We start from the raw sequence: 57,671 nt of genomic DNA on the forward strand, positions 1-57,671 counted from the left end.
GGGTTCATGAGGAAATTCTCGTGTTCCGGACATTCCCCTTTACCGAGCCGGACAGATACATCTCTATCCGTACGAAGGAGGGGGAAGAGATCGGCATCATCGCCGATATGGGGCAGCTGGACGACGATTCCCGAAGGGAGCTGAAGAAAGAGCTGCATTTAAGATACATGCTTCCCCGTATCGAAGCTATCCGCAGCATCAAGCAGAGCACTTCCGGCTGGCAGTGGGACATCGTGACCCAGTTCGGTCCCGAGCGGCTCAGTCTGCCCAATCTGCATGATCACGTATTCAGGCAGGGGGAGGATCGTCTCCTCCTGGTGGACACCGGAGACCGGAGATTGGAAGTGGCCAGCATCCGGGGGCTGGATCCTGCAAGCTTCAAGCAGCTGCGGAAAACTTTCTGAGCGGAGTTGTTCCGGGTTTTTCCGCTCGAAACAATGGCCGGGCACGGTTGACCGCCGTCATCTGACGCAGTGCGCCGCGTGCCGGGAGCATCGCACAGGTGCGGCAGCGGTCAAAGCCGACCGGGCCTGTTCTCTGCCAGCCTGCGAGGAGAACGCGTGTCCGGCGGAGAGAGGCTCTCTTCCGCGCCCGTCAGGTTGACATCGTTTCCAGATATGAACTATAATTTTCGGTAACTGAGTCAAACTCGATAAGCAAAGCGCTGAAGAAATCCAGTACGCCATAGCCCATTGGCAGAGAGAAGGTTCCTTCTTCTATAGAAGAAGGCTGCGAGAACCTTTCATGAAGGATGGCCGAACGCTCATTTCGGAGTGTGGGTGACAAGTCACATAAGCCCAACGGCAAGCGGATCCGTTATCGTCCGCAACGAGGAGATTGGATGAAACGGAAGGCACCCGCCTGCACGTCATCCGATAACCAGGGTGGTACCGCGAATTTTTTCGTCCCTGTTGATAGCAGGGGCGTTTTTTGTTTCCTGTAGAGAGGGCCGAAGGAGCAGCAGTCCAAGCCTGTTAAACCCAAACCATTCCAACAAACGGAGGCTCGAAACGCAATGAAAGCAAGTGAAATTCGTTCCAAGTGGCTGGAATTCTTCGCCAGCAAAGGACACAAAATCGAGCCGAGCTCCTCGCTCGTGCCTCACAACGACCCTTCTCTTTTATGGATCAATGCCGGAATGGCTCCGCTCAAACCTTATTTTGACGGCCGCGTCGTCCCGGAGAATCCGAGAATCGTTAACGCCCAGAAGTGCATCCGTACAAACGACATTGAAAATGTGGGCAAAACCCGCCGTCACCATACCTTTTTCGAAATGCTCGGAAACTTTTCCATCGGTGATTACTTCAAAGAAGAGGCCATTACGTGGGCTTGGGAGTTTCTGACGGACCCGAAATGGATCGGATTCGATCCGGAGCGCCTTTCGGTTACCGTGTATCCGGAGGATACGGAAGCTTTTGAATTCTGGAATAAAAAGATCGGCTTGCCGGAAGCCCGGATTTACAAGCTCGACGAAAATTTCTGGGATATCGGTGAAGGCCCGTGCGGACCTTGTACGGAAATCTTCTACGACCGCGGCGACAAATACGGCGATCTGAACGATCCGGAATGCTGGCCCGGCGGCGAAAACGAGCGTTTCCTCGAAGTCTGGAACCTCGTGTTTTCCCAATTCAACCACAATAAGGACGGCAGCTACACGCCTCTTCCGAACAAAAATATCGATACGGGCGCGGGTCTGGAGCGTTTCGCTTCGATTTTGCAGGATGTGGACTCCAACTTCGACACGGATTTGTTCCAGCCGATTATTGAAGCGACGTGCCGCATCGCGGGCGTAAAGTACAAGGAGAACGAAGAGTTTGACGTGGCTTTGAAGGTCATTGCCGACCACGTCCGTACCGTCGCTTTTGCGGTGGGAGACGGCGTACTGCCTACGAACGAAGGCCGCGGCTACGTGATCCGCAGACTTCTGCGCCGCGCCGTCCGCTACGGCAAAGTACTCGGAATGGATAAGCCGTTCCTGTACCAGCTCGTACCGGTCGTGGGTGAAATCATGGGCGTTTACTACAACGAAGTCGTGGAGAAACGCGAATTCATCGAGAAGATCATCCGCATCGAGGAAGAGCGTTTCCATGAGACGCTGTCCGACGGTCTCGCCATTCTTGCCGGCATGGTCGAAAGCACGCGTGCGGCCGGCGGCCGTGCCATCAGCGGACCGGATGCGTTCAAGCTGTACGACACGTACGGGTTCCCTGTCGATTTGACGGAGGATTTCGCGAACGAGCAGGGATTGGCCGTGGACCGCGAAGGCTTCGAAACGGCGATGGAAGAACAGCGCGAGCGTGCACGCAGCAACCGGAGCAAATCCGGCAGCATGAAAGTGCAGGGCGGAGCGCTCTCCGAGTTTACGGATAAAAGTGAATTTGTTGGATACACTGAATTGGTAGTTCCAGCCAAAGTGCTGGCGATCGTGCACGACAACGAGTTTGTGGATGCGGCGGGAACCGGCGAAACGTGCCAGGTCATACTCGACCGGACGCCGTTTTACGCCGAAAGCGGCGGACAGGTAGCCGACCGCGGCGTCATCACGGGCGACGGCGTACGCGCGGCCGTACTCGAAGTCGGCAAAGCGCCGCACGGCCAGCACGTTCACAGCGTGACCGTCGAGCAGGGCATCCTGCGCACGGGCGATTCGGTTACGGCTCAAGTCTCCGCGGAGCTTCGCGGAGAGACCGTAAAGAATCATACGGCCACTCACCTGCTTCATAAAGCGCTGAAGGAAGTGCTTGGCACGCACGTTAACCAGGCCGGCTCCCTTGTTGAGCCGGACCGCCTGCGCTTCGACTTCTCCCACTTCGGCAGCATTACGCCGGAAGAGCTGCAGGAGGTCGAACGCCGCGTCAACGCCCAAATTTGGGCGAATACGGCGGTGGACATTTCCCTTCGCGGCATTGATGAAGCGAAAGCGATGGGCGCCATGGCGCTGTTCGGCGAGAAATACGGCGACATCGTCCGCGTCGTCCGCGTCGGCGATTACAGCCTTGAGCTTTGCGGAGGCTGTCACGTACAGAGCACCGGCGAGATCGGCTTGTTCAAGATTGTCAGCGAATCCGGAATCGGTTCCGGTATCCGCCGCATCGAAGCGGTAACAAGCCGTCAGGCCTACGAGTACGTGGACGGACAGCTGCAGCTGCTGAAGGATGCGGCCGGCGTTCTCAAGGCGAACACCGCGGACGTGCCGAAGCGTCTGGACTCCACGCTCCAGCAGATGAAAGAACTGGCGCGCGAGAACGAATCGCTGCGGGCCAAGCTGGGCCGCATTGAAGCGGGCGCGCTGGAAGGACGCCTGAAAGAAGTGGCGGGCGTACCGGTACTTGCCGCCCAGGTCAGCGCATCCGACATGGATTCCCTGCGGGGCATCGTGGATGAGATGAAAGCGAAGCTGGGTTCGGCCGTGATCGTGCTCGGCGCCGCAGCAGGCGACAAAGTCAACCTTGTCGCCGCCGTAACGCCGGATCTGGTTGCCAAAGGGCTTCATGCCGGCAAGCTGATCAAAGAAACCGCCGCAAAATGCGGCGGCGGAGGCGGCGGACGCCCCGATATGGCCCAGGCCGGAGGCAAGGACCCGTCCAAGCTCCAGGAGGCGCTGGACGGAGTCGAAGCGCTTGTGGCCGGACAGATTTCTTAAATTTTCCTGCGGGAACAGGAATTTTCCGTCCCGCAGAGAATATATGACAATAACGGGATCAGCAGCAATTGCAGCCGATAGAATTTGAAAAAGCAAACATTGGAGGTGCCTTTCATGGATTTTATGGACAAAACGGTGAAATTCAATGTCAAAGCCGATGAGATCGAAACATCCCCCAAAGAAGTGCTATTAACTGTCTATGACGCTCTGCAGGAGAAAGGCTACAATCCGATCAATCAAATCGTCGGTTACTTGCTTTCCGGGGACCCGGCTTACATTCCCCGGCACAATAACGCCCGGAGCCTTATTCGCAAACGGGAACGCGACGAATTGATCGAAGAATTGGTACGCTCTTATCTCAAAGAGCATAAATAAACGGGCCTGCGCCGATTCCCGGCAAACGGGTCCGGCTTAGGAGTTCACACGTATGAGAACGATGGGCCTAGACTATGGCGACAAAACAATCGGCGTTGCCGTAAGCGACCTTCTCGGGCTTACCGCCCAAGGGATCGAGGTTATACGCAGAGCCAGTCCGCAACACGATTTAGACCACTTGCGGCGGTTAATCGGGGAGTACGAAGTAACGGAGATCGTGGTCGGCCTCCCCAAAAATATGAACGGCTCGATCGGGCCGCGCGGCGAGCTTTGTCAGGAATTCGCCGCACAGTTGACCGAGACGTTTAACCTGCCTGTACGCTTGTGGGACGAACGATTGACTACGGTATCCGCGACCCGCACTCTTCTGGAGGCGGACGTTAGCCGGAAGAAGCGCAAGCAGGTGGTCGACAAGATCGCCGCTGTGCTGATTCTGCAGGGATATATGGACTCTAAACGATGAGGTGATGGAACCATGGCTAAAGAAGAGGATTTTCAGCAAGAGGAAGCGGAAATTATTTATATCCCCGATGATGAGGGCAACGAAGAAGAATTCGAAGTCGTCATGAAATTCGAAGTGGATGGTTCCGACAAAAAGTACATGATGGTCGTGCCGGTTGAAGACGACGAGGAATCCGACGAAGTGTACGCATTTCGTTACGAGGAAGACGAGAACGGCGACGATCTGAAGCTTTACACCATCGAGGACGAGGAAGAATGGAATATCGTTGAAGAAACGTTTAATACACTAATTGCCGAAGAGGAAGAAGAAGCATGAGTGTGAACCAGACGAACGAGTTGCGGAGTTCTTTCGGAGATGATATTATTTTATTCGACGAACAGGACGAATCCACCGTCTTCCGTATCCTGACGGAGATTCTACATGAAGACCGCCACTACGCCGTTCTGCAATCCGAAGAGATGAAGAAAGATGGCGAAGTGTCCGTATTCCGGGTATCCCGGGATTCGGAAGGAACTCTGGAGCTGGAAACCATTGAAGATGACGAGGAGTGGGAAACCGTCTCCGAATTGTACGACGAGCTCACGTTTCCGGAACACGACGAACCTTAAGAAATCTAAAGCAAACCAGAGCGGAGTCAAATCCGCTCTTTTTCATGCAGATGATTGGCGCCAAGATGACTATTGTGGAGGAACTTATGCATCGTCCTAAATCACGATTAAAACGTTTGATGACCGGGCTGCTGGTCGTTGTCCTGCTCTTAGCCGGCTGCGCTGCGGCCGCGGCTTATTATATACGGGGTGAGCTGCAGCCGACCTCGGCTTCCGACCAGGAGAAGAAGGTCGAGATCGTTTCCGGCGACGGCGTGAAAAATATCGCTTCCAAGCTTGAGAAGGAAGGTCTTATCCGCAACGCCTCCGTGTTTATGTATTACTTGAAATGGAAAAACGAGGGCGGCCGTTTCCAGGCCGGCGAGTATGCGATGAAGCCCGGCATCGGAACGGACGAAATCATCGCGGTACTGAACAGCGGGCAGACGGCAAAAGCGAATCGTCTGACTATTCCCGAAGGATACACGGTCACTCAGATTGCCGACAAAGTCGGACAGCATAAAGGGCTGGAAGCGTCTGCCTTCGTCAAGGCGGCGGAAGCTTACAAGCCTGCGCAAGGGGAAGAGCTGCTTGCCGGAATTCCGGCGGATGCCAAACTCAAGCATAAGCTGGAAGGGTACCTTTTTCCGGATACGTACGATATTCCCAAAGATGCTACCGAGCAGAAGCTTATCACCCTTATGGTCGATCAGCTGGACAAGCGTCTGCAAAACCTGCCTGCGGATTGGAATGACAAGCTGAAGGCGAGCGGGCTGACCTTCCATCAGATGATGACGATCGCTTCCCTGATCGAGCGTGAGGTGGTTGTGGACGAGGAACGTCCGCTTGTGGCAAGCGTCATTTACAACCGGCTGAAAATCAAGCAGCCCCTGCAGATCGACGCGACCGTGCAGTATGCGCTGGGCAAGCAGAAGGAACGATTGCTCGAGAGCGATCTGAAGATCGAAAGTCCTTATAACACATACAAAAATCCCGGACTGCCTCCGGGCCCCATCGCGAGTCCAAGCCTGGCGTCCATCAAGGCGGCGCTGTATCCGACGGAATCTAAATATTTTTATTACGTAACCAAAAAAGACGGAAGCCAGGGGCACTTGTTCGGAGAAACCTATGCCCAGCATCTGGCCAACATCGAAAAAAGCAAGCAAACCGAGAAAAACGCGAAATAAGAAGGTGACGAGGTTGATTCCAAAACCCGAGCTGCTTATAACGGCAGGAACGATAGAAGAAGCGAAGCGATTCATACAAGCCGGAGCGGACGCCGTACTGGTCGGCGAAGCGGCATTCGGCGTGCGGCTTCCGGGCGACATCACAATTCAAGAGCTGAAGGAACTGGTTCCTTACGTTCATGAACAAGGCGCTAAAATCTATGCGGCCGTCAACAATGTCTTCGATAACGAGGCGCTGCCGGAGGTAGAGAAATATCTCGCGGCTATCGCCGCTATCGGAGTCGACGGAGCCGTGTACGGAGACCCCGCCGTGCTGCGCATGGTGAATAAGGGGGAGCTTGACCTTCCCCTTCACTGGAATGCGGAGATGACGACGACGAACTATGCGACGGCGAATTACTGGGCATCCCGCGGAGCCGTGCGCGCGGTTCTGGCCAGGGAATTGAATCTCGAGGAAACGCTCGAATTCAAGCGTCACGCGAAGCTGCAAGTCCAGGTTCAGGTACACGGGATGACGAATATTTATCATTCCCGCCGAAGCCTGGTTGCCAATTACGCGGAGCATCTGGGCAAAGAGGCGGACAGCCTCGACCGTTCCATGGATAACGGGCTTTTCCTGATTGAGCAGGAACGGCAGGAAGAGCGGTACCCGATTTATGAGGACAGCAACGGAACCCACGTGATGAGCTCCGACGATATCTGCATGCTGGAAGATCTTCATGAACTGATCAAGGGGAATATAGACAGTCTCAAGATTGAGGGATTGCTGAAGTCCACCGAATATAACGAAACCGTGGTGAGAGCGTACCGGCAAGTGATTGATGCCTGCTGCGCCGATCCGGATTCTTACAAATTTGACGACGAAATGCTGGAACCCATCCGCCGCCTGCAGGACCCCGACAGGGAACTGTCTTTCGGCTTTTTCTACAAAGAACAAGTATATTGAGGTGAACCACCATGAGTATTGCCGCAACTGTTAACGAGCGTGCACGCGGCAGACGCGTTCGTCTGGACAAGCCGGAGCTTCTTGCCCCGGCGGGCAGTCTGGAGAAGCTGAAGTTTGCCGTCCATTACGGAGCGGATGCCGTGTATATCGGCGGCCAAAAGTACGGCCTGCGCTCCAACGCCGACAATTTTACCTTCGAGGAAATGCGGGAAGGCGTCGAGTTCGCTAAACGATACGGCGCCAAAGTTTTCGTGGCGACGAATATTTATGCCCACAATGAAGACATCGAGGGAATCGAAGATTATTTGAGAGAGCTTCAGGAAGCCGGCATCTCGGCTATCATCGCCGCCGATCCGATTATTATGGATACCGCCAGACGTGTCGCTCCCAAGCTTGAGGTGCATTTGAGCACCCAGCAGTCGGTGATGAACTGGCAGACCGTGCAGTTCTGGAAAGAAGAAGGGATCGAGCGGGTGGTTCTCGCCCGCGAAGTGAGCATGAGCGATATTGACGAGATCAAACACCATGTCGATATCGAAATCGAGGCGTTTATACACGGGGCTATGTGCAGCTCTTATTCCGGACGCTGCGTCCTTTCCAATCATTTTACAGACCGCGATTCCAACCGCGGAGGGTGCTGCCAGTCCTGCCGCTGGAAGTACGACCTGTACGCCAAGGGGGCTCCGCTGTCCGATCCGCTCGCACCCGATTTTCCCCTTTACGGTGAAGAGGAAGATGCGTTTATGATGAGCGCCAAGGACTTGTGCATGATCGAGCATATTCCCGATATGATCGAGTCAGGTGTGGACAGCTTCAAAATCGAGGGCAGAATGAAAAGCATCCATTACGTGGCCACGGTTGTAAATGCCTACCGCCAGGCCATCGACAGCTATTTTGAAAATCCGGCGGCCTACGAGGTTAAGCCGCTCTGGCGCGACGAAATCAACAAAGCGGCTAACCGTCCGCTGAATACCGGATTTTTCTACGAAGCGCCCGGCCCCGAAGATCATATTTTCGGACCCGAGGATAAGGCGGCAAGCTACGATTTCGTCGGTGTAGTCATGGAATATGACGAGAAGACTCGGACGGCCGTCATTCAGCAGCGCAATTACTTCAAGCCGGGTACGGACGTGGAGTTTTTCGGTCCCGGAGGCACGCACTTCAAGCAGCGGGTGGACATCATCCGCGACGAAGAAGGTGCGGAACTCGATGCCGCGCGCCATCCGCTTCAGCTCATCCGCATTGTAACCGAGCTGCCGGTAAAACCTCTGGATATTATGCGCAAACGTACCCGTTAATGGATATTAATACCGACTGGCTTAGGCCGGGCGGTATTTTTTTTTATTTCTAGGTCTGTGTAATCAAAAAAAGATGTTTTTTATAGGAAAAAGGGCACAAATCAAAGAGGAAAAACACAAATCGTCGTCGAACATTAAAACAAAAGTAGAAAATACTGGGGATAATAAGTTTTTGCATAAGACTTTCTTCCTAAAAAAGTGGATGGTGGTGCGCATGAACAAAAAACTCACACAGACAGCAGCCCAGTTAAGAGAGCGTTTTCAAAAGAAACAAGCTCCTTCAGGGGGCGCTCCGGAGCCGGGACGACCGGGGGGAGGCTTTCTTTCTTCCTCTATGGGGTTGACCAACCCGGCGAAATCCGTAGGCATGAAATTGTTTCTTATTTTTATCGTCAGTATTTTATTTTTTGTTCTAACTGTGGGAATTACCTCGTACCAGCTTTCGAAGAGCGTCGTGCGCGACAAAGTAAGCGAAGCCTCGAAGCAGACTATGATCCAGGCGAGCCAGAAGCTTGATCTTCTTTTCGGCGGATTTGAAGATTTAACGATGCAGATGATGCTTGATGCCGATTTGCAGCGCCTGCTGGATATCCGCAACGAGGTGAAAGAGGGTACTTACGAACAGCTCGAAGTTACCCGTAAAATTACGGAAAAAGTAAACTCCTATTTATTTTCCAACAAATCGATCAAAAGCTTGACGCTGCTCAAGACAGACGGTCAGATGATCAATTCCAACGGAGCTTCCTTGAATGCTTCAACGGAAGAAATTACAAAAACGGACTGGTTCCAGGCAATCGCCAAAACCAGCGGACAGCCGCTGTGGCTGGACACGAAACCGAAAGGTTATTTTAGCGGAGAACCGGCAGTCGCAATGGGCCGCTACCTGAACTCGACCAGCACTTCCACGCCGATCGCGATGCTTCTGATGGAAATTCCTACGTCGATTCTGGAAAAAGAGCTTGGACTTATCCAGCTCGGCGATAACAGCACGATGTATATTTCGGATGCGTCCAACAAGCTGATCTATGCGAAAGACCAGGAGCTTCTCGCCAAGCCTTCCCCGGTTACGATCAGCGAGGAGCAGCAGAAGACGGCTTCCGGCGACTTTCTCTCAGCGGACAAGCAGACGCAGAACGTCTACTCGAAGTTCGCAGGCACAGGCTGGTTCCTCGTAGGCAGCATGCCCGTCGGAGAACTGGTTAAAGATGCGAACGTCATCTTTAACCTGACGCTCGTGATTGCTCTTGCGGCGGCCGTTATCGCCGCTTTGATCGGCATTTTCGTGGCGCGAATGATCGGAAGGCCATTGGCCGGACTGGCCGGGCTTATGAAGCAGGGCGCCCAGGGAAATCTGAAGGTCCGGGCGAATCTGAAGAGTCAGGACGAGATCGGCATGCTCGGCGAAAATTTCGATAGGATGATGGAGCAGATTACGACGCTGGTCCGCCAGACGAACGAATCCGCCCAGGAAGTGCTGAACACGGCATCCGAAGTGGCGAATGCCTCCAAGATTACCGCGACGTCCGCGAAGGAAATCGCCGTGGCAACCGACGAGATTTCGGGAGGAGCCGCAGGGCTCGCCTCCGAATCCGAACGCGGGAACGAGCTGACGCATCATATCGGCGAGAAAATGAAGCAGGTAATGTCCGCTAACCTGGAGATGGGAACGGCAGCCTCGGGCGTCCGGAGCTCGGGCGAACAGGGCACGAAATACATGGAAGAGCTCAGGGACAAAACCGGCCAGACGGAAGTGATGACCCGCTCCATGGTGGAGAAGGTCGACAATCTGAAAGAAAGCACCCGGTCCATCCGCAAAATTTTGGAGATGCTGCACAATCTGACGAAGCAGACGAATATCCTTTCTCTTAACGCGACGATTGAGGCGGCAAGAGCCGGTACGGCCGGCAGAGGATTTATGGTGGTGGCGGACGAAATCCGTAAACTGGCGGATCAGTCCAAGCAGTCCATCGACGTTGTGGCTCAGATCACGGAAACGATTCAGCGTGAAATTGATGAAACCGTCCATGTGCTTCATCAGGCTTACCCGCTCTTCAATCAGCAAATCGGTGCCGTGAAAGAAGCAGACGGAATTTTTGCCGAGGTACAGAACCATATGAGTCAATTTATCGAACGGTTGAACGCGGTGACGGAATCGATAAGCGAGCTGGACCAGTCGCAGGCCGTGCTGTCCGATGCGATGACGAATGTGAGTGCAGTGGCGGAGCAGTCCTTGGCGACTTCGGAAGAAGTTGCTTCCCTCAGCTCCGAGCAGCTCAGTATCAGTCAAAATCTGGTCAAGCTTTCCGACAAACTGGAGAACCTCTCGAACTCACTGAAAGACACCTTGTCCAAATTTACATTATGAGCCCTGAAACGTCCCTTTTCCGGAAACCCGGAAGGGGCGTTTTCTTTTTTTGGCTCGGCAGCGGAAGGTTTGGACGAATCCCCCCTTGTCTATACTGGAAACAAAAGCAGGGGGACACGGGAGCGGTGAATGTATGAGCAATAAAATACCCGGTACTGCCGGTAAAGAAAAAACACATGCCGGAACGGGGGCCTTGCTTGGGGATAGTGGCAGCAACAGTACCAACGGCGGCGGCAACAGGAGCGATAGCCACGATAACAACGGCAACGATAGCAATGGCAACGATAGCTACGATAGCAACGGCAGCAACACGAGCAGTACCCTCAGCAGGATCAACCGCTATAATGGCAGCAAAACGGACCCGCGCCGCAAGCTTCTGCTGCTGCTGGGGTTAACCGGCGTTTTGGCGCTTCTGGCCGCCCGCTTATTCTGGATCCAGGTGCTGAGGCCCTACAGCTTTTCATCTAACGATGTAGACCTGGTCAAAAATTCCGTTTTGCAGCGTCAGAAAAGCATTGTGCTGGATACGGGAAGAGGAGACATTTACGACCGGAATCTGAAGCCTCTGACCGGCAAAACAATACGGACCGCCATTATATTTCCTGTCCATCCCGATTATACGGGCTCGGCAGAGCAGCTTCGGAAAATCAGGGAAGCTTTCGGAGTGGAGGAGGACGACTGGAAATCCTTTATCGGACGGGTAAAAGAGCCGTTTTTATGGACGGGAAGCCTGACGCCTCCCGAAAACGGCGGAAAGAACGGCGGCAAACCGGCATCCTCCAAAACCGGCGAGCCGGCTAAAGAACCATTGGAATTAACGCCTGCCCAGATCGCTCTGCTGGAGGGAAGCGGGCTTTCGTACGTACAGGTGACGGATTATAAAATCCGTTATACGGATCATCCCGCCGCTGCCCAGGTGATCGGCTATATCGGCCAGAACCCCGAACGGATTTCAGGCATGTACGCCCGTGAGCTTGCGGCGGGACATTTGACGCTTACGAGCGAGATCGGGGCATCCGGACTGGAGAAAACGTTCGAATCCCGGCTTCGGGGCATCGGAGAGCGTTCATTATCCGTATTTGCGGATGCGGGAAAACGGCCGCTTGACGCTCTGAGCGCCAGACTGATTTCTCCGGATCAGTCCCGCTATCCCTTGCGGCTGGTGACTACACTGGATTCGGATATTCAGCGGAGCATCGAGGAACGGATGACGCGACTGGGAATAGCCAAAGGGGCGGTCGTCGTTCTGGACGCCGCTAATGCGGATATCGTGGCGATGGCGTCCAAGCCGTCTTTTCACCCGGGGGAAATCAACACGGTCGATGGAGACTGGGCCAATCTCGGCGTCAAGGCCGCCGCGCCGGGTTCGATTTTCAAAACGGTTGTTGCCGCAGCCGCTCTTGAGAAAGGTGTTGTCAAACCGGATGAGACTTTTGACTGTCACGGGGCCTGGGGCAAATACGGGTTTACCTGCTGGAAGAAGGAGGGGCATGGGAAGCTTACGTTCGAAGAAGGATTTGCTGGGTCGTGCAATATTGTTTTCGGCGAAGTCATGGGGCGTCTGGATTCGGATGAGCTGGAAACCTATGCGCGGAATCTGGGACTTCTCAATCCCGTGGGATGGACAGGGAGCCTCACGGGAGGAGACGCGCTCGCTCAAATTGACGGGGAGGAAGGCGGTCGCATTTTCGGGGCGCAAACGCCGAGAAACGATGAAGGGGTGCGGCTGCAGACCGCTATCGGACAGAGGGACGTCCAAGTGACGCCCCTGCAGGCCGCGAATCTGGTCGTAACCCTTCTGCACGGGGGAAAAGCGCGTGCCCCGCGCCTTGTTAAAGAAATCCGGTTCAGGGACGGACTGACGCTCGACTCGTTTGCCCCCAAGTTTCTCCCCGGCGCGAGACAATTTCTCTCTCCTTCGACCCGGAACGAACTCCTCCGGGAGATGAGGCTCGTTGTACGAAGCGGAACGGCCAGGCAGCTGGAAGCGGCGAAATGGCCGCTGGCCGGAAAGACGGGCACGGCACAGGTGCGATCCGGCCCGCGCGAAACCGTGAACCAGTGGTTTATCGGCTACGGTCCCGTCGAGGCTCCACGGTATGCCGTGGCGATCGTCATACGCGGGGCTGCGCCGGAAGCGCCTTCACAAGCGGTTCCGCTGGCGCGCGAGATCATGGATATGCTGGCGGATCAGCCCAATTGATCCTGTGCGGAAGCGAACTGAGAAGGGGCCGCCGCCTGAGGGAGCGTGAGCAGCACCCGGGTTCCCCGGCCGGGAACGCTCGTCACCTGGACTTTGCCGCCGAACGTTTCGATGATACGGAATGCCACCATGACGCTGAGCCCCGTCCCCTTTTGTTTCGTGGAATAAAAAGGAGAGCCTAGCCGGGCGATTTCTTCCGCGCTCATCCCGATTCCGGTATCTTCAATGGAAATGCAGACGCTTTTGGTCTCCGGATAAGCTTCTATTCTTAGCCGTCCTCCATCCGGCATCGCTTCGATTCCGTTCCGCGACAGGTTCACAAGGCACTGGATTAATTTTTCCGCGTTTGCCGTGACCCATAAGGATGGGGGGGCGTGCGTTTCAAGCTGGACCCTGCTGCTGCCGGCATAGCCTTGAATGCGCTGGACCAGACCGACTATAACGCCGCTTACGGACAAAGGCTCGGTTATTTCGGCCTGGGGTTTGGCAAAGGCGAGATAGCTGGTAATGATCTGCTGGACGCGGTCCATTTCTTCGATAGCCATAGAGGTATAAATTTTTTTCTTTTCTTCGCTCACTTCGGTCTGTGATAAAATTTGCAGAAAGCCTCTGGCGACCGTCATCGGATTGCGGATTTCGTGCGCCACGGAAGCGGCCAGCTCGCTGACGACGTTAAGCTTTTCCGCCCGCTGCGATTCCAGCCGGTTGAGCCGGCTCTCCCGGATAAAACCGGACAAATAAATGACGATGGCCATAGAAATGCAGTGCAATAAAATAGAAAATGCGTGAAAGGAATAAAAATCGGAAGGAAGAGCTAACTGGTGCTTGCGATGGAAGTAAATTTGAAAAGCCATAAACGTAAAGCCCAGGCCGCCGGACAGCAGGACGGGACATAAAAAGGCGGATAACCATCCGGTTTTTTTGCACAATTTGAGGTACAGCCCGCCGAAACAGGCGCAAATCAGCAAAAAGACAGCGTCCGTCGGAAGAGAGGCGGGAAAAACGAACCCGTGGAGAAGCAGGAGACTGGCCGTAACGGCCAATGCCGGTAGAAGTCCCCCGTACAGAAAGCTGCCGGCGAGGGGAATCATGAACAAGCTCTGCTTGATGCCGCTGCCGGAGCTGTAGGGATAAGTGGCGCACGCAAGAGCGGCCAGAATGCTGACGAGCGTCATCACAGGTTTATACGATTTTTTGCCTAACGGATTGCTTTCATCGAAGAAAGGGGACACGATGACAGGTGAACACGATATCAGGACGTTAAACAATACCTCATGGAAACTGATCGACATACGGTTCGCCTACTATCTTTAGAAGTTTATAGGAAATCCGTCCCATATCTTGGTTGAGGTTAGGACAGTATACCTAGGCAGTTTTTTCCACAATTGTTGAGCTATGTATTACTTCGATAGACTTATACAAATTTCCTACTTGTAAAATGCCAGACCTCACATCCTGATGGGAGAAAATGAACCTGTCCTTGCGGCATGAGCACGGTTTCCCCTACAATAAACAAATAAACACGGCTATAAGCCGTGCCGAACCGCAGCAGAGGATGGACCGATAGACAGAAGGAGATTGCCGAATGGACTCATTGCCGTTATTACCCGAAAAGATTACGCTCATTGACCGCTCCGGGGATCTGGATGCGGATTTACTGTTTCCGTTTGCCCTCGAAGAACTGCTCATCCGCAAAGTGGGAGAAGGAGCGGACCCCATCGTTCATTTGTGGAGACATCCTAAAGGGCTTGTGCTCGGTCTCAGGGACAGCCGGCTGCCCCTAGCCCCTCAAGCGGCGGCCAGAATAGGCCGGGAAGGAAGAGCGGTAATTGTGCGCAATTCCGGGGGAGCCGCCGTGCCGCTGGATCCGGGAGTAGTGAATGTAACTCTGATTACACCCAAGCCGGTGGGGAAAATAGATTTTCATGACGATTTCGAAACGATGTACCGTTTTCTGGGCGGTGTCCTGGCTGACTGGAACACTGGCGTTGCCAAAGGAGAAATCGCCGGTTCCTACTGTCCCGGCGATTTCGATCTGAGCGTAGGCGGCCGCAAGTTCTGCGGCATCGCCCAGCGCAGGCAGGCACGCGCGCTGTCCGTGCAGGCTTTCGTCGTCGTCGAGGGCACCGGGGCGGAGAAAGCCGCCGTGGCGCGCTCGTTTTACGACGAGGCGGGTCAGGGCGCGGCGCCGGACAGCTACCCGGACGTGGAGCCCGGGCGCATGACGAGCCTCGCCGAGTATGCGGGCGCCGGGCTCACGTCGCCCGCGTTTTGCCGACTGACGGGAGAGTGGCTCTCCCGACAGTCGCAGGTGCGGGCAGCGGATTACCGTGAATTCGCTGCGGACGAGGACATCGCGGCGATGATGCGCACGATGCGGGAGCGCTACGGCTTCAAAGCCGCGGACTAGCGGCTGCGCTGAACGGCCCGGCGGATGCGGCTTCGCGCCGGAGCCCGGCTTCACGCGGCAGGCGGGGGCGGCCTTGAGCGCGCAGTGGTGCAGCGGGCACGTCGCTCCGGCGCTTGCCGCGTTCCCCGCGGGCCGTGCCGCTTTGACGCAGGCGCATGGCTCTGCGCTGCACCGCGGGACGCGTCAGCCTCGCGGCAGCGGGGGAGCGCGGTAAGGCCAAAGCGATGCGCGGCCTGGCGCCTTGTACTCTTCCCGCATATACAGCTTCAGCTGATGCGGAGCCAGCTGCTGGGGCAGCTGTTCGCTTCCACTTTCGAAGCCGTACACATAGACCGTGCCGCTTTCTCCGCAAGCAAAAAAACCTCCATTCCATGCAATCCGTGGAATGGAGGTTTTTTGATATATGGCCCGCTGATCAGCCGAAAAACTTTTCCAAAATCTCTGGAAGCTCTTTTTGCCAGAAGCCCCACACGTGCTTGCCCGGTTTCTCTTCGTAGAAGAGCCGGACGTTTTTTTGCTCAAGGAGAGCTTTCGAGAGCCGGTTTGCCTCCACGAAGTCAAAGGTGCCGCGCTCAGTCTTGACCTCTTCCTCGTCCAACCCGATCAGCATGTACAGCTCCAGCCAGGACAGATCGCCCTCGGACTGAAGACGGCTGCGCGTCGGTTCCAAAAAAGCGCCGGAAAGGGATATAACTCTCGTAAAGAGGTGAGGATAAGTTAGGGCAAGATGCAGGGAAACCGTGCCTCCGAGGGAATCGCCGGCCAGTACGCGCTCGCTTTTGTCCGTGCGCACGGCATACTTGGACTCGACGAAGGGAAGCATTTCTTCCGCGAAAAAACGGATATAGGCTTCATGCTTTTCACCGTCCGGAGAATATTCCGATGTCCGGATTTTGACGTTTACATCGACGCCGACGATGATGGCCGGCTCCCAGCCGTGATCGAGAATGCCTGCGGTCATGGTGGTCGCTATCCGGCCGAAGTTGAAAAATTCTTCTCCGTCCTGACAGTAAATGACCGGATACGATAGGACTTCGTTATAACCGGGGGGCAGGAAAATACGCAGGGATCTTGTCGAATTAAGGTGCTTGGAGCTGATTTCCTCTTTTACAATGGTTCTTTTATAAAGTCTGGAATCGGTCATAACGGGTATCCTTTCTTTACTCCTCTAAAGGAGGTTGTATTATAATAGTGTAAAGGTTTTGTTGATCTGTATTATATATATAAAACATCTGTACTATCCCGAATCGATATAAGGGCGTTAATGTACCAAGTTACCTGTTGATATTCCATACGAAACAGGTTTATAATAATTAGTATAACAGAAAGTCTTTTTCCTGGCATGAAAATCATAGATGAGGTGACAATCACATGAGCAAGCCGCAGTATGAAGTAAGTTCCGAGCAAGTACAGCCCTTGACCATTATCGGGCCCGACGGAACCGTGATAAACGAAGAGAAAATGCCGAAACTTAGTGACGACCAATTAAAAGAACTTATGCGCCGTATGGTGTTCACCCGCGTTTGGGACGAACGCGCGATCAATCTGGGACGTCAAGGCCGCCTCGGCTTCTATGCGCCGGTTTCCGGACAAGAAGCTTCCATGATCGGCAGCGAATTCGCCCTGAACAAAGAAGACTTCGTTTGCCCGGGCTACCGTGATATGCCGCAAATCGTATGGCACGGTCTGCCGATGTACCAGGCGTTCCTGTACTCCCGCGGTCATCAGCACGGCGGCCAGGTGCCTGAGGATGTGAACGTCCTGATGCCGCAAATCATCATCGGCGCTCAAATCCTGCACGCTACCGGTATCGGTATGGCGTTCAAGAAGAAAGGCGAGAAGCGCGTTGCCATTACTTACACCGGCGACGGCGGTAGCTCCGAGGGCGATTTCTACGAAGGTCTTAACTTCGGCGGAGCGTTCAAGCTTCCGGTTATTTACATGGTACAGAACAACGGTTACGCGATTACGACTCCGTTCTCCAAGCAGACCGCAGCGCAATCCATCGCCCACAAGGCGCTGGCGGCGGGTATCCGCGGCGTACAGGTTGACGGTATGGACGTTCTGGCTGTTTACGCGGCCGTATCCGAAGCGGCTGAAATCGCCCGCAACGGCGGAGGCCCTACGCTGATCGAATCCCTTACTTACCGTTTCAAACCGCACTCCATGGCGGACGACACGACGAAATACCGTACGAAGGACGAAGAAGGCGAATGGGCGCCTAAGGATCCGATCGTGCGCTTCCGTGCTTATCTGACGCAGAAGGGCCTCTGGAGCGAGGAAGAAGAAGCGAAAGTGAAAGAAGAAGCGAAAGCGACTGTTGCGGAGCAGATCAAAAAAGCCGAGCAAACCGAGAAAATGACGGTAGCCGGCCTGATCGATTCCATGTTCGAAACGACTCCGAAGCACCTCGAAGAACAAAAAGCGCAGTTCTCCTAAGAGGAACTGCTTGAAGAAACCAGCAACGGTCAGCGGCCTCTTTAGACGGCCGCCAGCCTTTTTTACACTAAATAATCCGGTCTAAGGCCGTGTTCTCTGACAGATAGAAGAACGATATGGGAGGCAGTAGATGTCATGGCACAAATGACGATGATTCAGGCGATTCAAGACGCTATGCGCGTAGAGCTTGCAAGAGATAAGAACGTTGTGTTGTTCGGTGAAGACGTAGGCCATGTGGGCGGCGTATTCCGTGCAACGGAAGGACTCCAGAAAGAATTCGGCGAGGACCGGGTATTCGATACTCCACTGGCCGAATCCGCTATCGGCGGTCTGGCGGTAGGTATGGCGACTCAGGGCTTCCGTCCGATCGCGGAAATCCAGTTCGTGGGCTTCATTTATGAAGCACTGGACCAGATGGCCGTACAGGCAGCCCGTATGCGCTACCGTTCCGGCGGCAGCTACCAGGCTCCAATCGTATTCCGTACGCCTTTCGGCGGCGGCGTTAAGGCAGCCGAGCTTCACACGGATTCCCTGGAAGGTTTGATGATCCAGACACCGGGTATTAAAGTAGTAATTCCTTCTAACCCGTACGATGCGAAAGGTCTTATGATCGCGGCGATCCGCGACAACGATCCGGTATTCTTCATGGAACACCTGAACTTGTACCGTTCTTTCCGTCAGGAAGTTCCGGAAGGCGAATACACGGTAGAGCTGGGCAAAGCGAACGTCGTTCGCGAAGGCTCCGACGCTACGATCATCACTTACGGCGCCATGGTTCACACTTCCCTGAAAGCTGCGGAAGAGATCGAGAAAACCCGCGGCGTGAAAGTGGAAGTTATCGACGTCCGTACGCTGATGCCTTTGGACATCGACACGATTGTCGAATCCATCAAGAAAACCAACCGTGCCATTGTGGTGCAGGAAGCACAGAAAACGTCGGGTGCTGCTGCTGAAATTATCGCACAAATCAACGAAAAGGCTATTCTGCATCTGGAAGCGCCGGTTCTCCGCGTTGCCGCTCCGGATACGGTTTATCCGTTTGCTCAAATCGAAGATCAGTGGCTTCCGACACCTGCCCGCATTATCGACGGGCTGAACCAAGTGCTGGATTTCTAATCCTGCCTGCGGCTCCACGAATCTACTACTCAATATAGGAGGTTGTTCTTCTTGGCACGTTTTGAATATAAGTTCCCGGAACTTGGCGAAGGCATTCATGAAGGCGAAATTGTCAAAGTCAATGTTAAAGCGGGCGACAAGGTTGATGACGATACGATTCTGATGGAAGTTCAGAACGACAAAGCTGTCGTGGAAGTTCCTTGCCCGGTTAACGGCCAGATTCAGGAAGTGCTCATCAAGGAAGGCCAAGTATGCCACGTCGGCGAAGTGGTCATGATCATCGACGCGGAAGGCGAGATTCCGGAATCGGAAACTTCCGCCGCGGCTCCTTCACCGGAAGCGGCTGCACCGGCTCCTTCCAACGCACCTTCGACTGAGCTTCCGAAGAAGGAAGACCAAGGCGCTCCGACCGCTCCGGCTCCGGAAGAAACGAAGAAATCCGAAGGCGGCAAGCCGTCCGCAGCACCTAAAGATATTCTGGCCACTCCTAGCGTACGTAAATTTGCGCGCGAGAAGGGCATCAACATCGCGGAAGTTTCCGGCACAGGCAAGAACGGCCGCATTACCCGCGAAGACATCGAAGGCTTTGTATCCGGCGGCGGCGCAGCCGCAGCAGAGGCCGGACAGCCTGCACAGGAGAAAGCGGCTCCTTCCAAAGCGGCCTCCGCACCTGCGGTACAAGGCGAGCTGGAAGAAGAGCGCATTCCGTTCAAAGGCATCCGTAAAGTGATCGCCAATGCCATGGTTAAATCCAAGCATACGGCTCCTCACGTAACGCTTATGGACGAAGTCGACGTGACACAGCTCGTGGCGCTCCGTACCAAAGCGAAGCCGCTTGCCGAGAAGAAAGGCGTTAAGCTTACTTATCTGCCGTTCATCGTTAAAGCGCTCGTGGCGGCTACCCGCCAGTTCCCGGTCATGAACGCCATGATCGACGAAGAGAAGCAGGAAATCGTCTACAAGAAATACTATAACGTGGGTATCGCGACGGATACGGACAACGGACTTCTCGTACCTGTCATTCACCATGCGGACCGTCAAAATGTCTGGATGATTGCGGATTCCATTCGCGATCTGGCCACACGCGGCCGCGACGGCAAGCTGACTCCGCACGAAATGAAAGGCAGCACGATTACGATCACCAACATCGGATCCGCCGGCGGCATGTTCTTCACACCGGTCATCAACTATCCGGAAGTTGCCATTCTCGGCACTGGCCGTATTTCCGAGAAGCCTGTCGTGAAGAACGGCGAAATTGTCATTGCTCCGGTAATGGCCCTGTCTCTCAGCTTCGACCACCGTCTGGTTGACGGCGCAACAGCTCAAAATTTCATGAACTATATCAAGCAGCTGCTTAACGATCCCGAGCTGCTCGTGATGGAGGTATAAAGCGATGGTAGTAGGAGATGCTTCTTTAGATATTGACGTTCTGGTAATTGGTGCGGGTCCCGGCGGCTATGTGGCTGCCATCCGCGCTGCACAGCTTGGCAAAAGCGTTCTGATCGTGGACAAATCCGAATGGGGCGGCGTCTGCCTGAACCGCGGCTGTATCCCTTCCAAGGCTCTTATTTCCGCGGCTCACCAGTACGAAGCGGCTCAGCATTCCGAAGTAATGGGAGTAAGCGTGGAGAACGTTAAGCTGGACTACGCGAAAACCCAGGAGTGGAAAGCTTCCGTTGTGAAAAAGCTGACCAGCGGCGTTGCAGGCCTGCTCAAAGGCAACAAAGTGCAAATGTTCCAGGGCGAAGTCATGTTCATCAACGAAAACGAAGCACGTGTTTTCAATGAGCAGGAAGCTCCGCGCTACCGCTTCAAGCACTGCATTATCGCGACAGGTTCCCGTCCGATCGAGCTGAAGCCGTTCCCGTTCGGCGGACGTATTCTTTCCTCGACCGAAGCTTTGGAATTGAAAGAAATTCCGAAAAGCATGGTCGTAATCGGCGGCGGATACATCGGTATCGAGCTGGGTCAAACCTTTGCGAAATTCGGTACGAAAGTAACGGTACTTGAAGGTTCCGATACGGTTCTTCCGGGCTTCGAGAAAGAAATGACCCGTCTGGTTGCCAAAAACCTGGGCAAGCTGAACGTGGAAGTGTTCACGGAAGCTCTCGCTCAAAGCTCCGAGCAAACCGAGAACGACGTAACCGTAACGTTCACGGTTAAAGGCGAAGAGAAGAAAGTTACGGCCGACTACGTACTCGTAACTGTCGGACGTCGTCCGAACACGGACGGCGAGCTTGGCCTCGACCTGATCAACGTGAAATTGACCGACCGCGGTCTGATTGAAGTTGACGAGCAGGGCCGGACAAGCATTCCGCACATCTTCGCTATCGGCGATATCGTTCCAGGCCTGGCTCTGGCTCACAAAGCTTCTTACGAAGGTAAAGTGGCGGCGGAAGCTATTGCCGGACAGCCTAGCGTTGTCGATTACAAGGCCATCCCGGCCGTTGTATTCTCCGATCCGGAGATCGCATCGGTAGGCCTTAACGAAACCGAAGCCAAAGAGAAAGGCATGAACGTTTCCGTAGGCAAGTTCCCTTATGCCGCTAACGGCCGTGCTCTTTCCCTGAACGCAACCGAAGGTTTCGTTAAAATCGTAGCGAACAAGGATACCGGTCTTGTTGTCGGTTCCCAAATCGTAGGTCCGGAAGCATCGAACCTGATTGCCGAAATCGGACTGGCGATCGAAATGGGCGCTACGCTCGAAGATATCGCTCTTACGATTCATGCTCACCCGACGCTTGGTGAGATCGTAGCCGAAGCCGCCGAAGGCGCTCTTGGCCACCCGATCCACATGCTGGGTAAATAATTTCTGATATTTTTTCTTAAAATAGACACAATTAGACATGCGCCGGAGATAAATTCTCTGACGCATGTCTTTTTTTACAGGAATTTGAACTAGGACCGCAGTATTAAAGAGGTAACAAATAATAGGTATACTGGCTTATATAGTCGAGTCAACCCTCTATGGAGGTGCCTCTACATCGTAAAGGAACTCATCGTCAATTTTGCTCTCCTGCTTGCTTTTCTGTTCGCCGTTAGTCAGATTTACAAAGATGAACGTTTGGATTTCACGAGACCGTGGACCCGGATAAAAACCGGTCTGGCAACCGGTGCATTCGGAATCGTGTTGATGTATTTCAGCATTCCGATCGCCCCCTACACCATTGTTGATTTTCGAGGGTACGCCGTTTTGCTGGCGCTTCATTTCGGAGGCATTTATTCCGGATTTATTGCCGCCGTTCTCATTGCCGCGGCACGAATCGCCTTGTTCGGCGGTCCCAACTTATCCGCCTTCATCGGGGCGGCGAATGTACTTCTTATCGCTTTCGTCGGAGGCCTTGTGCTAAGAAGTGCGGACAAGCGGTACTGGCCCCGCTGGACGAAAATGATGGCGGTCCTGCTGGTCACGACCGGGGCCTCCATCTTTTCCGCCATTGGCGCGACGAGCCTGCCTATCATGCCGATTATTCTCGGTACACTGGCGGTGGGCGGATTTTTTATCGGATATATGGTCAATTATATCGTGAGAGCCCATCAGCTTTTTCTGCTGATGAAAGAAGCGTCGCATGTCGATTTCTTGACGGGCCTGAACAATCACCGCACGTTTGACCGGCTCTTTAACGAGCTCGTTCAATCGGCGGAGCGTAAACAGGAGGAACTGTCCCTGCTGACGCTGGATATCGATTATTTCAAAAAAATAAACGATACGTACGGACATCTTGCAGGGGATGCGGTTCTCCAGCAAATCGGGGGACTCCTGAGAGATTCGTCCCGCAGGATGGATGAAGTGTGCCGGACCGGCGGGGAAGAATTTGCCGTCCTGCTCCCGGACTGCGGCCGTAATGAAGCTTTGCACTATGCGGAGCAGATCCGCTCCAGAGTAGAGCGCAATTCCTTCCTGCTCGCAGACGGGAAGGCGATCCGCCTGACGATCTCGATCGGGGCGGCTACTTTTCCGCAGGTCTCACCCGATCTCTTAATCGAGGAAGCGGATAAAGCGCTGTACCGTGCGAAGCATAACGGGCGCAATCAGGTTTGCTGACTGAACAGCGCGGTGCTAAAGTAGGAATACGACAAGAGCACAGCCTCAAAGGGGCTGTGCTCTTTTGCCGGAACGGCGGGTTCATCTTGTCATTCTGTCCGTTTCGATATCTGTTTTAAATCATTTAACCGTCTGATTGTATTTGCCGATCTTTTCCGTAATCGACTTGGCGGCTTCATCCAGAGCGGCCTGAGGCGTTTTCTTGCCGTTCAGGGCTTCTTCAATGGCACCCTCGACGATTTGCCTTGCTTCCGGGAATACGCCTATTACAGCGCCCCCAGTGGCCGTATTCGCCTTGCTTTCATGCAGCTGGTCGATGGCCGTTTTAAACTGCGGATATTTGACGAGGTTATCTTTCACGATTTGCTCGTCATACGCTTTTTTCGTGATCGGGAAGTAGCCGGTGTTCACATGCCAGTAAGCCTGGGATTGCGGGGAAGTCAGGAATTTAATGAACTCCCAAGCCCCTTTCTGCTCGGCTTCGGATTTATTGTTCATAATATAAAGGCTGGCGCCTCCTACGACAACTCCGCCGTCTTTGGCGTCCGCCGGTTTGGGCAGGGGAGCCGTGCCTACCTGGAACTTACCCTCCGCCGTGGAGACGATGCCTTTCAGAGAAGCGGTCGAATCGAGCATCATGGCGATTTGTCCCGCCGCGAATGCTTTTTTGGTGTCATCGGTTTTGCGTCCGAGGTTCAGCGCGGTTTTGTTGTCGACCATGGATTTCCACCACGTTAAAGCTTTGAGGCCCGCTTCTTTATTTACAAGAGATTCCGTCGCGGGAGCCGTGCGTCCGTTGCCGTTATTGACATATTCCGCTCCCTGCTTGGCGAAGAACTGTTCCATAAACCAGCCGTAAATAGCGAACGACGCACCCGCTTTGCCGTCCTTGGATAGAGCCTGCGCCGCTTTGGTGATTTCATCGAACGTGACAGGAGGCTTCTCCGGATCAAGACCTGCGGCTTTGAACATATCTTTGTTGTAGTAGAGAATCGGGTTGGACGTATTGAACGGCATGGAATTCAGCTTGCCGCCGATGGTGTAGTACTGGGTAATGTTTTCTTCAAGCTGGGAGAGATCGTATTTATCGGCGTCAATGAACGTTTGTACGGGGGTAATGGCTTTCGAATCGATCATGTAACGGCTGCCGATTTCATAAACTTGAATGAGCGACGGACCGCTTTTGGAATCCATGGACGCTTTCATTTTGTTCAGGCTTTCGTCGTAAGTCCCCTGAAAAATGCCTTCAACCTGAACGTTCTTCTGGGAAGCGTTGAAGTCCGAGATCAGCTTGTCCGTCACTTTCCCGAGCTCGCCGCTCATGGAGTGCCAGAAAGTGATCTTCGCCGGTGCCGCGGTGTTTTCTTTTGAGGCGGCCGAACCTGTTGCTTCTTTGCCGGAAGTTTGTGCGGTGTCGCTAGCGCCGCCGCAGGCCTGCATGAGCAGAGCGGAAGCCAGCAGCATAGCCGTTACGGAAGTGCGGCGGGACGGTTTGTACGAAAACATGGGTTTGTCTCTCCTTTTTATCAATCAAAGTGGTGGATAAACGTCAGCCTTTGACGGCCCCTACCGTGAGGCCGCGGACGAGCTGCTTAAGCCCGAGCACGAGCAGAAGCAGAGAGGGAAGCAGAACGAGCGCCACTCCGGCAAGCACCAGGTTCCATGAGGTAAACTCCTCGAACTGGAGCATGGAGATGCCGATTTGCACGGTGCGTTTGGCGGGTTCGTTCGTGACGAGCAGCGGCCAGAGATAGCTGTTCCAGGCGCTGAGGAAACTATATACGCCCAAGGTTGCCAGACCGGGCTTTGACAGCGGGAACGCGATGGAAAAAAAGCAGCGGATATGCCCGCAGCCGTCGATCTTGGCGGCTTCGAACAGCTCGCCCGGCAGCTGCATGAAAAACTGGCGCAGCATAAACGTTCCGAACCCCGTCGCAAGGAAAGGGACGACAAGCGCCGCGTAAGTGTCGGTCCATCCCCAGCTGCGGATCGTCAGGTAATTGGGGATCATCGTCACTTCCCAGGGAATCATCATGGTGCTCAGAAACAGCAGGAATACGAGCTTTTTGCCCGGAAAACGGACGAAAGCGAAAGCGTACGCCGCCAGGCTTGCCGTAAACAGCTGCCCCGCCATAATAAGCAGAGAGACGGTAAAGCTGTTAGTCAGAAAAGCCCCGATCGGCACAAGCTCCATCACCGTTTTGAGATTGCCCAGATACAGACTCTCGGGAAGGAAGGGCGGCGGAAACCGGCCGGCTTCACCCGCCGTCATAAATGTGGACGCATACGTAAAGAAAAGCGGGTAGAGCACGAGCGCGGCCGCCGCGGTCAGAAAGACGTAGACGGCGGTTTTTTGCAGGGAACGGATCATGAGTAATGCACTTTCCTTTCCAGAACGCCGAACTGCACGAAGGTGAAGAACAGGACGATCACGAATAAAAGTATGGCCTGCGCGCTGCCGGAGCCGAAGCGGAAGTTGACAAACGCTTCCTGATAGAGGGAATAGACCATGACGTTGGTCGTATCCATGGGCCCGCCTTTGGTCAGAATCTGGATTTGGCCGAAAGACTGAAAGGCCCCGATCAGGGAAACCACTCCGACAAAGAACAAAGTGGGCGAAACGAGCGGCAGGACGATCCTGAAGAAAGTACGCATCGGACCCGCGCCGTCGATTTTGGCGCTGTCGTACATATCCTCCGGCACGCTCTGCAGACCGCTGAGCAGAACAATGTAAGCGAAGCCCAGATTCATCCATATCGTCATCAGAGAGACGGAGACGAGCGCCCAGCTCGGGTCGGAAAGCCAGGCGACGGGTGCCTGTCCAAGCAGGCCGAGCCAGTAGTTGAGCATCCCGGCAGTCGGATGGAAGAGCAGGGCCCAGATCACGGAAGCGGTGCCGATCGATAGGGCCATCGGTAGGGAGAAAATGAACTGGTAGACTCTCTTGCCCTTCAGCCCTCTGTGTGTCAGCGCGGCAAGGAGCAGAGCCGCGGCGATCGTGGTCGGGATCGTGAGCAGAGCGAACTGGGCCGTAACGCCCAGGCTATGATAAAATTTCTCCGAGGTAAGCAGTTCCCGATAGTTCTCGAAACCGACATATTCGGCGATTTTTCCCCGGAGATTCGTGCTGTGTACGCTTAAATACAAGGACTGGAAGAACGGGTAAAACAAAAAAATCCCGAACCCGGCCAGTGACGGCAGCAGGAACAAATAGCCGATCCCCGCTTCGCGGACGCGGTTCCACCAGGAGGCGGTCCGGATGCCCCTCGCGTTTCCGGCCCGGATTGGTAACGATTCATCGACGGTATTCATCGATTTTTTATCCCCCTTTCTTTCAGGGTTAAGTGTACGTACGGACTATTTTGCTCAGATCAATTGAACTTGAAGGTTTTGTAAAACCGGCCGGGAAGCGCTAAACCTGTCGAATCAAGGAGGGAATGGGAAAGGAGCAGGGGAGAATACCTAGAGCTTCAGTTGGATTACTTCCTAATAAAATGTAAAAGGAATCCTTAATTTCTATAAATAGGATTAAGGACTAAGGGCCCACTATTTTACCCCCCAAGTGAGAGGATTTTATCCCTGTATTGTTGAAATGAGGACCTGCCGTAAGAAGGGCAACGTCCCTATAATCAAACTTGTAAGACACAAATTCAAACGTTTTGGGGAGGTCTACAAATGAAAAAGAAACTGGCGACAATCATGGCCGTAGCCGTGGGACTGACAACCGTTCTTTCCGCTTGCGGCAAAGATGAGGGAGGCGCTAGCAGCACAACATCTCCTGGTGGAAGCGCTGCACCGAAAGAATTTACCGTTTCTTTCCGTCATACGCAAATCAAAGACACAGCCAAGAAAAGAAAGGCTATGTTCGAGGATGCTCTTAAAGAAGTTGAAGCTAATGTTCCCGGCCTGAAATTCGAATCCGAAGGCGTGGACGAAGTTGTTAACCGCGATACAAAGCTGAAAGCCGAAATGGCCGCCGGTAACCCTCCAAAAATTTTCGAACTTTTCGGTGGTACCGATACAAAGAACTATGCGAAAACAAACAACCTGCTTGACCTGACGCCGATTCTCGACGAGCTTGGCCTGAAAGACAAATTCGTTGACCTCTCCGAGTTCACGTATGACGGCAAAGTTTACGGTCTTCCGATCGCCGGTTACCTGGAAGGCATGTTCTACAACAAGAAAATTTTCAAAGACAACGGCGTAGAAGTTCCGAAAACGTACGAAGAGTTCCTGAAAGCTTGCGAAACGTTCAAAGCCAAAGGCATCACTCCGATGGCGCTTGGCGGCAACGAAGCTTGGGTACTGAACATGCTTCCTAACACCCTGTACGTACGCGTAGGCGGCCAATCAGTCGTTGACGGCCTCCAATCCGGACAAAGCAAATGGACGGACGAAGCTTACGTCAAAGGCCACACTATGTTTAAAGACCTGATCGACAAAGGCTACTTCAACAAAGATGCTCTTGCTCTGAAATATTCTCAAACACAAGACCGTTTCGCTAACGGCGAAACTGCTATGATCTTCGACGGAGGCTGGGCGAACCAGAAGTACTCCAACCCGGATCAATCCAAAATGGCTGCTGACCTCGGCTTCTTCAACTTCCCGACTGTAGAAGGCGGCAAAGGTAACGATCTGATCAACGGTTCGTACTCCAACGGCTTCGGTTTCTCCGCTAAGCTGAACGAAAACGAGAAAAAAGCGGTAAAAGAATTCATCAAAGTCTTCTTCACCGAAAAATATCAACTTCGTCAGCTGAAAGAAGAAGGATTCTTCCCGTCCATGAAGCTCAGCTCCACTGGCGACAAGCCGATCATTGCCGAAATGCTGAAAGCATCCGAAGGCAAGAAAACATTCCCGGCTTTCGACTCCCTGATCCAGCCTAAAGTGAAGCTTGATCTTGAGTCCGGAATCCAAGCTTTCGTAGGCGGCAAAAAATCCGTTCAGGACCTGCTGGCTGATGTTCAAAAATCCCAAGAAACAGAAAACAAAAAGACTGCAAAGTAAGATTAGTAACATAATCTAAAATAAGCAGATAAAAAAATAACGGGTATCACACCACGTGGTACCCGTTCTTATTCGCATAGTGTGAAGGATGGAGGCTACTATGAACAAGGTTTATCGAAATCCTCTAGCATACCTGGTGTTCATTATTCCAACCCTGTTTTTCTACCTGACATTTTATATGTTCCCGCTTCTTACAACATTCAGATACGGGTTTACTAGCTGGGATGGTTTGACTGCACCTGTTTTCAACGGATTGGATAATTTTAAAGAAGCTTTTAACGATGAGTATTTCTGGATCTCGGTCAAAAATAACCTTTACTTTATTTTGTTTTCCGTCTTTATTCAAGTTCCGGTTATCGTCATTTTTTCGGTTTTAATCTCGGAAGTAAGAAAATTACGCGGTTTTTATAAAACGACCGTTTTCCTGCCTAGTATTTTGTCGACTGCCGTCGTAGGGGTACTTTGGACGGTTGTCGTATTTGACCCGACAGTAGGTTTGCTGAACAAGCTGCTTGAGGCGATCGGGTTGGATAAATTTATCCATCTGTGGCTGGCTGATGAAACCACAGCTATGCTTTCCATTCTTCTGACGAATGCCTGGCAGTGGACCGGATTTTATATCGTTCTCGTCCTGGCTGCAATCTTCGGAATTTCCAAAGAAGTCTACGAGGCTGCCGAAATCGATGGAGCCACCGGGTTTCAACGAGCGCTTCTCATTACGGTTCCTTTGATTCGTCCGATCCTCGCGGTTATCGTCCTGCTGTCTATCACGGGTGCGATGAAAGCGATGGATATCGTCATGGTTATGACCAAAGGCGGGCCTTACGGAACCACGGAAGTTATGGCCTCTTACATGTATAAAGTGGGTATGACGACAGGAAATTACGGTTACGCGAATACAATCGCGATCCTGATCTTCGTCTTCACCTTGATTATTACGCTGTTCAGCAACCTGCTTACAAAAAAATTAGAGGATGTGGAGAACTGATATGTCCAAATTGAAAAATGGATTTCTCCATGCCTTTCTTTTGCTATACGTTTTTGTAACCTTGTATCCTTTGTTCTGGGGTTTTCAAAACTCGTTCAAAAGGCATGTTGATATCGTTGCGAATCCTTTCGCTTTAATCAAAAACTTCACGCTGGATAACTATGTGAACGCATGGACCAGCGCCAACATCGGCCGGTATTTCGTCAACAGCTTGTATATTTCCGTTCTGGCGAGTGTCGTGACGATTGTGCTCGCAAGCATGACGGCTTACGCGCTGACGCGGATGTACTTCCCGAGAATGAATAAATTCGTTACCGGGGTATTTCTTCTGGCCATCATGATACCGGCAGGTTCCCTGCTTATCCCGCTGTACCGTTTCATTTTGAACGTTACAAACGTGCTGCATATTCCGCTGTACGATACACACCTTGCTTTGATCCTGCCTTATATCGCATTCGGTTTGTCTCTCTCCATTATCATTATCATGGCTTTCATCAAATCTCTTCCGAGGGAGCTTGAAGAAGCCGGAGTTATGGACGGACTTACGATTTACGGTTTGTTCTGGAAAATCGTACTGCCGCTCATGACGCCTGCCATCGTGACCGTGTTTATCATCAACTTCCTGGGTCACTGGAACGAGTACGTTCTCGCCAACGTGATGCTGTCCAAAGAGGCGCTGAGAACGCTGCCTGTAGCGATGGCGGCGATGAACAACGGTATGGCGATGAACTACGGGGCTCTACTGGCGGCGACTATGTTTAGTATCGTGCCGGTCGTTGTGATCTATGCTATACTACAAGAAAAGATTATCGAAGGCTTGGCTGCCGGAAGCGTCAAGGGTTAAGTTGAAAGGACATGGGAGTAATGATGAATTTACGAAAAAAAGTATTTCTGGCTTTCATGGGATTCATCATTATTCCCTTATTATCTATTTCAATTTTCACCTATATGATTTTTCAGGATATTACCCAAGAGAAATACATGGAGCAATCCGAGCTGACCATTAAGTCAATCGGCCGTAACATTGCAAGCCTTTTTAAAGAAGCCAACTATTATTCGGATTATTGGATGCTGGGGGATAATTTACAGTCCCAGCTCGTTGAATTGAACGAGAACCCGCCGTCCGATGAACAACTGAATAACGTAACGAATAGTTTAAGAAAAATATTTCTTACCTATGAGCCGCTTGGGACTTTTTCCGTATATAATTTATATGGAGAAAACTACTCAAGCGGTGTTATTCCATATACGCCGATTCCTTTTAAAACGTTAAGAGATCATCCAGTTTATGAAGAAGTCAAAAATTTGAACGGATTTCCCCGGTGGATCGGGCCTTATGAAAATCCGGAATTGACCGGAGACAACAATTTGTTCAGCCAGGTCCGCACAGTCAATTATTATGAAACACCCGGTTCCGGTAGAATCGGAACTATGTTTCTTCAGTTTGACTTTAAAGAGATGGATAAAATTTTCAACTTTTATAATCAAAAGAACAGCCACTTTCTGTTAGTAAATCAGCAAGGGGTTATTTTGTACGACAACCGCAAGCTTACAAATGGCTCCAATTTAAATAAATTTTTATCTCAAAAAGTGGATTTGACGGAGAGTTACGCCACTTCCAGAGTCAAATTTGACGGTATAGAGAGTCTCGTGACGGTATATGATATAGGGCTGGAAAAATACGGAACTCCCAAGTGGGCGCTCGTATCTGTGACCCCATGGGATTATATCTCCGGCGAAATGTCCGTTATTCTGAAATGGGTCGGAACGATCATGTTCCTGTTCCTCATTTCCGCCCTTCTCTTCAACCTGCTGTTCGTCAACCGGTATATCCGGGCGATTATCCGGATCGTCAGCTCCATGAAACAAGTGGAACGGGGAGATCTGGACGTGCGGGTCAAAGTGCAGGGGAACGATGAAATGACCGTTCTCGCCAGAGGCTTTAACAGTCTCGTGTCCCGTATTCACGATCTCGTGGAAGAGGTCAAGCAGGAGCAGGAGCATAAGAACAAAGCGGAGCTTTCCCTGCTGCAGGCGCAGATCAAGCCTCACTTCCTGTTTAATACGCTGGAGTCGATCAATGCGCTGGCCGTGCAAAATCAAGGCAAAAAAGTGAGCCAGCTCGTTTACAGGCTGGGCACGATTTTGAGAATTTCGTTCCATCATAAAGAAGAAATCGCCCTGGGTCTCGAAATCGACTATTTGAAAAATTACATGGAAATTCAGAAATACCGGTTTGAGGAACTTTTCGATTTCGAGATTGACCTTCCACGAGAGCTGGAGAATCACTCCATTCTTAAACTGACGCTGCAGCCGCTTGTTGAAAACAGTATTCAGCACGGGTTCGAAGGGATTACGTACCAGGGGATTATCACCATTCGTGTCGAAGACGGCGGGGATCACATCATTTTGTGGGTTGAGGATAACGGCATCGGCATCCCTGAGGACGTTCTTGCCAGATTCCAATACCGGAAAAAGAATCCTAACCTCGATACGAACGAGCCAAGGGTAGGATTAGGTGTACTTAATGTAGCCGACCGTCTGCGGATTCATTACGGAAACAGCTACGGGCTCTATATTTGCAGCGAGCCGAACAAAGGTACACGGATCAAGTGTATAATTCCCAAAACGACAGCAAGGTGATGATGATGAACTTAAAAGCTTTATTGGTGGATGATGAGATCAATATTTTGCGCAATCTGCAAACCGTCATACCGTGGGAGAAGCACGACATTGAAGTCGTTGCGCTCGCATCGAACGGAGTCAAGGCTCTGGAGATGGTCCAGGAGCACCAGCCGGACCTTATCCTGAGCGATATCCGCATGCCTTTGATGGACGGCATCGCGCTGCTGGAGCAGGTTAACAAGCTGGAAAGGGATATCCAGGTTATTCTGCTGACGGGGTTTCAGGAATTTGAATATGCGCGGTCGGCGTTAAAATACGGGGCCAAGGATTATATCCTTAAGCCCATCAACTATGAAGAACTGGAAGCGGTTGTGGAACGCGTCGCTTTTGATATCCGGGAAAAGCGCAAAGCGGAGCTTGACGAACAGAAAAGATGGAGCCGGGTCAGGCACCTGGCCTACGAGAAGTTTTTGTTCGATATTCTGCTGGATTATACGAACGTGACGACCCGGCATTTTTTCGAGGATGAAAACAGCCTGGAAGAGACCGAGTTTACCCTTCTGCTCATCGACCTGGACAATTATTCCCAGCTTTCGCGTTCATGGAACGAGAAAGAACGCAAGCTCAAAAACTTCGCGGTCCGGAATGTGCTGCAGGATGCGCTGGAACCGTATGAGCTCCTGTACTCGGTTCTGCAGACCCGCGAAGGGGAATGGTGCGTGCTTATCCGTCATCAAAGGGAAACGCCTTTCGATCTGGTCACGGCGAAAGGATGGAGCGAAGCCCTTCAACTGGCGGTAAAGCAGCACGTTAAACTGACGGTCAGCCTGGGTATTTATCCCGAGCACATGTCCGTTCTCCAGCTTGCAGACGCTTACAAGAAACTTCAGCGGGCGCTCCAGCTGTCTCCCAACATCGAGCAGGTTCTGCTTCTGGAAGAAGTGCATCCCAGCCGGAACGAATGGAACAACTCCATGTGGGAACTGGTGGAAGAAATCGTATCCAGCCTGAAGCGGCGGGATAAAGCACAAATGGAGCAGACCTTCGAAAAGCTCAATCAGAGCCTGCGGGTTATTTCCGAGCAATCCTATGTGCGTGTAGAGCAGATCCTGCATTTTCTGATCCTTCACCTCATCCGGGAGATGAGGGAGATCAACATCATGTCCGACGAGGAAGAACGGGGCCTCTGGTCCAATCTGGAGCGCAGTGTCGGTGTCAAGGATCTGCTTGCGACGATCCATCAGCTTATTCAAGACTGCATGAATGCGGGAATGAACCGGAAGCCGAGCGAGCTGCTGATGGTTAACGCCAAAGAATACATTGCCAAGAATTTGTCCAACGATTTCGGCGTGGAGGAAATTGCCGATCATCTCGGGATCAGCTGCAGCTACTTCAGTCTGCTGTTTAAGCAGCATTTCGGGGAGACCTTCCTGGAAAATTTGACCCGTCAGCGGATCGAACTGGCCAAGTCTCTTCTTCGCATGAGCGACAAGAGCATTACGCAGATCGGCAAGCAGGTGGGATATGCGGAACGCCGGTATTTTACCCGGGTATTCTATAAATTTACCGGCATGACGCCTTCCGAATACCGCGAACAGATTACAAACGCTTAAATTACCTTTAGGGGATGATAAGAATGAAACAACGGTCAGAAATGAGCCTCCGGCAAAAAATCGGACAAATGATGATGTGCGGCTTTTCCACGTCGAATGAATTTGATTCGGCGATGAAGCCCAACAAGAAAATAATCGACCTGATTCAGAAGCACGAAATCGGCGGCGTTATCCTGTTCCGCCGCAATTTGGACAATCCGAAGCAGGTGAGCGAGCTAAATCACGAGCTGCAGGTGTTGGCCAAGGATTCGGCGGGAGGCCCCCTTCTGATCAGCATCGACCAGGAAGGCGGCATGGTGGCCCGTATCCACGAGGGCATCGCCTGCATGCCGGGCAGCATGGCAATCGGGGCGACGAGAGACGCCCAGGCGGCCTATGAAACAGCGCGGGTCAGCGGGGTGGAGCTTCGCGCGATGGGTATCAACCTGAACTTCGCGCCATGCCTTGACATCAACAACAACCCGATGAATCCGGTTATCGGTGTCCGCTCTTTCGGCGAAACCGCCGAAATCGTCGGCGAGCTGGGAGCTGCGGCTGTGAAGGGCTACCAGGCGGCGGGCGTGGCCCCGACGATCAAGCACTTCCCGGGACACGGGGACACGCACTCGGACTCCCATCATGCTCTGCCGATGATTCCCCACGGCCTGGAACGGCTGCGGGAGCTGGAATTCGCCCCATTCGTGAAAGCGATTCAGGAAGGAGCCGACGTGCTGATGTCGGCGCACGTTATTTTCCCGGCGCTGGAGCCCGACGGCCTTCCATCGACCTTGTCCAAGCGGGTACTGACCGATTTGCTGCGCGGTGAGCTCGGTTACAATGGCGTCATTGTGACAGACTGTCTGGAGATGAAAGCGATCGCCGACCATTACGGTACGGCTGAAGGAGCGGTAATGGCCGTGGAAGCGGGCACCGATTTGCTGCTGGTCAGCCATACTTACGATACCCAGGTTCAAACGATCGAACGTCTCGTGGAAGCAGTGGAATCCGGCCGCATCAGCGAAGAACGGATCAACGAGTCGGTGGACCGCATTCTCGCTTTGAAACGGGGCCTGAACATTACGGTGGGCGCTGCGGCCGGCGATATCTCGTCTGTGGGTTCCCCTGAGCATATCGAGCTTGTTCGTGAAACCTACAAGAAAAGCGTAACGCTTGTTAAAGACGAAGGTCAGCTTCCGCTTGCGAAAGACAAAAGAACGTTCGTCATCTGGACGGAAGTCCGGGAATGGACCCAAATCGACGAAGTGGTGGAACAGAAAGAAACACTCGGAGCCTTCTTGGCGGAAACCGTTCACGAGGTAACGGAAGAAAGAATCCACACGAATCCTTCCGAGGAAGAAGCAGCGCGTGTGCTCAAGGCTAGCCAAGGATACGATCAGGTTATCGTGGTCACGTATAACGCAAGCTTTTCACCCAATCAAATACGCATCGTAAAAGAACTGGCCGCCAGAGACAGCAAGCTCATCGTCGTGGCCGGACGCAATCCGTTTGATTATAAAGAATTCCCGGAAGTAAAAACTTTCCTGGCGAGCTACGAAAACCGTCCTCATGCCATGGACGCGGTTGCCGGGGTATTGACCGGGCAGTTCGAGGCCGGCGGCAAACTGCCCGTTACCGTAGCGCCTGAATATCCGTATGGCTGGTCAGCCTCTTCGCGGAGTTAGCCGTCACCTAACCGAAAAGCCCTGTAAGCGAACTTCCGTTTGCTTACAGGGCTTTTTTAGCTTCATGTTTAAAATGTATTTTTTTTCGGATTTCCAGTTGTACCACGGCAATTTCCTCCTGTTCCGCAGCTTCTCTATAAACGTATGAAATGTGAATCTTGGCGCATATAGTGATAATGGTCTTCACATAAGCCGAAGACCCGGCGCTCGTCATTTTTTGTTATTAAGGAGGAGAGGTATGGGATCGAACAGGTTGGCCGGTATACGTAAATTCATTACCAATGAAAAAGAAAGGACGTTATCGAACATCCGGAATGGAACAATCGGTAAAGAACAGGCAACCGGAAGCCTCAATACCTTATATCAGTTGGCTGCAGATATTCAGGATATTCACTATATGAAGGAAATAAGCAGTACCATTGCGCTGCTTCGTTCCGCTTCCGACAATTGGCAGAGACAGGGAGCCTTACTCAGTCAAACGATAGACTCTGCGGCGTATCGGCCCGGTATTAAATAAACGAGGCCGGCAAGCCGCCGATTAATATAAATTGCGGCGTCTAATCTCGGAGGCAAGTTGTTGAAGAAATTCGGCACCCAACTTCATTTGTAGGGCTTGTACGAAACAGTCAAGCAGCTGATAATCACTAAGCAGCTCTACAGCTGATTTTTTTAACATGACATTCATCCTTTATGAATAAAATGGTAAACGTGGGTACAATCCTATAATAAAAGATTCAAATCGTTTCGTCAGCGCAAATTGATTACGCAATTGCGCGTTTATCATTACACTTTCATGCACATTATTCTTCCAAAAAACAATAAAAATGACCTGTTCCTTTCCATCTGATAGAGGCTTTCGTCCTACTGTTAAAAGAAGGGGTGTCCCGAAACAGGGTAGAAGGTCCGAGATTTCAGTCAGAAAGCAAGTAAAATCGGCATTTCCGGAGGTTCCGGCTCCTTGCGCAAGGAGCCTTTTTTTGCGTGCGAATGGAATTGTTCCGAAGACACGATTGTTGAAATCGTGTATAATTTCCTCAAAGATTTCTATTTTTTAGCAGGTGCAGGAGGATGAAGAATGACTTTTTTTCAACGGATGCTGGCCAGTATCGGTTTCGGTTCCGCTCAAGTGGACACACGCCTCAGCAAGAATGCCTATTACCCGGGCGAAGAGGTCGAAGGTGTCGTTCATATCCGCGGAGGCCAAGTTGAGCAGCATATCGAGGAGATCTATATTTCTCTGGTCACCGAATACAAACGCGAAGTCAATAACGGGCACGTAAAGGAAACGAGAGAAATTGCGAAATACCTCGTTTCGGACCCGTTCACGCTCGGACCGAACGAAGAGATGGAGGTTCCGTTCCGGTTCAGGCTGGCCGAGCATACGCCGCTTACGCTGGGGCATACTCCGGTCTGGTTCTTGACGGGGCTGGATATCGCCAGCGCAGTCGACCCGAGCGATTCCGACCGGATTGAGGTCGTTCCTTCCCCTGACATGCAGGTTGTGTTCGAAGCCGCGGACCAGCTCGGCTTCCGGCTCCGGGAGGCGGAGGTGAAGCAGTCGCCGAGGTTCGGAGGCCGGGTCGGCCTGCTGCAGGAATTCGAATTTGTCCCGGCGGGCCGTTTCCGCGGCGAGCTGGATGAGCTGGAGATCAGCTTCCTGCCGGCAGCGGAAGGCCTGGAGCTGCTGCTGCAGATCGACCGCAAAGCAAGAGGCTTGGCGGGCTTTCTCGCCGAGGCGGCGGACGCGGACGAAACGCTCCTCCGGCTCCGCGTTCATCCGGCCGATCTCGGCAGAGGTTCTTCCTACATGGCCGGCGTGCTGGCCGAACTGATTCAGGACCATTTGTAAGATCAACTTTTTACAAAAGAGGGAGAACCCATGCCTGCCGGAAACAAAGCGAAGATGACGCTATTTTTGAGCCTTATTTTCCCGCTGTATGCGGGATCCGGCCTATGGGCCGCGGATGTGCTGGCAGGCACCCGGGCAGCATCGCCGGAAGGGAGTCTGCTGGGGAGCTTTTTCCTTCTGTTCGGAATTCTCACGGCTTTTCCGTTTTATTTTATTTCGTTCTTTCCGCTCGGCAAACTGCTTGGAGCCCTGCGTTCCACACAGCCGGTCAAAGCGCTGGCCTATTCGGCTGCGGCAGGCCTGGGCGGCTGCTGGCTTTTGGTCCGTCAATACGGAGGATTCCCGCAAGGACAACAAGGTATGGGGCCGGCAGCCGGAGTTCTTGTGTTTGCCGCGCTCGGTCTCCTGCTCGCTATGACGGAGAATTATCTGGAAAAGAAATTCGCCGCCGAGGAACGTTAAACGGCCAAAAAGGAAGGCTGCGAAGGATAATAGAATCAGGACTGCCGCGCATCAGGCGCAGCGGTCTTTTTTGTCGTCCCGAATGGGCGGGGAACGTTTGATTTTAAAGGGTTGGAGTGATATGATCGTTACAAACTTTTAAGCCTAAGATTCGGGGAAGGGGTTATCGGGTTATGAAAGCTTTGATCGTGATTGACTACACGTACGATTTTGTCGAAGGCAAGCTTCCGGTCGGAGATCCCGCCATTGCCATTGAGGAGAGAATTACGGCGCTTACGGAGGAATTTCTGGAGCAGGGCGGTTTTGTCGTTATGGCGGTTGATTTTCATCGTTTGAACGAGCCTTTTCATCCGGAAACGAAGCTGTTTCCGCCCCACAATATAGAGGGCACGAGCGGACGCGAGCTGTACGGCCGTTTAAATGCCCTGTACCGGGAAAAGGAAGGCCAGATCCTGTGGCTGGACAAAACGCGGTACAGCGCGTTCTGCGGCACGGATCTGGAGCTGCAGCTGCGTGCGCGGGGGATCGGGGAAGTTCATCTGGCCGGCGTCTGCACGGACATCTGCGTTCTGCATACGGCCGTGGATGCCTACAACAAGGCGTTCGAGCTGATTATCCACGAGGATGCCGTGGCAAGCTTTAACCCGGACGGGCACACGTTTGCCCTGAATCATTTCCGCACTTCGCTGGGCGCTCAAGTCGTGAGAGGCAGCGAACCGGTCTAACAGCAGGACTAACTATTACATTGTCAGGAACAGGTGAGAGAAATTCATGAGCAGCATACCGAATTTAACCTTACATACGGATAAGTATCAGATCAACATGATGTACGCCCACTGGAAAAACGGCACCCACCGCCAGAAAGCGGTGTTCGAAGCGTTCTTTCGGAAGCTTCCGTTCGGGAACGGATACGCGGTCTTTGCGGGCCTGCAGCGTCTCATCGACTATGTGCACAATCTTAAATTCGACGAACCGGCTCTGCGTTATTTGAGCGAGCAGGAAGAGAATTACGACGAAGGATTTCTGGAAGAATTAAAAGCGTTCCGTTTCGGCGGTTCGATCTACTCGATGGAGGAGGGAACGCTCGTTTTCGCGAACGAGCCGCTCGTGCGGGTAGAAGGCACGATTTTTGAAACCCAGCTGATCGAAACGGCGCTGCTTAATTTTATCAACTACCAGACGCTTATCGCGACGAAGGCTTCCCGCATCAAAAACGTGTCTCCGGACGATACTTTCCTGGAATTCGGCACACGCCGGGCCCAGGAGGCGGACGCCGCGGTATGGGGAGCGCGGGCCTCGTATATCGCAGGCTTCGACGCTACTTCGAACGTGCTGGCGGGCATGATGTTCGGCATTCCTTCCAAAGGAACCCACGCCCATTCCTGGGTGCAGGGGCACGCTTCGGAGCAGGAAGCGTTCGATAAATTCGCGGAGGCGCTGCCGAATCAGGTAACGCTGCTTGTGGACACGTACCATACGCTGAAAAGCGGCGTGCCGCATGCGATCCGCACGGCGAAGAAGATGGAAGAGCAGGGGAAACGGATGCAGGCAATCCGTCTGGACAGCGGTGACCTGGCTTATTTGTCCATCCAGGCCCGCAAAATGCTCGACGAAGCGGGGCTGGAGTACGTGAAAATCGTGGCGTCCAACGACCTCGACGAGAACACGATTTTGAACCTCAAGGCGCAGGGAGCCCGGATCGACACGTGGGGAGTGGGCACCCAGCTGATTACCGCGGCTGACCAGCCTTCACTGGGCGGCGTGTACAAGCTTGTGGCGATCGAGGAAAACGGCGTCATGGTTCCGAAGATCAAGATTTCCGGCAATCCCGAGAAAGTTTCGACACCCGGCTGGAAAGATGTTTACCGGATTATCGGCTCCGATACGGGCAAAGCTATCGCGGATTATATTGTGCTGCATGACGAGACGGACGTCCAGGAAGGCCGAAAAATCAAACTTTTCGATCCCGTTCATCCGTATATTTATAAATATGTGGACGATTACAAGGCGGTTCAGCTGCTGAAACCTATATTCGAAGACGGCAGGCAGGTATACGAGGTGCCTTCGCTGAAAGAGATGAGAGCCCATCACCGGAAACAGCTCGATCAGTTCTGGCCGGAATATCTCCGCAAGCTGAATCCCGAGAAATATGCGGTCGATCTCAGCACGAAGACGTGGGAAATGAAAATGAAAATGATCGAAAACTTCAATTTCAGCTGATTGTCAAAAGCCCCGTACCGGGGGACGAGTGTTTTGTCCGCCTGGTACGGGGCTGCTTTTATACATGAGGGCTGGTTTGGAAAAAAATGAAGCGGGCCTGCCGTCCGGTCAGACCGTTTTCTCCGGCTCCGGAATGCGCTTGTGCACGACGAGGCCGATGACGACCATAACCAGAAGGGAGCCGAGTGCGACCCGGCTGGCCAACGTCCCCTGATCCTGGAGAAGCAAGGTAATCGTCCCGTACAGGACCGGTCCAACAATCGAGGACACTTTGCCGGAGAAGGCGAAGAGGCCGAAAAACTGGCCGCGTTTGTCCGGAGGCGACAGCTCGACGATCAGGGTTCGCGAGGTTACCCACATGGAGCCCATGGAAATCCCGTAGATGACGCCGGCCGCCCAGAACATCGGCTCGTTGACGGCTGTCGTTCCCAGGCCGATGGCGACGATCAGCAGCAGAGCGACATAGACGACCGCGCGCTTGGCCCCGTATTTACGCGTCAGGTAGCCGAAGACGAAGGAACCGAAGATGCTCGATACGGTCGCCACGAGATACAGGATGAGGAACCTGGCGGTCGTAAAACCGACTACGGTTTTGGCGTACACGGCCATCACGGAGATGGCGGTCTGCAGTGCATCGTTGAAAAAAAAGTAGGCCACCATGAACAGGAAAATAGGCCGGTATTTCTTCATTTCCTTGAAGGTGGCCGCGATTTCCTTGTAGCCGCTTAAAAATCCGGACTGCCCGCCGGAACGGGGAGCCGGGGCCGCTTCTTTGTAGAAAAGCATAAGCGGCAGCGCAAACAGCAGATAAAGCAGCGCACTGGGAAGGAAGGTCTGCTCGTACTGCTGTCCGTTGGCCAGCGGATATACGGAAAGCCCGATCAGGGTTCCGATATAGCCGAGCGCGACGCCGAACCCCGAGATGAGCGGGATTTCCCTGGAATTTCCGAGATCGGAAATCATCGCATCATAGAACACGACCGACGAGCTGAAAAAGAACTTGGCGATAACGAAAAAGAACAGGACGCCTGCCACGGCTAAGGGAAGCCCCATAAAAGAGGCGCTGCTTTGCCAGTTGGCGGATAATGCCATGAGCAGCGTAAAGCCGATCGCGAGCAGCGTGAACGGGACCATAAGGCCTTTCTTGCGGCCGGTACGGTCCATCCAGACGCCGTACAGCGGGCTGAGCAGCACGATGAGCAGTCCCGAGAGGGCGTTGGTGTACGTAATGAACGTACTGGCCACCTGATCCATCCGTGCATCTCCGCCGATCACCTGAGTCAAGTAGAACGGGAAGAACAGCGTGACGATATTGGACGAGAAGATCGTGTTGGCCAAATCGTTTAATCCCCAGGATAGAACGGGCCTGGACAGAAAAAGCTTGCGTCCTTTCGCGGGGAGGGGCGCCGGCGTGAACGGGTTTGTTTGAGACATGAGGCACCTTCCTTTTTACGGATTAAAAAAAATGTTAAGCCCTGTATTTAATCGGATTATTTTCTTGTACACACTTATTCGCCCGGCTTTACCGGAATTCCTCTCCTTTTACCTAATATTTGCAATCGCTTTCTGGATGGTGCCTGAAATAAGGTACAATAAGAAGAAAGCTATTAAAATTCCCGGGGCTGCGAATAGCCGGGAGTTGTTTTATTCCAATTCAGGGAGGGCTCACAATGGGCGATCTGCCAACGATTGAAAATCCTACGGAACATCTCCGCCGTCTGATAGAGGAAAGCGAGCGCATCGTATTTTTCGGCGGTGCGGGTACTTCTACGGAAAGCGGCATCCCGGATTTCCGTTCCTCAAGCGGCTTGTACAACAGCGGTGCGGAGTACGATTATCCGCCGGAAGTTATGCTGAGCCGCAGCTTTTTTATCCGCGAACCGGAGAAATTCTACGCCTTCTACAGGGGAGAGATGCTTCACCCCGCGGCCAAGCCGAACCCGGCCCATCTGGCGCTTGCGGAACTGGAGCGCAGCGGCAAGCTTACCGCCGTCATTACGCAAAATATCGACGGGCTCCATCAGCTTGCCGGAAGCAGGCACGTTCTGGAACTGCACGGCTCCGTGCTCCGGAACAAATGCCTCTCCTGCGGCGAGAGCTACGGGCTGGATGCGGTCATGGAAAGCATCGAGACGGTTCCCCGCTGCACGGTGTGCGGAGGCATCATCAAGCCTGACGTCGTCCTCTATGAGGAAGGGCTGGATGCGGATGTGCTGGGCGAAGCGGCCGCCCGAATCGCCGCGGCCGATTTGCTGATCGTCGGCGGCACTTCGCTGACGGTTCAGCCCGCCGCAGGCATGGTGGGCCGATTCCGCGGAGGGCGTCTGGCCCTGATCAACCTGGAACCGACTCCATACGATTCGTACGCTTCCTGCATTATCCGGGAGCCGATCGGAAAAGTGCTGGCTCCTTTTGCGGAAAAGAGACCGTAAGCGGCCTTCCGGGGAACGGAAAGACTGGATCGGGAAGGAATCCGGCGGGTCCCGCGGCGAATTTTATTCGACAGGAGCGGACGCTGGTGGGTAGTGGACCAGACGGGGCCGGAATCCAAAGTCAAAGGAGACATGCAGCATGAGACGCGGTCCGTATATAGCGGAATACGCTCTTTCGCGGTTAGGCGGGCGCAGAGCTTTAACGAAAAGCGCCGGTAAACGGAAGGAGCTTAGTACAAATAGTGCCGGAGCGGAAGTTATGAATGAGGGTGACGGCCGGAAGGGCCTTTGGCTGAAAGCCGTGTATGCGGGAGCCGGGGGAGCTTTGCGTACCGGGGCGGCCGCGCTGCTGATCGGTGGCGTATTGCTTGCGGCGGGTCCTGTCCGCCAGGCTCTTGCCGACGATGCGGTTACAAGCGGCAGCAGGCAAATAAACGCAGGCGGGAAAAGCTTCGCCGTGAAATGGGTGCGCGTCGATGTGACGGACCCATATCTGGAGATTGTGCCCGTTACGGCCTCGCGCGGCATCGGGTATGACGAGAGCTTCTCGTCCATGATCGCAAGAACGGGAGCGGTCGCCGCGGTAAACGGGACTTTTTTCAACGCCTATGAAAAAGACGCCTCGATCCGGTACCCGAACGGCCTTATGCTGAAGGACGGGGAATTGCTGCATTCCGGGGAGAACCAGTCCCTGATTGTGGATGCGGACAAGACGGTGGATATCCGGAAACTCAAGATGTCCTATACGATTACGGCGACTCACGGCGGGAAAGACTATACGTTTTCTCCGTGGGGAACCAATAAGGATTACGGCGATTCCCAGCCCGATCAAGTGGTCTGGTTTACGCCCGAATACAAAGCCGCCGTCAGCAAAAGCGGGACGACGAAAGTGGTTGTGCGGGACGGCGTGATTACGGCCATTACAACCGGCTCCGTTTATGTGCCGTATGACGGGTACGTTTGTCTGATCGGCAACAGCTCCAACAACAAGAACAATCTGCTTCCTCACCTTCATGTGGGCGACACCGTCAAAGCGAAGCTGGAAGTGACGGAGAACGGCCAGCAGGTTCAAGGAGCTGAGCTGTGGCAGAGCGCCACGGGAGTCGGTCCCAAACTCGTGACCGGCGGCAAAGTGGATATCGATCCCGCGCGGGACGGATTTTCCGATCCGAAAATTACGAAGAGTGCGGCCATGCGCAGTTTTGTAGGTGCGGATGGCCAGGGCAGGCTCGTCATGGGAACAGTAAACGGCGCCACCATGAGCGATCTCGCACAGATCGCGCTTGCGATGGGCTTGACCGATGCGATGAACATGGACGGCGGGGCCAGCTCGGGTCTGTACGCCAACGGAAGCATGCTGACGACACCGGGACGGGCTCTGAGCAACGCGCTGGTGGTTAAAAGGCACGCGACCCCGCAGGTGCAGGTTGCGGTGAACGGCCAGCTCTCGGCGGGCTTCAAGGGCTTTATCGGCGGAGAGACGACGATGGTTCCCATGCGCCCGCTGCTGAACGCGATGAACGCCGAATACAAGTGGGACAACGCCGCGCATTCCCTTACGCTGAAAAAGGGAAACGTGGAGATGGTGATGACCGTCGGCAGCTACTACATCCGTGTCAACGGGACGGATCACTGGGTGCCTGCGGCGCCGCAGCTGCTGGATAATTATTTGTATGTTCCTTTGCGTTTTACGGCCGAGAAGATCGGGGCGGAGGTCAAGTGGAATCAGAGCTTGTACCGGGCCGATATTGTCTTGCCCTAAAGCTGTAAGATCAGGTCCCTGCCGGGAGGCGGGGGCTTTTTTTATGGCTTCACCGGTGCGGTTCGCCGGAATTTCCGGTTGCCGGGGCAGTTCCGGGAGGGGCAGTGTACGGGAAGTGGGAGGCGCTCGTGGGGGGCGCGGGCAGCGTAAGTGCGGCGGTAGCGGGAGTAGGTGTGCGGGAGTGTAAGTGCGGCGGTAGGCGTCGGTGAGCTTGCGGGCAGCATAAGTGCAGCGGGAAGCGTCGTTGGGGGTACGGGCAGTATAAGTGCAGCGGTAGCGGTAGTAGGCGTGCGGGCAGCGTAAGTGCGGCAGGAAGCGTCGGTGGGGGATACGGGCAGTTTTAGTGCTGCATAACAGACGCCTCGTGGGCAAGTGGACAGCATGGTGCAGCGGGCAGAGCCCGTGGACGTGCGGGGAGCGGAAGCGCAGCCGGAAGGGGGAACGAGAGCAGCGCAGCGGGAGGCTTCCGTATGCAGCTACGCCCGCATACAAAAAAGCCGGCCCGGCAGACGGACTCGGGTGAGTCCGGTGCCGGCCGGCTTAAGCCGCCTTACCAGGCGCGCGTATACTGCTTCGGGCCAAACGCGGGCTCGATTCCGAGCTCGCGTGCCGCCGTGCGGGGCCAGTACGGATCTCTCAGCAGCTCACGGCCGATAAAGATGAGATCGGCCTGTCCGCGCTCGAGAATATCCTCGGCCTGCTTGCCGCCCGTAATAAGGCCCACGGCCCCTGTCGGAATGACGGCCGTGTTCTTGATCTGGTCGGCCAGGGTCACCTGATAGCCCGGGTAGACGTCGATTTTGGCTGGGACGACACCGCCGGAGGAACAGTCGATCAGATCGACGCCCTGCTCCTTCATGAGGGAGGCAAAGAACGCGTAATCCTGAATGGTATTCCCGTTCGGATCGTACTCTTCCGCCGAGACGCGGACGAAGAGAGGGCCATCCCACTGCTCCTTAACGGCGCTGATGATCTCCTGCAGGAAGCGGTAGCGGTTCTGCCTGCTTCCGCCGTATTCGTCCGTCCGGTGATTGGACAGAGGCGAAAGGAATTCGTTGATGAGGTAGCCGTGAGCGCCGTGAATCTCAATCACGTCGAACTCGGCCTCTTTCGCTCTCCGGGCCGCGTCGGCAAATGCCCGGACAGTTTCGGAAATTTGCGCCTTCGTCATTTCTTCCGGCGTTTTGGAGCCGGGAAAAGGGATGGCGGACGGAGCGACGATGGGCCCGTCCAGCTCCGCTTTGCGCCCGGCATGCGCGATCTGGATGCCTGCCTTCGATCCGTGGCTGTGGATAAGCTCTGCGAGCTCGCGAAGTCCCTCAACGTGGCCGTCGCTCCAGATGCCGAGATCCTGCGGGGAAATTCGGCCCTGCTCCGTGACGGCGGAGGCTTCCAGAACGAGGAGACCGACGCCTCCGATCGCTCTGGAAGAGTAATGGGTCCGGTGCCAGTCGGTTACTTTGCCGTCCCGGCTTTCGCAGGAATACATGCACATCGGCGACATGACGATCCGGTTGGGAAGGGTGACGTTCCCGATAGTAAACGGTTCGAACAATTTCATGAGAAATCCCGCCTTTCCGACAAATTTATGTACGCTGCTCGTTCCATTATACTCCTCACTGCACGCTCCGATCAAAAAACGGCGGAGGCTAACCTCCGGAAATGCGGTGCAGAAAGCGCCGAGTCCGCTCCTGGGACGGCGAGTCCAGCACCTGCGCCGGAGGGCCTTCCTCGACAATGATTCCGCCGTCCACGAACACGATACGGTCCGCCACATCGCGGGCGAACTTCATTTCGTGGGTGACGATAACCATCGTCATTCCGTCCCGGGCGAGCTGCCGGATGACCTCAAGGACGTCTCCCACGAGCTCGGGATCGAGCGCCGAGGTCGGCTCGTCGAACAGCAGGACGAGCGGGTTCATCGCCATGGCGCGAGCGATTCCGACACGCTGCTGCTGGCCGCCGGACAGCTGATGGGGATAGAGCCCCGCCTTATCGCCAAGCCCTACCTTGGCGAGCAGCTCCTGCGCCTTGTCCCGCGCCTCGGCGGCGCGCTTGCCCTGTACCGTGACGGGTCCCTCCATCACGTTGGCCAGCGCCGTCATATGGGGAAACAGCTCGTACGACTGGAACACCATGCCCGTCTGCCTGCGCAGGGTGAGGATGTCCTGAGAAGACGGCTTCCCGCCGCCGGTAAAGTCAAGTCCGGCATCGCCGATCCGAAGCGAACCCGCATCCGGCACTTCCAGGAGGTTGATGCAGCGGAGGAGTGTCGTCTTGCCGGAGCCCGACGGGCCGATGACGACGACGGTTTCGCCCCGGGCTATGTTCAGGCTGATGCCGCGAAGCACCTCTTGGGACTGAAACTGTTTTTTTAGGTGGGAGAGTTCGATCATAAGGGTCTCCTATCTGGCCGCGTAACGGTCGAAGCGCCGTTCCAGCAGCCGCTGGGCATACGTGAGTACCGTGCTGAACAGCAAATACAGCAGTGCCGCCTCGCAGTAGAGCAGCATAGGCTCGTAATATACCGCCGTCCTCTGCTGGGCGATCTGGAACAGCTCCGTCAGTGTAATCGTTGCCGCCAGCGACGTATCCTTCACCAGGGAAATGAAGGAATTGGACAACGGGGGAACCGAAACTCTTGCGGCCTGGGGCAGAACAATCCGGCGCAAGGCCTGTCTGCGGGTCATGCCGATGGAATAGGCGGCTTCCCATTGTCCTCTGGAAATGGACAAAATGGCGGCGCGGATAATTTCGGAGCTGTATGCGCCGACGCTAAGCGTAAAAGCGAACACGGCGGCCGGGAACGCGTCGATTGTCCAGCCGAGGCTGGGCAGACCGTAATAGATGATGAACAGCTGCACGAGAAGCGGGGTTCCACGGATGATCCAGACATAGAAAGCCGCGATGCCCGCCAGGAGCCTCCAGCGCGAGAGCCTCGCCAAGGCTGTCGCGAACGCGAGGGCCAGACCGAGCGCAAAGGAGATCAGCGTCAAGGTGACCGTGTACTGCAGTCCCGCTTTCAGCATCGGCCAAAGCGATTCCATAAAAATTTGAAGCAGCCGTTCGCTGCGCTCGGACATACGTTTTCAACCCCGTTTCGTCATGTGCTTGTTACTTGGACACGTCCGTTCCGAACCATTTGTTCGAAATGTTCAGGTAAGTGCCATCCTGCTTCATGGAAGCGAGCGCTTCGTTGACCGCCTTCACCAGATCGTTATTGTTTTTGTTAAAGAGGAAAGCGCTTTGAGACGCTTCCGTCGTTTCCGCGACAACCTTGATCGGCGCATCCGGCTTTTGCTTTTTGAAATCGAGGTAGGACAGGTTATCGTTGATGGTCGCGTCGATTCGTTTGGAAATGAGGAGCTCAATCGCCTGGTTGAATCCTTCGATCGTGACGATTTCCGCACCGTTATTTCTGGCGATATCCGCGAGGTTGCTGGTGAGGGACTGTCCGGACTTTTTGCCTTTCAGGTCCGCGAGTTTCGTAATGTCTTTGTTGTCTTCGCGCACGATAAGAACCGCTTTGGAGACGATGTAGGGATCGGAGAAATCGTATTTTTCTTTGCGGTCCTCACGGATAGAAACCTCATTGGCTACCAGGTCGAAGCGTTTGGCATCCAGCCCGGCAAGCATGCCGTTCCAGTTCGTTTCCTGAAACTCCGCCCGGACGCCGAGTCTTTTGGCCACTTCTTCCGCGAGTTCCACGTCAAATCCGGTCAGTTTGCCGGACTTGTCATGGAAAGTGAAAGGCGCGTAAGTCCCTTCCGTGCCGATGCGGATTTTTCCGCTTGATTTGACCGCGTCCAGCGCGCCTGCTCCGGCGGAAGGAGTGGCGGCGCCGGGCGCAGCGGAAGGAGACGGTGCGGGGGAAGCGGTTTTGACGCATCCACCGAGCAGCAGGGTACAGGCGAATACGGCGGTCAGAGCGAAGCTGCCTTTGTGCAGAGATTTCATTTGTCTACGCCTCCAGTAACTTGTTATATTTTGTATAGGTTTCCTTAACCGCTCGGAATTATGAATGAGATTCCCAAAAGTTTCGTCACGGAGGTTGCATCATGAAAGGACTCAAGCCGTTTTTTTTCGTAACGGATATCGGATTTATCGTGTATTGGCTGGTTACGTTTTTCCATCTGCTCCCGGACAGCATGCTGTTCAAAGATTATGACAATCCAATAATCGCCGCCTGGAACTGGTCTTTTTTTCCCCTGGATCTTCTTATTTCGTTCACGGGACTGCTCAGTTTGTACCTTCAGAGGAAAAAGAGGGCGGCATGGCGCAACTGGGCGCTCATTTCCCTGATCCTGACGTTCTGCTCGGGTTTGCAGGCGATCGCATTCTGGGGATTCAGCGGCGATTTCGACGCGTCATGGTGGGCATTCAACTTGTATTTGATGATCTATCCGCTGTTTTTCCTGCGGTACTTTATCGCGCGGGAGCCGTCTTCGGCATAAGCAGGCAAGGGAAGAAGCGGAGAGGGCAAAGCCCCCGGATTTAAGCCGGAGGGCTTCTTTTTGCTGCGGTAGAAGGAGACGTTAAAAACAGAGCGGAAAAAGGAAGCTTTTCGTACCTTCAAAAAAAGATTATTCAGAGTGATGCCGGCTATTAATTTTCGGACATATTCAAGGCGGGTTTTTAGACCGATGCAAGCGTCATGTCTCTAAATGAGAGATAAAGTTTTCTATATAAATCAGGCGTGAATCCCGAGTCAAGGATTTTCAATAGCTGATAAGGTTGAATCTATGCAAGAATTTTTAAATTTCCTTTTCCGGTTCCCTTCTCCGAAGTATGCACATTTCGTTTGTTGATTTAGAGACAAATTATCGTGTTTATTAGACGTTTTAAAGACCTTGTCTTTATATCATGCGGCATGAAATACTTGAATTATCTTGGAAAGCAAAAGGGGAGACTTCTATGAAAACCGTTCAAGAACTGGAAGCAAAACTGGCGCAGCCGTCGGAGGCGCTTATCGAAGATATCGCGAAACTGGACGGGGATATTATGCTCCTCGGTATCGGAGGGAAGATGGGACCGAGCCTGGCGAGACTGGCGATGAATGCCATTAAAGAAGCGGGAGTGGACAAAAAAGTATTCGGAGCTTCCCGGTTCTCCTCCGGCGGCTTGCGTGAAGAACTTGAAGCGGACGGGGTCAAAACGTTTGCGGCGGACCTTCTTGACGACGAACAGCTCCGGGGACTTCCGGACGTGAAAAATATCATTTACATGGCGGGAAACAAGTTCGGAACGACAGGCAACGAGCATTTTACGTGGGCAATGAATTCGTATTTGCCTGGGCGCGTAGCCGAAAAGTACCGGGATTCGAGATTCGTCGTGTTTTCTACGGGGAACGTTTATCCGATCACTCCGGTTCACCAGGGGGGAGCGACGGAGAACACACCGCCCGCATCCGTCGGGGAATACGGTCAGTCCAGTCTGGGACGCGAGCGGGTGTTCACGTACTTTTCGCACAAATATAACATTCCGATGGCGATCTACCGGCTGAATTATGCCATTGATATGCGCTACGGGGTGCTGCTGGAAATCGCCAAATCCGTTAAAGCGGGCAAGCCGGTCGACATTACGATGGGGCACGCGAACGTGATCTGGCAGGGAGACGCGAACGAAATCGCCATCCGCTGCCTCCATCATTGCAGTACACCTCCTGCGGTATTTAACGTCACGGGGCCGGAGACGCTTTCGCTGCGCTGGGTCGCAAACGAATTCGGCAGCAGGCTCGGGGTCGAGCCGATTTTTGAAGGAAGCGAATCGGATACGGCGCTGCTGAGCAATTCATCCAAGGCGAGCCGAACGTTCGGCTACCCGAAAGTGTCTGTTCTGCAAATGATCGACTGGATCGCGGAGTGGGTTGAGGCGGACGGCCATACGTGGAACAAACCGACCCATTTTCAGGAGAGAGAGGGGAAATTCTGATCATGGCAGCCCGTAAAAATTTAAGTCCAGAGATGCTGGCCGCGCTGCATGACGGCGTGGCGATTCCCGCCCATCCTCTCGCGCTCGACGAGAACAGGCAGTTCGATGAAAAGCATCAGCGGGCGCTGACCCGCTATTATATCGCATCGGGAGCGGGCGGAATCGCCGTCGGCGTCCATTCCACCCAATTCGAGATCCGCGACGAGGAGGTCGGCCTGTTGGAGCCGGTTCTGCGCCTTGCGGCCGAGGAGGTGGAGAAAGCGGAGCTCCGGCGACCTTTTTTCAAAATCGCGGGAATCTGCGGCCCCACGGAGCAGGCGGTTCGGGAGGCGGAGCTTGCCGTAAAGCTCGGCTATGATATCGGATTGCTGAGCATGGGCGGCTTGACCGGGTACGACGAAGCGCAAATTCTGGAGCGGACCCGCGCTGTCGCCGAGCTTATTCCGGTATTCGGTTTTTACCTTCAGCCGTCGGTCGGCGGGCGGATTTTCAGCTTCGATTTCTGGAGGCGGTTCGTGGATATTCCGGGCGTTGTGGCGATCAAAATGGCTCCGTTCAACCGCTACCAGACGATTGACGTCGTACGGGCGGTCTGCTGCTCGGAACGCCGAGACGAAATCGCGCTGTATACGGGCAACGACGACAACATCGTCGCGGACCTGCTGACGACTTTCCGCTTTCAGGTGGACGGACAGCCGGTGGAGAAAAAAATCGTCGGCGGTTTGCTGGGGCACTGGGCCGTCTGGACGCATAAAGCGGTAGAGCTGCTGGAAGCGGTCAAAAAAGTGCGGGACAACCGGGATATTCCGGCGGAGTGGCTGACGCGGAACCTGGAGGTGACGGACGCGAATGCGGCGTTTTTCGATCCCGCCCATCATTTCGAGGGCTGTATTCCGGGCATCCACGAGGTGCTGCGGAGACAGGGGCTTTTGCGGGGACGCTGGTGTCTAAATCCGAGCGAAGAGCTCTCTCGGGGACAAATGGAGGAAATCGACCGCGTTTACCGGGATTATCCTCATTTGAACGACGATGCGTTCGTGAAGGCGCACCTCAGTGAGTGGCTCGCGGATTAAGTGGAGCGAGAGGCGGATGCCGGCGGCCGAGCGGGCCGGTCGGCAGAAACCGCAAAAACACAATGCGGCTTTCCCCATGTATATAAAAGCATGGATAGGCACATGTCTATAAGCGGGTGAACGTGATCCGGACTTCCGTAGGCCTCCGGACGGTTGCCCGGCCGCGTCCTTGCTTTACTCCGCCGTTCTTCCCGCCGCATCCGCAATTTCTTCCGCATTCTTCCGCCGTGTACCCGCAGCTCCGTCATACATGTGGTTGACCACCGTCATGTGACGCCGAGCACCGCGCACCGCGCACTGGGAGCTTCGCATGGTGCGGAAAGGGATTCTCAGTAAGCTATCAATCAGGTAATCATCCGTAACATCCCCTCCCCAAGCGGTTCAGTCATCCCGTTCGGTCGCCAGCTATACCCGGGTTTAAAAAATGTGCGGCCCGATGCAGGATCCGGCAGTTGAATAGAGACGAGAATCGCAATAGAATAGGAATTAGGTGCTGGTCAATTAATTTTCCGGATCAGCCCGGCCGAGCGGAAAGGCGTGTAAACGCTACCGCCCTGCTAAAATGATGACGACAGGGAGGAATACCGGGTGCGGTTTAAGGATGTTTTTTCGATTATCGGTCCTTCGATGATCGGCCCATCGAGCTCCCATACGGCCGGAGCCATCCGCCTTGGGCGTGTGGCCAGGCAGCTATTCGGTCAGCAGCCGGAGAAAGCCGAGCTGACTTTTTACGGGTCTTTTGCCGATACGTACCGCGGCCACGGGACAGACCTGGCGATTGTCGGCGGCCTGCTGGACTATGAGACGGACAACAGCCGGATTCCGGATTCGCTGGAGGATGCGGAAGCGGCGGGAGTCGAAATCATTTTTCATACGAGCAAAGGTCTGACCGTTCATCCGAATACAGCGAAAATCGTTCTCTATGCCGGGGGCCAGGAAATGAGCATGGTCGGGGCATCGATAGGCGGGGGTAATATCGAAATACTAGGGATTAACCAATTCGATCTGAAATTTACGGGGGAATTTCCGACGCTGGTCGTTTCTCATCATGACCGGCCCGGAATGATCGCCGATATAACCGCCATTTTGCAGAAACACCGTGTAAATATCGGGTATATGGATCTGGACCGCAAAGGCCGCAACGGTGACGCCATGACGGTGATTGAAGCGGATTCCGTGATTGCGGATGACCTGATCGGGGAGATTTTGCAGCTGAGCGAGGTAGACGGAGTGAAGATCGTGGATCTGAAGGAAAGAGGGCAATCATGAGATTTCGGACGCTAAAAGAACTGGCGGAGATTTGCACGGCGGAGAACAAATCGATTTCCGAGTTTATGCTGGAGGAACAGGCAAAGGAATCCGGCCGCAGCACGAAGCAGGAATTCGGCAAGATGGCCGATTACTACAAGATCATGAAGGAAGCCGTGCAAAAAGGTCTCACCGAGGACACGACGTCCCGCAGCGGACTGACCGGCATGGACGCCCAGCGCGTCATGAGCTATATGTCCGGCTCCGTTCCGTCCGTGGGCGAGGAAGCGTGCCGGGCGATGGCCTACGCGCTTGCGGTGTCCGAGGTGAACGCGTCCATGGGCCGCGTAATCGCGACACCGACCGCAGGCTCCTGCGGCATCATCCCCGGCGTGTTCGTCAGCGCCCAGCAGCGGTTCGGCTGGGAAGACGAGCACCTGGTGATGGGCCTGTTCAGCGCCGGCGCCATCGGCTACATTATCGCGAACAACTCGTTCGTGTCCGGCGCCGAGGGAGGCTGCCAGGCGGAGGTCGGTTCCGCCATCGGAATGGCGGCGGGCGCGATGGTCGAGCTGCGCGGCGGAACGCCCGCGCAGGCGGTGCACGCCGTCGGCCTGGCGCTGAAAAACACGCTCGGGCTCATCTGCGATCCCGTCGGCGGCCTCGTGGAGATTCCGTGCATCGTCCGCAACGGCTTCGGCGCCGTCAATGCGCTGGCCGCCGCGGACATGGCCCTTGCCGGCGTGCGCAGCGCGATTCCGTCCGACGAAGTCATCCAGGTGATGTACGAGGCCGGATCCGCTATGCCCGAGAAGTACAGGGAAACGGCCAAGGGCGGTTTGGCCCAGACGCCGACCGGCAAGAAAATGATGCAGGAGCTGAAGCTCAGCCGCAAACGTACTTAGTGAGCGCTGAGCGGGGCGTACGTCCTGTTTCAATAAAGGCTCGTCCAGGCATGGAGCCGTCTCTGCCCGCAGGGGACGAAAGTAGTACACTTCGCGCATGGAGGATCACTGTCATGCAGGGTCTTACCGCATGGAGGGACACAGACGCGTCCGGACTGCCGGGCGTGTCTTTTTATATATATGTGCGGAAGCCAAGGGAGACACAGAGCATCCTGGAAGGGATGAGGCCGTGAATGAGCATCGTCCTGTCTTCTCCACCGCGGCGCTGCAAGACGTTGGTTACCCGCATTGGAACTGTGTGCGATGCGCTGCAAGACGGCGGCTACCCGAACCGGAACTGCGCGCGATGTGCGGCAAGACGGCGGTAGCCCGCACCGAAACTGCACGCGATGCGCTGCAACGAACAGCAGGCTTGTTTTTAGGCGGAAAAAGGAAATCGACCGTCCGCTGAAGAATTTTGAATACATACAACCAAACTGGGAGGCTGAAACGTTATGGAACTAACCCTGGATCGATTTCACGGCTGTCTGGCCGGTCTCGCCGCGGGCGATGCGCTGGGGACGGCTGTGGAATTCAGCAGACCGGGGACGTTCGAACCCCTTCGCGATATGGTCGGCGGCGGTGTTTTCGGCCTGCAGCCGGGCCAGTGGACCGACGATACCTCGATGGCGCTGTGTCTGGCGGAAAGCCTGCTGGCGGCAGGCGGTTTCGATCCCGCCGACCAGATGAGCCGCTACGTGAGGTGGTTCAGAGACGGATACATGAGCAGCACGGGCTCGTGCTTCGACATCGGAAACGCGACGCGGGAAGCGCTGCTGCTCTTCGAGCGCACGGGCGAGCCTTTCAGCGGCTCGCTCGACCCGTACTCCGCCGGCAACGGCTCCATCATGAGGCTGGCTCCCGTGCCGATGTTCTATGCCGCCGATCCGGCGGCTGCCGTCCGCTTCGCGGTGCAGAGCTCCCGCACGACCCACGGCACGGCGGAGTGCCTGCAGGCGTGCGGGCTGCTCGCCTGCTATCTCCTCGCGGGCCTGCACGGCGGGAGCAAAGCGGAGCTCCTGGAGCCGGGCGCTTACCGCGGATGGCTGGAGGCGGCCGGGCTGGAGCTGTCCGGCGGCACCGCCGAGATTCTTGGCGGCTCTTACCGGCGCAAGGAGCCGCCGGAGATCAAGGGCTCCGGCTATGTCGTCCAGTCGCTGGAAGCCGCTTTGTGGGCTTTCGACAAGTCCTCAAGCTTCGAGGAGGGCGCGCTTCTGGCCGTTAATCTCGGCGACGATGCCGATACGACGGGAGCCGTTTACGGGCAGATTGCCGGAGCCTACTACGGCTACGGCGGCATACCGGAATCGTGGCGGGGGAAGCTGGCGATGCGCGGGAAGATCGAGGAAATCGCGCGTAATCTGCATGGTTTGCTGCGTGCGTAACTTACGGTGCAAGAGCGGTACCGATCGAATTGATAAGTAAAAGAAAAAGAAGCCGAGGGGGCTTCTTTTTCTTTTTCCGGCGGGGTTCCGCTATTGTTTCAATTTAGTTCTTTATTTTACTGTATTATTAATATGATCTTCTCTAAATTTCTTCTTAATTGTGATTATGGATATGACGATACCTATCAAGCTTATGAGGGCAATAAATAAATTTATCCATTTAGTGTAAATAATAAAACCAATAATATTGCCAAGAAAAATCCCGAAATAAAGAAATAATCTAAAAATTTGAATTTTCATATATGATATCCCTAATTAATCGTAATTTTTAAATTTTGCCCGTACCAGCACCGATAACAAGCATAAAGCACCTCTTTATAATAACATTTACTACATTTATTTTATATTGGAAACGTGCAAAATTTTTCCTCTAAAACGAACCGGATTCTGCTATACTAAGGGTCTTGAAACTACACGGGAGGCTGTATCTTTTTTATGTGGAATTCGATTGGGATGGTAAGTTTACTCGGTTGTGTCGCTTTGTTTGTATGGGCCGTTGTCGCCGTTATCCGGAAAAACGGCAAAGCCAAAAAGATTTTTATGGGAGCCGGAGCCTGTTTCGTGCTGATGATCGTGGGCGCGGTAAATGCCGGACCCGAGAAGCCTTTGAACGTGCCGGTATCGACGCCTGCCGGTGCCAAAGCGCCGTCAGCGGACCAGGCTCCCGTTACCACTCCCGGCCAGGGAACGCAGCAGGGTGGATCGCTTGCCGATGAAGAACGGGAAGACGATGCCGATGGGGATACTACGGTTATCGTACCGTATAAGACGGCAAAGCCGACCGTGACGCCCAAACCGACCTTGACACCTAAGCCGACGGCAAAAACATCGCCTGCACCGACCGTATCGCCGACGATTAAACCGGGGGTATCGAACACGCCGAAACCGACGGCAACAAACACGTCAAAGCCGACGGCGTCGCCAACGGCAAAACCGGGAGCCACGCTATCGCCGAAGCCGGCCGCCTCTCCGTCTTCTAAGCCTGGGTCTTCCGCATCACCGAAGCCGACGGTAAAGCCGGAAACCGCAACCGCCAAGCCGACTCCGACGCCCGCGGCCAAACCGTCAACACCTTCGCCGCCTTCTACGCCGAAACCGACTCCCAAGACTTCCAAGGGGTGAGGATGGCGCTTTTGGGACATCAGCGGGGGCAAGAGGACTGACTTTTCTATGAAACTCTCTCTTTTTATTGAGGGAGTTTTTAATTTATTTTCCACAGGAATCCTCGTAAACAATGCATGTCAGAACCCCGGCATATTACGAAATGGTCCTTTGCTTCCGACGACTGGCATGCACCGAAAGCGGAAAATGATTTAAGAGTCGGCGGAAAATTTGTCACCAGGATGGAAGCGAAAGATGGAAGCTTTGGATTCGAATTCGGCGGAGAATATCATGATATCAGAATAAATGAACACATTTCGTACACGCTCGAAGACGGCAGAAACGTTACGATCACGTTCATTGATCAAAAAAAACAGCGCGAAGGTAATCGAAGTGTTTGAAGCGGAAGCGGCCAATCCCATCGACATGCAAAAAGCAGGTTGGCAGGCGATTCTTGATAAATTTAAAAAATACAGCAAAATCTTTTAAAGAATTACGGGACAAGTTACCGTTCGATGAAGACCCTTCATAATATGGAGGGTCTTTTTTTATTAATACTTTATATTTATTTGATAGGAAAATAGTGGTAAGGGGCATATAATGGTTCTTATGAACTTTAAGGGGGATATAAAAGATTTATGTGGGATGCACTTAGCGTCATTGGTTTATTGGGTTTTGTCGTTACGTTTGTATGGGCAGTCGTCTCGTTGTTCAAAAGAAATGGTAAGGCTAAAAAGTTGTTCACGGGCTCGCTTGCGCTGTTTATCGTTATGATTATCGGGGCAGGAAATGCAGGGAGCACGAAGCAGCCTCTTACAGGTCCTCAGTCTACTCCTGCATCGGTAGTAGTGACTCCTACACCTGCAGCGACTGTGGTGCCTACGATTATACCAGCTGCTACAGCGACACCGGAACCGACACCAGCAGCTACTGCAACGCCGGAACCGACGGCAACACTGTCACCTACGCCGGAGCCGACACCTGAACCTGTCAAAGCTACGCCGGTCCCTACACCTGAACCGGTCAAAGCGACACCGAAGCCAACATCGGCCCCGACACCTAAGCCGGCAACACCGAAACCAACTGCAAAGCCTAAGGCAGAGCCCAAGCAGAGCAGCGTTTACTTTAAAAACTGTTCGGAAGCAAAAGCGGCCGGAGCGGCGCCGATTTATGAGGGAGAGCCGGGTTACAGCTCGAAATTAGACCGCGATGGCGACGGAGTCGCTTGCGAGAGATAGAAAAAGGGGTCCTCGATTGAGGGCCCTTTTTTACTAACCTTGTTTTAGGAATCAAGCTCGCTCTCTTCCTCCATATTGTCCCTTATTAGGGTTTCAAAAAATTGGGTTTCCGTAAGTTTGCCATTATAAAAAGCTCGGGCATTCTCTGTTGTCCCTGCTATGGATTGATTAAGCATATCGCTGAAAATAAAATCAGTAGTCCTCAAAGTAATTGCTTGCTTTGCTATTTCCTTGGTTATCTCATTATATTTATTTTCGTTCCCCATAAAGAATAGACCCTCATAAATAACAATGAATTCCGTGTGACCGGATCCATCCGTATGGTAATCAACAGAGTGAATATTGTAATTCTTTAAATGTTTGGCTATCTCATCCAGACTTTTTAAACTAGGCGATGTTTCTATTTCTGCCGTATAAGTATTCTGATCCCACTTCACTTCTGCTCCCAGTGCCTCTGAAACAGCTCTCACAGGAAGCATAGTGGTCCCGTCCAAGTTGATTCCGGGTACTTCACTATTGACGTCACTGCCATTAACCGTAACCTTTACTATGGCATTTCCTTTATAAACTCCATTGATACTCGATGCCGATACAACCCCCGCAAACACACTAAAAGCAGCGACAAGCATAATAATTTTCTTTTTCATCGTATGTCTCCATTCTAAAGTATAGGTACAAACCTCATTTAAGCATATTTTCCCAGTGTGGGAAATGGTGTTATTTTGTCGAAAACGGATGGCAGCACGAGTCTTCCGACTAGCTGCACTACTGTCATAAATATTGAAATACCAATGCATCTACGCTGGTCTCAATGGTTACTGGACAAATTTTCCTACAGACAAAGAAGGCAATGAGTTCACATGAATAGACCATCGATATCCACCCCTCTAAAACCTTCCCCCCAATTCCGCCCGTACAGGCACAATTAGGCACCTGCCCTCATACAATGAGAAGACCGCAGCCGTTAATCCATGGTTGGTACGGGAATTGGAGCA

General features: G+C 53.8%; 50 protein-coding genes and 1 pseudogene (1 of these 51 only partly in view). 39 read left to right on the plus strand and 12 right to left on the minus strand.

The window, feature by feature from the left end; genetic code table 11:
- The 11 genes from C4S74_RS00245 to C4S74_RS00295 all read left to right on the plus strand — a co-directional run.
- Positions 1-404 carry the 3' portion of a DUF1854 domain-containing protein gene (locus C4S74_RS00245; protein WP_103993378.1) on the plus strand. Its footprint begins 130 nt before the window's first position, so only the last 404 of its 534 coding nucleotides appear in the window; the start codon falls outside the window, past its left edge; its stop codon occupies positions 402-404.
- Between the two features lie 611 nt (positions 405-1,015).
- Positions 1,016-3,643 carry an alanine--tRNA ligase gene (gene alaS / locus C4S74_RS00250; RefSeq protein ID WP_103993379.1) on the plus strand — a complete coding sequence of 876 codons (2,628 nt, stop codon included), beginning with the start codon at positions 1,016-1,018 and terminating at the stop codon, positions 3,641-3,643.
- Positions 3,644-3,757: 114 nt separating this feature from the next.
- A complete protein-coding gene (locus C4S74_RS00255) occupies positions 3,758-4,018 on the plus strand; it encodes an IreB family regulatory phosphoprotein (protein WP_009676594.1) in 261 nt (86 codons plus the stop codon).
- Between the two features lie 52 nt (positions 4,019-4,070).
- Complete coding sequence (gene ruvX / locus C4S74_RS00260) at positions 4,071-4,481, plus strand: Holliday junction resolvase RuvX (protein WP_103993380.1); 411 nt, start codon at positions 4,071-4,073, stop codon at positions 4,479-4,481.
- Between the two features lie 12 nt (positions 4,482-4,493).
- Positions 4,494-4,796, plus strand: coding sequence for a DUF1292 domain-containing protein (locus C4S74_RS00265; protein WP_103993381.1), 303 nt, complete (start codon positions 4,494-4,496; stop codon positions 4,794-4,796).
- Complete coding sequence (locus C4S74_RS00270; protein ID WP_103993382.1) at positions 4,793-5,089, plus strand: DUF1292 domain-containing protein; 297 nt, start codon at positions 4,793-4,795, stop codon at positions 5,087-5,089. The genes C4S74_RS00265 and C4S74_RS00270 overlap by 4 nt, the downstream gene beginning before the upstream one ends.
- A gap of 86 nt (positions 5,090-5,175) precedes the next feature.
- A complete protein-coding gene (gene mltG, locus C4S74_RS00275) occupies positions 5,176-6,255 on the plus strand; it encodes an endolytic transglycosylase MltG (protein WP_103993383.1) in 1,080 nt (359 codons plus the stop codon).
- 13 nt (positions 6,256-6,268) lie between these two features.
- Complete coding sequence (locus C4S74_RS00280; protein ID WP_103993384.1) at positions 6,269-7,201, plus strand: peptidase U32 family protein; 933 nt, start codon at positions 6,269-6,271, stop codon at positions 7,199-7,201.
- An 11-nt stretch (positions 7,202-7,212) separates the two neighbouring features.
- Positions 7,213-8,499, plus strand: a complete 1,287-nt coding sequence (locus C4S74_RS00285) for a U32 family peptidase (protein ID WP_103993385.1) — start codon at positions 7,213-7,215, stop codon at positions 8,497-8,499.
- Positions 8,500-8,713: 214 nt separating this feature from the next.
- Positions 8,714-10,864, plus strand: a complete 2,151-nt coding sequence (locus tag C4S74_RS00290) for a methyl-accepting chemotaxis protein (protein ID WP_103993386.1) — start codon at positions 8,714-8,716, stop codon at positions 10,862-10,864.
- A gap of 133 nt (positions 10,865-10,997) precedes the next feature.
- Complete coding sequence (locus C4S74_RS00295; RefSeq protein WP_103993387.1) at positions 10,998-13,067, plus strand: penicillin-binding protein 2; 2,070 nt, start codon at positions 10,998-11,000, stop codon at positions 13,065-13,067.
- Here C4S74_RS00295 and C4S74_RS00300 read toward each other — a convergent pair.
- The gene (locus C4S74_RS00300; RefSeq protein WP_103993388.1) at positions 13,055-14,359 is read right to left on the minus strand and encodes an ATP-binding protein; all 1,305 of its coding nucleotides are present in this window, start codon (positions 14,357-14,359) and stop codon (positions 13,055-13,057) included. The genes C4S74_RS00295 and C4S74_RS00300 overlap by 13 nt on opposite strands.
- Before the next feature lie 293 nt (positions 14,360-14,652).
- On the opposite strand from C4S74_RS00300, the gene C4S74_RS00305 reads away from it, so the two are divergent.
- Positions 14,653-15,477 (plus strand): lipoate--protein ligase family protein, encoded by an 825-nt coding sequence (locus C4S74_RS00305; protein WP_103993389.1) that lies wholly within the window; start codon positions 14,653-14,655, stop codon positions 15,475-15,477.
- Positions 15,478-15,892: 415 nt separating this feature from the next.
- Here C4S74_RS00305 and C4S74_RS00315 read toward each other — a convergent pair whose 3' ends face one another.
- Complete coding sequence (locus tag C4S74_RS00315; protein WP_181024273.1) at positions 15,893-16,621, minus strand: esterase family protein; 729 nt, start codon at positions 16,619-16,621, stop codon at positions 15,893-15,895.
- A gap of 227 nt (positions 16,622-16,848) precedes the next feature.
- Between C4S74_RS00315 and pdhA the strand changes: the two genes are divergently transcribed.
- From pdhA to C4S74_RS00340, 5 genes are all read left to right on the plus strand, one after another.
- Positions 16,849-17,916: a pyruvate dehydrogenase (acetyl-transferring) E1 component subunit alpha gene (gene pdhA, locus C4S74_RS00320; RefSeq protein WP_103993392.1), complete on the plus strand. Its 1,068-nt coding sequence runs from the start codon at positions 16,849-16,851 to the stop codon at positions 17,914-17,916.
- Positions 17,917-18,051: 135 nt separating this feature from the next.
- The gene (locus C4S74_RS00325) at positions 18,052-19,032 is read left to right on the plus strand and encodes an alpha-ketoacid dehydrogenase subunit beta (RefSeq protein ID WP_009673352.1); all 981 of its coding nucleotides are present in this window, start codon (positions 18,052-18,054) and stop codon (positions 19,030-19,032) included.
- A gap of 51 nt (positions 19,033-19,083) precedes the next feature.
- On the plus strand, positions 19,084-20,421 hold the full coding sequence (locus C4S74_RS00330) for a dihydrolipoamide acetyltransferase family protein (RefSeq protein ID WP_103993393.1): 1,338 nt from the start codon (positions 19,084-19,086) through the stop codon (positions 20,419-20,421).
- Between the two features lie 4 nt (positions 20,422-20,425).
- A complete protein-coding gene (lpdA, locus tag C4S74_RS00335) occupies positions 20,426-21,841 on the plus strand; it encodes a dihydrolipoyl dehydrogenase (protein WP_103993394.1) in 1,416 nt (471 codons plus the stop codon).
- Between the two features lie 255 nt (positions 21,842-22,096).
- The gene (locus C4S74_RS00340; RefSeq protein ID WP_103993395.1) at positions 22,097-23,077 is read left to right on the plus strand and encodes a diguanylate cyclase; all 981 of its coding nucleotides are present in this window, start codon (positions 22,097-22,099) and stop codon (positions 23,075-23,077) included.
- A gap of 120 nt (positions 23,078-23,197) precedes the next feature.
- Here the strand turns inward: C4S74_RS00340 and C4S74_RS00345 are convergent, their stop codons facing one another.
- Genes C4S74_RS00345 through C4S74_RS00355 form a run of 3 tightly spaced genes read right to left on the minus strand, consistent with a single transcriptional unit; the run spans position 23,198 to position 26,389 of the window.
- Complete coding sequence (locus tag C4S74_RS00345; protein WP_103993396.1) at positions 23,198-24,583, minus strand: ABC transporter substrate-binding protein; 1,386 nt, start codon at positions 24,581-24,583, stop codon at positions 23,198-23,200.
- Between the two features lie 43 nt (positions 24,584-24,626).
- Positions 24,627-25,448 carry a carbohydrate ABC transporter permease gene (locus C4S74_RS00350; RefSeq protein ID WP_103993397.1) on the minus strand — a complete coding sequence of 274 codons (822 nt, stop codon included), beginning with the start codon at positions 25,446-25,448 and terminating at the stop codon, positions 24,627-24,629.
- Positions 25,445-26,389: a carbohydrate ABC transporter permease gene (locus C4S74_RS00355; RefSeq protein ID WP_103993398.1), complete on the minus strand. Its 945-nt coding sequence runs from the start codon at positions 26,387-26,389 to the stop codon at positions 25,445-25,447. Before C4S74_RS00355 ends, C4S74_RS00350 begins: the two co-directional genes overlap by 4 nt.
- 363 nt (positions 26,390-26,752) lie before the next feature.
- Between C4S74_RS00355 and C4S74_RS00360 the strand changes: the two genes are divergently transcribed.
- The 7 genes from C4S74_RS00360 to C4S74_RS00390 all read left to right on the plus strand — a co-directional run bounded on the left by C4S74_RS00360 (position 26,753) and on the right by C4S74_RS00390 (position 35,488).
- Complete coding sequence (locus C4S74_RS00360; protein ID WP_103993399.1) at positions 26,753-28,084, plus strand: ABC transporter substrate-binding protein; 1,332 nt, start codon at positions 26,753-26,755, stop codon at positions 28,082-28,084.
- 100 nt (positions 28,085-28,184) lie between these two features.
- On the plus strand, positions 28,185-29,072 hold the full coding sequence (locus C4S74_RS00365) for a carbohydrate ABC transporter permease (protein ID WP_103993400.1): 888 nt from the start codon (positions 28,185-28,187) through the stop codon (positions 29,070-29,072).
- A gap of 1 nt (position 29,073) precedes the next feature.
- Entirely contained in the window at positions 29,074-29,916 is an 843-nt protein-coding gene (locus tag C4S74_RS00370) for a carbohydrate ABC transporter permease (RefSeq protein WP_103993401.1), read from the plus strand.
- Between the two features lie 20 nt (positions 29,917-29,936).
- On the plus strand, positions 29,937-31,715 hold the full coding sequence (locus tag C4S74_RS00375) for a sensor histidine kinase (RefSeq protein WP_258042337.1): 1,779 nt from the start codon (positions 29,937-29,939) through the stop codon (positions 31,713-31,715).
- The gene (locus C4S74_RS00380) at positions 31,715-33,310 is read left to right on the plus strand and encodes a response regulator (RefSeq protein ID WP_103994241.1); all 1,596 of its coding nucleotides are present in this window, start codon (positions 31,715-31,717) and stop codon (positions 33,308-33,310) included. The genes C4S74_RS00375 and C4S74_RS00380 overlap by 1 nt, the downstream gene beginning before the upstream one ends.
- Positions 33,311-33,333: 23 nt before the next feature.
- Positions 33,334-34,971 carry a beta-N-acetylhexosaminidase gene (gene nagZ, locus C4S74_RS00385; protein WP_103993403.1) on the plus strand — a complete coding sequence of 546 codons (1,638 nt, stop codon included), beginning with the start codon at positions 33,334-33,336 and terminating at the stop codon, positions 34,969-34,971.
- Between the two features lie 238 nt (positions 34,972-35,209).
- Entirely contained in the window at positions 35,210-35,488 is a 279-nt protein-coding gene (locus C4S74_RS00390; protein WP_103993404.1) for a hypothetical protein, read from the plus strand.
- 21 nt (positions 35,489-35,509) lie between these two features.
- Here the strand turns inward: C4S74_RS00390 and sda are convergent, their stop codons facing one another.
- The gene (gene sda, locus C4S74_RS27235) at positions 35,510-35,656 is read right to left on the minus strand and encodes a sporulation histidine kinase inhibitor Sda (protein WP_082211298.1); all 147 of its coding nucleotides are present in this window, start codon (positions 35,654-35,656) and stop codon (positions 35,510-35,512) included.
- Positions 35,657-36,046: 390 nt separating this feature from the next.
- Between sda and C4S74_RS00400 the strand changes: the two genes are divergently transcribed.
- The 4 genes from C4S74_RS00400 to C4S74_RS00415 all read left to right on the plus strand — a co-directional run bounded on the left by C4S74_RS00400 (position 36,047) and on the right by C4S74_RS00415 (position 39,502).
- Positions 36,047-36,820 (plus strand): sporulation protein, encoded by a 774-nt coding sequence (locus tag C4S74_RS00400; protein ID WP_103993405.1) that lies wholly within the window; start codon positions 36,047-36,049, stop codon positions 36,818-36,820.
- A gap of 30 nt (positions 36,821-36,850) precedes the next feature.
- Positions 36,851-37,282, plus strand: a complete 432-nt coding sequence (locus C4S74_RS00405; protein ID WP_103993406.1) for a hypothetical protein — start codon at positions 36,851-36,853, stop codon at positions 37,280-37,282.
- 173 nt (positions 37,283-37,455) lie between these two features.
- Positions 37,456-38,007, plus strand: coding sequence for a cysteine hydrolase family protein (locus C4S74_RS00410; protein WP_103993407.1), 552 nt, complete (start codon positions 37,456-37,458; stop codon positions 38,005-38,007).
- 46 nt (positions 38,008-38,053) lie between these two features.
- The gene (locus tag C4S74_RS00415; protein WP_103993408.1) at positions 38,054-39,502 is read left to right on the plus strand and encodes a nicotinate phosphoribosyltransferase; all 1,449 of its coding nucleotides are present in this window, start codon (positions 38,054-38,056) and stop codon (positions 39,500-39,502) included.
- Positions 39,503-39,610: 108 nt separating this feature from the next.
- On the opposite strand, the gene C4S74_RS00420 is transcribed toward C4S74_RS00415, so the two are convergent.
- Complete coding sequence (locus C4S74_RS00420) at positions 39,611-40,936, minus strand: MFS transporter (RefSeq protein ID WP_103993409.1); 1,326 nt, start codon at positions 40,934-40,936, stop codon at positions 39,611-39,613.
- A 236-nt stretch (positions 40,937-41,172) separates the two neighbouring features.
- Between C4S74_RS00420 and C4S74_RS00430 the strand changes: the two genes are divergently transcribed.
- A complete protein-coding gene (locus C4S74_RS00430; RefSeq protein ID WP_103993411.1) occupies positions 41,173-41,934 on the plus strand; it encodes an NAD-dependent protein deacylase in 762 nt (253 codons plus the stop codon).
- Between the two features lie 259 nt (positions 41,935-42,193).
- A complete protein-coding gene (locus C4S74_RS00435; protein WP_181024274.1) occupies positions 42,194-43,696 on the plus strand; it encodes a phosphodiester glycosidase family protein in 1,503 nt (500 codons plus the stop codon).
- A gap of 550 nt (positions 43,697-44,246) precedes the next feature.
- Here C4S74_RS00435 and namA read toward each other — a convergent pair.
- The 4 genes from namA to C4S74_RS00455 all read right to left on the minus strand — a co-directional run bounded on the left by namA (position 44,247) and on the right by C4S74_RS00455 (position 47,653).
- Complete coding sequence (namA, locus tag C4S74_RS00440; RefSeq protein ID WP_103994242.1) at positions 44,247-45,257, minus strand: NADPH dehydrogenase NamA; 1,011 nt, start codon at positions 45,255-45,257, stop codon at positions 44,247-44,249.
- 88 nt (positions 45,258-45,345) lie between these two features.
- Positions 45,346-46,092, minus strand: coding sequence for an amino acid ABC transporter ATP-binding protein (locus C4S74_RS00445; protein ID WP_103993413.1), 747 nt, complete (start codon positions 46,090-46,092; stop codon positions 45,346-45,348).
- A 9-nt stretch (positions 46,093-46,101) separates the two neighbouring features.
- On the minus strand, positions 46,102-46,779 hold the full coding sequence (locus C4S74_RS00450) for an amino acid ABC transporter permease (RefSeq protein WP_103993414.1): 678 nt from the start codon (positions 46,777-46,779) through the stop codon (positions 46,102-46,104).
- 31 nt (positions 46,780-46,810) lie between these two features.
- Complete coding sequence (locus C4S74_RS00455; protein WP_103993415.1) at positions 46,811-47,653, minus strand: amino acid ABC transporter substrate-binding protein; 843 nt, start codon at positions 47,651-47,653, stop codon at positions 46,811-46,813.
- A 101-nt stretch (positions 47,654-47,754) separates the two neighbouring features.
- Here C4S74_RS00455 and C4S74_RS00460 point away from each other — a divergent pair, with 101 nt between their 5' ends.
- The 9 genes and pseudogenes from C4S74_RS00460 (at position 47,755) to C4S74_RS00505 (ending at position 56,676) form a co-directional block, all read left to right on the plus strand.
- Positions 47,755-48,150 (plus strand): YvaD family protein, encoded by a 396-nt coding sequence (locus C4S74_RS00460; protein WP_181024275.1) that lies wholly within the window; start codon positions 47,755-47,757, stop codon positions 48,148-48,150.
- 460 nt (positions 48,151-48,610) lie between these two features.
- Entirely contained in the window at positions 48,611-49,627 is a 1,017-nt protein-coding gene (locus C4S74_RS00465; protein WP_103993417.1) for an NAD(P)-dependent oxidoreductase, read from the plus strand.
- A gap of 2 nt (positions 49,628-49,629) precedes the next feature.
- Positions 49,630-50,700, plus strand: coding sequence for a dihydrodipicolinate synthase family protein (locus tag C4S74_RS00470; RefSeq protein WP_103993418.1), 1,071 nt, complete (start codon positions 49,630-49,632; stop codon positions 50,698-50,700).
- Positions 50,701-51,288: 588 nt separating this feature from the next.
- The gene (gene sdaAB / locus C4S74_RS00475) at positions 51,289-51,969 is read left to right on the plus strand and encodes an L-serine ammonia-lyase, iron-sulfur-dependent subunit beta (RefSeq protein WP_103993419.1); all 681 of its coding nucleotides are present in this window, start codon (positions 51,289-51,291) and stop codon (positions 51,967-51,969) included.
- A complete protein-coding gene (gene sdaAA, locus C4S74_RS00480; protein WP_103993420.1) occupies positions 51,966-52,853 on the plus strand; it encodes an L-serine ammonia-lyase, iron-sulfur-dependent, subunit alpha in 888 nt (295 codons plus the stop codon). Before sdaAB ends, sdaAA begins: the two co-directional genes overlap by 4 nt.
- Before the next feature lie 494 nt (positions 52,854-53,347).
- Positions 53,348-54,277 carry an ADP-ribosylglycohydrolase family protein gene (locus C4S74_RS00485; RefSeq protein WP_103993421.1) on the plus strand — a complete coding sequence of 310 codons (930 nt, stop codon included), beginning with the start codon at positions 53,348-53,350 and terminating at the stop codon, positions 54,275-54,277.
- Positions 54,278-54,772: 495 nt separating this feature from the next.
- A complete protein-coding gene (locus tag C4S74_RS26815; protein WP_103993423.1) occupies positions 54,773-55,459 on the plus strand; it encodes a hypothetical protein in 687 nt (228 codons plus the stop codon).
- Between the two features lie 119 nt (positions 55,460-55,578).
- Positions 55,579-55,927: pseudogene (locus C4S74_RS00500) on the plus strand (SRPBCC domain-containing protein); the annotation flags it as partial.
- A 281-nt stretch (positions 55,928-56,208) separates the two neighbouring features.
- Positions 56,209-56,676 carry an excalibur calcium-binding domain-containing protein gene (locus tag C4S74_RS00505; RefSeq protein WP_258042382.1) on the plus strand — a complete coding sequence of 156 codons (468 nt, stop codon included), beginning with the start codon at positions 56,209-56,211 and terminating at the stop codon, positions 56,674-56,676.
- Between the two features lie 44 nt (positions 56,677-56,720).
- On the opposite strand, the gene C4S74_RS00510 is transcribed toward C4S74_RS00505, so the two are convergent.
- Complete coding sequence (locus tag C4S74_RS00510; protein WP_103993425.1) at positions 56,721-57,323, minus strand: copper amine oxidase N-terminal domain-containing protein; 603 nt, start codon at positions 57,321-57,323, stop codon at positions 56,721-56,723.
- Between the last annotated feature and the right edge of the window lie 348 nt (positions 57,324-57,671).

It is taken from the genome of Paenibacillus sp. UNC499MF (assembly GCF_900107975.1).
Classification (GTDB): domain Bacteria; phylum Bacillota; class Bacilli; order Paenibacillales; family NBRC-103111; genus Paenibacillus_F.

Bases quoted from the DNA above. Each gene is read 5' to 3' on its own strand.
- alaS (WP_103993379.1), top strand. From the start codon at position 1,016: ATGAAAGCAAGTGAAATTCGTTCCAAGTGGCTGGAATTCTTCGCCAGC.
- C4S74_RS00255 (WP_009676594.1), top strand. From the start codon at position 3,758: ATGGATTTTATGGACAAAACGGTGAAATTCAATGTCAAAGCCGATGAG.
- ruvX (WP_103993380.1), top strand. From the start codon at position 4,071: ATGAGAACGATGGGCCTAGACTATGGCGACAAAACAATCGGCGTTGCC.
- C4S74_RS00265 (WP_103993381.1), top strand. From the start codon at position 4,494: ATGGCTAAAGAAGAGGATTTTCAGCAAGAGGAAGCGGAAATTATTTAT.
- C4S74_RS00270 (WP_103993382.1), top strand. From the start codon at position 4,793: ATGAGTGTGAACCAGACGAACGAGTTGCGGAGTTCTTTCGGAGATGAT.
- mltG (WP_103993383.1), top strand. From the start codon at position 5,176: ATGCATCGTCCTAAATCACGATTAAAACGTTTGATGACCGGGCTGCTG.
- C4S74_RS00285 (WP_103993385.1), top strand. From the start codon at position 7,213: ATGAGTATTGCCGCAACTGTTAACGAGCGTGCACGCGGCAGACGCGTT.
- C4S74_RS00290 (WP_103993386.1), top strand. From the start codon at position 8,714: ATGAACAAAAAACTCACACAGACAGCAGCCCAGTTAAGAGAGCGTTTT.
- C4S74_RS00295 (WP_103993387.1), top strand. From the start codon at position 10,998: ATGAGCAATAAAATACCCGGTACTGCCGGTAAAGAAAAAACACATGCC.
- C4S74_RS00300 (WP_103993388.1), bottom strand. From the start codon at position 14,359: ATGTCGATCAGTTTCCATGAGGTATTGTTTAACGTCCTGATATCGTGT.
- C4S74_RS00305 (WP_103993389.1), top strand. From the start codon at position 14,653: ATGGACTCATTGCCGTTATTACCCGAAAAGATTACGCTCATTGACCGC.
- C4S74_RS00315 (WP_181024273.1), bottom strand. From the start codon at position 16,621: ATGACCGATTCCAGACTTTATAAAAGAACCATTGTAAAAGAGGAAATC.
- pdhA (WP_103993392.1), top strand. From the start codon at position 16,849: ATGAGCAAGCCGCAGTATGAAGTAAGTTCCGAGCAAGTACAGCCCTTG.
- C4S74_RS00325 (WP_009673352.1), top strand. From the start codon at position 18,052: ATGGCACAAATGACGATGATTCAGGCGATTCAAGACGCTATGCGCGTA.
- lpdA (WP_103993394.1), top strand. From the start codon at position 20,426: ATGGTAGTAGGAGATGCTTCTTTAGATATTGACGTTCTGGTAATTGGT.
- C4S74_RS00345 (WP_103993396.1), bottom strand. From the start codon at position 24,583: ATGTTTTCGTACAAACCGTCCCGCCGCACTTCCGTAACGGCTATGCTG.
- C4S74_RS00350 (WP_103993397.1), bottom strand. From the start codon at position 25,448: ATGATCCGTTCCCTGCAAAAAACCGCCGTCTACGTCTTTCTGACCGCG.
- C4S74_RS00355 (WP_103993398.1), bottom strand. From the start codon at position 26,389: ATGAATACCGTCGATGAATCGTTACCAATCCGGGCCGGAAACGCGAGG.
- C4S74_RS00360 (WP_103993399.1), top strand. From the start codon at position 26,753: ATGAAAAAGAAACTGGCGACAATCATGGCCGTAGCCGTGGGACTGACA.
- C4S74_RS00365 (WP_103993400.1), top strand. From the start codon at position 28,185: ATGAACAAGGTTTATCGAAATCCTCTAGCATACCTGGTGTTCATTATT.
- C4S74_RS00370 (WP_103993401.1), top strand. From the start codon at position 29,074: ATGTCCAAATTGAAAAATGGATTTCTCCATGCCTTTCTTTTGCTATAC.
- C4S74_RS00375 (WP_258042337.1), top strand. From the start codon at position 29,937: ATGATGAATTTACGAAAAAAAGTATTTCTGGCTTTCATGGGATTCATC.
- C4S74_RS00380 (WP_103994241.1), top strand. From the start codon at position 31,715: ATGATGATGAACTTAAAAGCTTTATTGGTGGATGATGAGATCAATATT.
- nagZ (WP_103993403.1), top strand. From the start codon at position 33,334: ATGAAACAACGGTCAGAAATGAGCCTCCGGCAAAAAATCGGACAAATG.
- C4S74_RS00390 (WP_103993404.1), top strand. From the start codon at position 35,210: ATGGGATCGAACAGGTTGGCCGGTATACGTAAATTCATTACCAATGAA.
- sda (WP_082211298.1), bottom strand. From the start codon at position 35,656: ATGAATGTCATGTTAAAAAAATCAGCTGTAGAGCTGCTTAGTGATTAT.
- C4S74_RS00400 (WP_103993405.1), top strand. From the start codon at position 36,047: ATGACTTTTTTTCAACGGATGCTGGCCAGTATCGGTTTCGGTTCCGCT.
- C4S74_RS00405 (WP_103993406.1), top strand. From the start codon at position 36,851: ATGCCTGCCGGAAACAAAGCGAAGATGACGCTATTTTTGAGCCTTATT.
- C4S74_RS00410 (WP_103993407.1), top strand. From the start codon at position 37,456: ATGAAAGCTTTGATCGTGATTGACTACACGTACGATTTTGTCGAAGGC.
- C4S74_RS00415 (WP_103993408.1), top strand. From the start codon at position 38,054: ATGAGCAGCATACCGAATTTAACCTTACATACGGATAAGTATCAGATC.
- C4S74_RS00420 (WP_103993409.1), bottom strand. From the start codon at position 40,936: ATGTCTCAAACAAACCCGTTCACGCCGGCGCCCCTCCCCGCGAAAGGA.
- C4S74_RS00430 (WP_103993411.1), top strand. From the start codon at position 41,173: ATGGGCGATCTGCCAACGATTGAAAATCCTACGGAACATCTCCGCCGT.
- C4S74_RS00435 (WP_181024274.1), top strand. From the start codon at position 42,194: ATGAATGAGGGTGACGGCCGGAAGGGCCTTTGGCTGAAAGCCGTGTAT.
- namA (WP_103994242.1), bottom strand. From the start codon at position 45,257: ATGAAATTGTTCGAACCGTTTACTATCGGGAACGTCACCCTTCCCAAC.
- C4S74_RS00445 (WP_103993413.1), bottom strand. From the start codon at position 46,092: ATGATCGAACTCTCCCACCTAAAAAAACAGTTTCAGTCCCAAGAGGTG.
- C4S74_RS00450 (WP_103993414.1), bottom strand. From the start codon at position 46,779: ATGTCCGAGCGCAGCGAACGGCTGCTTCAAATTTTTATGGAATCGCTT.
- C4S74_RS00455 (WP_103993415.1), bottom strand. From the start codon at position 47,653: ATGAAATCTCTGCACAAAGGCAGCTTCGCTCTGACCGCCGTATTCGCC.
- C4S74_RS00460 (WP_181024275.1), top strand. From the start codon at position 47,755: ATGAAAGGACTCAAGCCGTTTTTTTTCGTAACGGATATCGGATTTATC.
- C4S74_RS00465 (WP_103993417.1), top strand. From the start codon at position 48,611: ATGAAAACCGTTCAAGAACTGGAAGCAAAACTGGCGCAGCCGTCGGAG.
- C4S74_RS00470 (WP_103993418.1), top strand. From the start codon at position 49,630: ATGGCAGCCCGTAAAAATTTAAGTCCAGAGATGCTGGCCGCGCTGCAT.
- sdaAA (WP_103993420.1), top strand. From the start codon at position 51,966: ATGAGATTTCGGACGCTAAAAGAACTGGCGGAGATTTGCACGGCGGAG.
- C4S74_RS00485 (WP_103993421.1), top strand. From the start codon at position 53,348: ATGGAACTAACCCTGGATCGATTTCACGGCTGTCTGGCCGGTCTCGCC.
- C4S74_RS26815 (WP_103993423.1), top strand. From the start codon at position 54,773: ATGTGGAATTCGATTGGGATGGTAAGTTTACTCGGTTGTGTCGCTTTG.
- C4S74_RS00505 (WP_258042382.1), top strand. From the start codon at position 56,209: ATGATTATCGGGGCAGGAAATGCAGGGAGCACGAAGCAGCCTCTTACA.
- C4S74_RS00510 (WP_103993425.1), bottom strand. From the start codon at position 57,323: ATGAAAAAGAAAATTATTATGCTTGTCGCTGCTTTTAGTGTGTTTGCG.